Below are 55,976 nucleotides of genomic sequence, written 5' to 3'. Positions count from 1 at the left end.
GGAAGAAGCGCTCGACGGGATCGGCATCTCCTTGCAGGGCATGACGCTCGAGGGGAACCGCGCCACCGTGCGGATCCAAAACCGCAGGTACCAGGCGGTGCCGCAGGCGGTGGGGCGGACCGCGCGCACGATGACCCGCGCCCTGCCCGACTCGATCTCGCAATTCGTCATCGTTCTCACCGAAGGGGGCTTGCCGACATCGGCCGTGGCTCTGCGTCGCGGCGATCTAGAGGAGCTCGAATTCGACAGCGCGGAGGCGATCTACGCACGGGCGCAGATCGTCGATGCGGTCGGCCGCACCCCGCGACCTTTCCCGGACACGTATCCCAAGGTTGACTGGTCCTTCGGGCCCTACCTCGCCTATTCGAGCTTCGATCCGGACAATCCGCTCCGCATCGATTACGGCGTCCGTGCGTCGGCCTCGGTGATGCTGACGGCGGGCCTCGAACTGGCGGGTGCGGTGTCGCAGCGACTGGGCGGGAACATCGCCGACGGAAGCGATGACGTGAACACCGCGCTTCCCTCCGTGCGCACCTCCGCACCGCTTTACGCGGATGGCAGTGACACGACGCTCAATCGTCTGACGCTGGCGCATTTCGGTCGCCCGGCCGAGGACTTCTATAGTCGCGTCACGGTCGGCTATCTCGAGGCAATGTATGCAGGCGCCTCGGCGGAAGTGCTCTGGAAACCGGTCGACAGCCGCCTCGGTCTCGGAGCCGAGATCAACTACGTCCGCCGGCGCGAGTTCGACCAAGGGTTCGGATTGCAGTCGAACACCACGCCCTCCGGTGAGATCCCCGAGGTGAACGGTCACATCTCGGCGTATTACGACTTGGGATACGGCTTCCACACCCAGATCGATGTCGGCCGATACCTTGCCGGCGACGAGGGTGCGACGCTGAGCGTCCATCGCGAGTTCGACAACGGCTGGCGTGTCGGCGCCTTCGCGACCAAGACCAATGTCAGCGCCGAGGAATTCGGGGAAGGCTCGTTCGACAAGGGCATCACCGTCACCATTCCGCTCAACTGGGCGCTCGGCTCGCAGACGCGTCAGGCCTCGACAACGACGATCCGGCCGCTGACCCGCGATGGCGGCGCACGGCTCAACGTCAGCGACCGTCTCTATGGGCGGGTGCGCGACAACCACCAGCCCGAACTGGCGAAGACCTGGGGGCGGTTCTGGAGATGACGATGCACCGATCAATCCGCGCGGCCGGCACCGTCGCGCTCCTTGCCGCCCTGACCGCCTGCTCAAGCGAGGAGGAGAGCATCAACGCGCTCGACGTCCTCGGCGAGCTGCGCGAAGTGATTAGCCAGGGTGACGGTGCACAACCGCTGGAGCAGTCGCAGATCGACCAGGCCGTGGCGCAGATCCCCTCGCCCCTCAAGTTCATCGAGGTGACGAGCCGCGGCGGCCAGGCCGTCTTTGCGCCGATCCAGGAGAACGGGCCCTACGTCACCTACGCTTCGAGCACAGGGCAGTCGGTGGTCTTCCGCAACGGTTTCGCGGTGCAGAGCCGCGGCTTCGGCGGCGATCTGATGTCCTCGGACGAGGACGCGCTCCTCCGCCTCGTTCGCGCGCGTTCAGGCGGCACCGCACCCTACGTGATGCGGTTCCTGTCGGGCGACAACGACACGATCGTGCATCGCTACACCTGCAACGTCATCCCGCAAGGGCCGACGCCGTATGCAGCCGGTGTCGTGCGCAGCTCGGCGACCGAGCTCGAGGTGCATTGCGTCAGCGAGGGAGGGACCGATTTCGTCTCCTCCTTCACAGTCGACGGCTCGGGCGAGGTCCTCGCGGCACGGCACTGGTTCGGGCGGCTGAGCGAAGATCTGGTCTACCTGACATTGAGGCAATAGGCCTCCTCGGCACGGGGGTGCCGCGCGGATACCCGCGATCGAGCGAAAGGCCGGGTCGGTGCGATTGCCGTCAGGCCTTCCGCCGGCGGCGGAGCGGCATCCGGCGCCAGACGGTCGCAACCATGATCCGAAGATCGTAGCAGACCGATCCCTGCCTCTGGTAGATGAGATCCAGCGCCGCCTTCCAAGGCACGCAGCGGGCAACGTAGACCGCCTCCGTCTCAGCCGCGGTGGTACAGCCCGAGAGCAGTCTCTCCTCGGTCCGATGGAAAGCGAGCGTCGCGAGGCCGGTCACCCCCGGGCGGGATTTCAGAACCTCGGCATAGAGGTCGGGGAACATCTCGACGTAGCGCCGCAGCGGCGGACGCGGACCGACGAAGCTGATGTCGCCGCGCAGGATGTTCCAGAGCTGCGGCAGCTCGTCGAGCCGGCGGCGGCGCAGGAACCGTCCGGTGGGCGTGACGCGATCCGCCTTGTCGCCGCCCGAGACGCCACTGTCTTGCGCGGCAGGCCGCATCGAGCGGAATTTCCACAACATGAACCCTTCGTCCGGGCTGCGCATTCGTTCGGACCGGAACAGCACCGGTCGGCCGTCGCGCAACGCGACGAGAAGCGCCACCCCGAGTATGAGCGGCGACAGGACGACACCGAGGAGGACGGCGGCGCAGATGTCGAAGATGCGCTTGCCCGGGGTCATGCCGGCACCCCGGCGAGGCGGCGCCATTCGGCCACGAGATGCGAGGGCGACGCGGCGTCCGGCGTGAGCGGGCACAGCGATTGAAGGCGCGCCGTACTGAGCGTCACGCGCTGGCGGGCGCCCACCGGCGCATCCCGCCAGACAACCTCGCGACCCGCGGCGGCGACGATATCCGCCATCGCGACGGGACGCGGCGCCGCGACGTTCAGAGCGGGCGGCAAGATCTCGGCTTCGCATATGGCGAGCGTCGAGACGACCCGCGCGAGATCCGTTGGCGCGATGTAGCTTCGGACGGGCCCGCATCCGTCCGCGAAGCGGTCGAGGGTGATGGCACGGGACTGCGCAAGCGAGGCGAAAAGGCTCTCCGCCCCGGCTACGCTGCCGATACGGAGGCTGACCGCGCGAGGTCCCGTCTTGGGCAGCGTGGACAAGGCATCCTCCATATCGGACTTCGCCGCGCCGTAGGCATTCGGCGCTCCGCGCGCGGCCTCCTCGGTCAAGTCTCCGTCCGAGGGCGCATAGACCGCGACCGAAGACGCATGAAGGACGACCCGCGCCCGGAGAGCGGCGCCGAGAGCCTGTGCCTCCCAAGCGAGCGCGACATTCTGCGACAGGTCCCCGCCCTCGCCCGGCGTCACGCCCCAGAACGCCGCGATCGCATCGACCTGCGGCAGGCCACGGGGCGACTGCCCGGGTCCCCAGACGTGGCACCCGGGGGCGGGTTTGCGGGCCACGGGGATCAGCTCGGCATCCTCGCACCAGCCTGCGTGCAGCAAGCGCCCCACCCGGCCGGTAGCTCCAAGAAGCAGGATACGGGGTCGCCGCCCGTCGCCATGAGACATTTTTGGTCCATTTCCGCTGGAATTCTGAGACGCTATGTTTAACACCGCGCCCGCGGTCTAATAAAGGGACCGAGACACTTTCAGCTCCCAAGGGAGGTCGATCCCCGTGCCCAGATACTTCCGGATTCTCGCGGCCCTGCTTTCGGTCGTGCTCGCCGCGTCCTGCAGCCTGCCCCGCGGAGCCGCGCTGCAATCGGAGATCGTGAACGAGAGCCGGTCCTCCGAGCCGACCTTCCAGGTGATGCCGGTGACCCGTGCGAACATGGCGGCGATCGAGACATGGCCAGCCACGGGAAATTACCGGACGTTCAACTGGCTGGGCCATTCGGGCGCGCCGGACGTGAACACGATCGCGACCGGCGACCGGGTCGACCTCGTCATCTACGACGCCGAAGAGAACTCGCTGCTCACGAATCCGGCCCAGACGTCGACGCAGCTTGCGGGGCTCGAAGTCGACCAGAACGGCATGATCTTCGTTCCCTACATCGACAATGTGCGGATCGCAGGCCTCACGCCGACGGCGGCCCGCAGCGCGATCCAGCGGCAGATGGAATTCGTGGTGCCGTCGGCTCAGGTGCTGCTCACGGTGTCGGAAGGGCAGGGCAATTCCGTCGACCTCGCCGGCGGCGTGACCCGGCCCGGGATCTACCCGATGCCGTCGCGCAACTATTCGATCATGAGCCTCATCTCCGCCGGCGGCGGCATCGCGCCCGCGTACGAGAATCCCGTGGTCAAACTGCTGCGCGGCGGCAGCACCTACGAGATCTTCGCGCAGGACCTCTTCAAGTCGGGTGCGCGCAACACAACCCTCCGGCCCCGCGACATCGTGGTCGTCGAGGAAGACGATCGCAGCTTCACCGCGCTCGGCGCGGCCGGCACGGAAAGCCTCATCTCTTTCCCCAAGCCGCGGGTGACCGCGCTCGAGGCGATGGCGCTGATGCGCGGGCTCCAGGACAGCCGCGCCGATCCCAAGGGCGTGCTCGTGCTCAGGGAATACGAAGCCTCGGCGCTGCGCGCGGACGGTACCGGGCCGAACCGCCGGCAGGTCATCTTCGCCTTCGACCTCACATCGGCGGACGGCCTTTTTGCGGCGCGGCAGTTCAACATCTACCCGGACGACACGATCCTCGCGACCGAATCGCCGGTGACGCGCGCGCAGACCATCTTCAGCCTCTTCGGCACGACGCTGGGCCTCACCCGGCAGGTCACCACGGTCGCGAACTGAGGCCGCGCCTCAGAGCGAGGCCTCCACGCGAAAGCTCTCGGGGATCCGGTCGCGGTCCTCGAGAACAAGATCGGCCATGGCTTCGGCGATCTTCGGAGCCATGCCGAACCCGATCTTGAACCCGCCGTTCGCGACGAAGTGCCCGTTCCGTCCAGGCCAGGGCCCGAGCATCGGGGCCCGGCTGCGGGACCGGGGTCGGACCCCGGCCCACCGCTGCACAACCTCCGCCCCGGCCAGGATCGGCAGCGCCCCGACAGCCCGGTCGATCAGCGCATCGGCTTGCGCGTCGGTCGCGTCTGGCGAGTCGAAGTCCCGTTCGCTGGTGGAGCCGAGAGCGACAGTTCCGTCGTCGTGGGGAACGATGTGGAGGCCGTCCACGAAGATCTGCGGCACGTCGCCGGCCTTATGCCGGAGAAGCACGGCCTGCCCCTTCACGCCCGTCCCCGCCGGCCGTCCGGCCAGGTTAGCGATCTCCGCGAGGCCCCGCCACCCGGTCGCCCAGACGACCATGCCCTGATCCGGGGCCTCGGGCCCGATCTGCACGCCGCGGGCGCGGAGCGCCGCCTCCAGGGCCTCGCACGCCCGGCGCGGGTGAAGGCGCGCCGTCAATGTGTCGTGGACGAGCCGGCCCGTCGGCGTGACGGGCGCCCAGGTGCCCGCTTCGGCGGCGGGGATCACCTTCCAACGGGCGGCATCACTCCAGAGAGCGGCCGCGCTTTCCTCCCGGGCCCGCGCGAGCTCGAATGCGGCCTCGTCCGCTACGGGCTGCAACCTCCCGAGCCGGGCGTATCCGGGATCGGCGCCGCCCGCGTCTTTTACCGCCCCCCACCACGCTTCGGCCATGAGCAGGCTCTCGAGCTGGAACTGCTTCTTCTCGTTCCAGTTCTCCGGCACGTGGGGCGCAAGCGCTCCGACGATGCCGCCCGACGCACCTGCGCCGACCCCGTTCGTATCGACGATCCGAACCGATGCCCCGCGCTGTGCGCAGGTCCAGGCGACGCTCAGGCCGAATATCCCCGCACCGCGCACGGTCACGTCCACTCCGCTCATGTCACCCGCCCTTTTGCTTGCCGTCCGCTTCACCTAAAGCGCTGGGACATGAGCGACCAGCCCGAGACCTTCTGGCGCGACGGCTCCGTTCCCGTCTCTCGCCATTTCGACGACCCGTATTACTCGCTGGAGGACGGGCTTGCCGAGACGCGCCATGTCTTTCTCGCGGGCAACGGCCTGCCGGAACGGTTCCGGGACGGCTTCCGTATCGCCGAGCTCGGCTTCGGCACCGGGCTGAACCTCCTCGCGGCGCTGGCGCTCTGGCGGGAGAGCGGGACGCCGGGACGGCTGCACTTCACGAGTTTCGAAGCCTATCCGCTGCCGGCAGAGGACATGGTTCGGGCGCAGGGGGCGTTTCCCGAACTGGCTGAGATCGCAGACGAACTCGAACCCCACTGGCAGGCGCAGGCCAAGCGCATCGACCTGCCCGACCTCAGCTTCACGCTCGTGACCGGCGACGCCCGTGAGACCTTGCCGCACTGGACGGGGGAGGCGGATGCCTGGTTTCTCGACGGCTTCTCTCCGGCGAAGAACCCCGAGCTCTGGTCGCCCGAGCTGCTCGCGGAGGTCGGACGCCACACCGCCCCAGAGGGCACAGCCGCGAGCTATACCGCCGCGGGCCATGTCCGCCGCGCGCTCGACGCAGCCGGGCTCATCACGCAGCGCGTGCCCGGCTACGGGCGCAAGCGACACATGACCATCGCCCGAAAGTCCCGCGCATGACACGCAACGACACCCGCCTCGGCATCTGGCTCATGGTGACCACGACCTTCATCTTCTCCATGCAGGATGGGCTCTCGCGCCATCTGGCCGAGACGTACAACGTCTGGATGGTGGTGATGATCCGCTACTGGTTCTTCGCCGCCTTCGTCATCGCCATCGCCCGCCGGCAGGCCGGCAGCGTCCGCGCCGCCGCGCGAAGCGCCCAACCTCTGCTGCAGGCGTTCCGATCCACGCTCCTCGCGCTCGAGATCATGGTGATGGTGCTGGCCTTCGTCTTCCTCGGCCTCGTCGAGAGCCACGCCGTCTTCGCCTGCTATCCGCTCCTGATAGGCGCACTCTCAGGGCCTGTCCTCGGGGAGAGCATGGGCTGGCGGCGCTGGCTCGCGACCGGCATCGGCTTTCTCGGCGTGATCATCGTTCTGCAACCCTCGGGCGGGGTCTTCTCTCCCTACGCGGCGATCCCTCTTCTGGCCGCGCTGATGTTCGCGCTCTACGGCCTTCTCAACCGCTACGTCGCCCGCAAGGACGACGCGGCGACATCGTTCTTCTGGACCGGGACGGTCGGCGCAATCGTCTCGACCGCGATCGGGGCCTGGTTCTGGGAGACGATGACCGGCTCCGACTGGATCCTGATGGCAATGCTATGCGTGACCGGCGCGCTCGGACATTACACGCTGATCAAGACCTACGAGGTCGCCGAAGCCGGTGCCGTCCAGCCCTTCGCCTATCTGCAGCTCGTCTTCGCCTCGGCGCTCGGACTTGTAGTCTTCGGCGAGACGTTGCGGCCCAACGTCGTGATCGGCGCCGCGATTATCGTCGCCGCGGGACTTTTCACCTTCTGGCGGGAGCGAAAGGCGCGCTCAGCTTGAGCGGCGCGACGGCCTACTCTCCGACGGGAAGGAGCGTGGCGCCTACGAGTTCCTCCGAAAACGGCACCGGATGCGGGTCGAGCCCGAGACGCGCGCGATAGATCGGCAGGCTCTCGGCCACGCGCATCACATAATTCTGCGTCTCGCGGAACGGGATGAACTCGATGAAGTCGATCACGTCGAGCTCGCCGTGCCGCGGATCGCCGAACCGCTCCATCCACTGCAGCGGGCGCCCCGGCCCGGCATTGTAGCCCGCGGACATCATGACGACGTTGCCGCTGAAGGTCCGCGCGAGATATTCGAGATAGGCCGAGCCGAGCAGCGCGTTCCAGGCAGGGTCCGTGGTCAGCCGCCGTTCCGAATAGGTCTCGCCGAGCCAGCCCGAGACGTCTCGTGCGGTCCCCGGCATCAGCTGCATGAGACCGCGCGCGCCGGCGTGGCTGACGACCACGGGGTCGAACTCGGATTCACGCCGCGCGATCGACAGCACGAGTTCCGTCGGCACCGGAAAACGCCGCGAGGAAAAGTCGGGCAGCGCATAATACGGCGCGTGGACCTCCAGGCCGTCCTCGGCGGCGCGCTTGCCCACCATCACCTGGATATGCGGGAGGTTCATCTCGTCGAGCATGGCTCCGAGCTTGGCGATCTCCTCGCGATCGAGGCTCTCGGTCAGATGGGTGAAGAAACGTTCGGCAAGCGTGTCCTCGCCGGCCGCGAGGAGCATGACGGCCGCTTTGTAGACCGAGCTTTCGGTGAAGCCCGCGCCCTTCCAGTCCGGCGCCGCGCCGCCCGAGAGGCGCGGATCGGGGGCCATGCCCGCCTTCTCGGCGGCGAGGAGCCCGTAGAACGACGTCTGGAACTGCCCCCCGAACCGGTAGGCCTCCTGAGCCGCCGCCGCGTTGCCCGCCGCCTCCTCGGCCCGCCCGATCCAGTAACCGGCCCGGCCGAGCGAGATCGGCGTGTCGACGGCACTCTGCATGTTGCGGAAGTGCTGCGCCGCACGCTCGGGATCGTCGAGGAAACGCAGCGCCAGATAACCGGACAACCATTCGAGATCGGCGTAATCGTACTCGCCCCCCGGGACCATGAAATGGGTCGAGGCGATCTGGTAGGCGGTCTCTGCGTCGCCCGCCCGCATCTTCTCGCGGGCGAGGATCCGCCGCGGAGGTGCCCAGGCGGCAGGCTCCCCAAGCGCCTTGGCGTTGGTCGAGCGCGCTAGCAGCAACGCGATCGCATCGTCGTCCCGCCCCTTGCTGACACGCCATTGAAACCGGTCATGCGCGAGCCCCGGATCGTCGGCGAGACCCGCCGGGACAGCCTCGATCCTCGCGTCGACGCCCGGCTCCATGTCCTGAAGCGCGAGCCGCGCCTCGGCCAGTTTCCGACGGTCGTCGTTCACAAGACCGAGCATGCGCCGGGCGTTCACCGTCCAGCCATTCCAAAGCGTCATGTCGAGCCTGGCTGCATGGTGGTCTCGCAAGAGATCGCCGTGATCCGCAAGGAAGGCCGCGACCTCCTCCGCGGACAAGGCCAGCGTGCGCCACGCCAGCACGACCGTGGCCTCCGCCGCGCCGGTTTCGCCGGCATCGCGCAGCGCCCGCGCGTAGGAGAGCGCTCCCGAGCCCGTCTGCGGGAGCGCGTCCTCGAAGAACGCGCGCACGTCTGCATGCGGCGCCGACACGATGGCCTCTTCGCTCTTTTCCCGCAGGTAGGGCATGCCAGGCCAGTCCGGATTGCGGGCGATGAAATCCGTCACCTGACGCGCGTCTCCGTTCCCGGCGCGCAGGAAATGCCAGAGAATCACGTCGAGCCCGATCTGGCCGTCGCCCCGCGCTTCGATCATCGCCGCGGACCAGTTTCCCTGCCGCATGAGGTCCATGGCGCGTCCAAGAGCCCTGTCCCCGCCCTGAGCGGCGGCCAGCGCAGGCAACAAAAGCACGAAAGGCAGGATCAGCGAGGCCCGCATCACAGACATCAACTTGCAATTTCTAGGGCGAGAGAAGATAGACACGGGCCGGAACATATCTACTCCCGGCCGCGGCTCAACTCACGACTACGAGACAGGGACGGCCTGCCGCCGGTTGGGATCGGAACGCATGAATAAGGAGCGTGTCATGTTCAAGGGATCGATGCCAGCCCTGGTCACGCCGTTCAAGGACGGTGCGGTCGATTTCGGGACGCTCGAAAAACTTGTGGACTGGCACGTCGAGCAGGGCAGCCACGGCATCGTGCCCGTCGGCACCACCGGCGAAAGCCCGACCCTCTCGGCCGAAGAGCACGAAGCGGTTGTCGAATGCGTGGTCGGCCGCGCCGCGGGGCGCATTCCGGTCATCGCCGGCGCGGGCTCGAACAACACCGCCGAGGCGCTGCGGTTTCTCACGCACGCCGAGCGCGTCGGAGCGGATGCCGCGCTTGTCGTGACGCCCTATTACAACAAGCCCACGCAGGCCGGTCTCTATGCGCATTTCAAGATGCTGCACGACGCCTCGACCCTGCCGATCATCATCTACAACATCCCCGGCCGCTCCGCCGTGGACATGACGCCGATCACCATGGGAGAGCTCGCGCAGCTGCCGCGAATCGTCGGCGTGAAGGACGCGACCGGCGATCTCGCCCGCGTCTGCGCCCAGCGGATCACCTGTGGCACCGATTTCCTGCAGATTTCGGGCGAGGATGCGACCGCGCACGGCTTCAACGCCCAAGGTGGCATCGGCTGCATCTCGGTCACGGCGAACGCGGCGCCCCGGCTCTGCGCGGACCTTCAGGAGGCCTGCCTCGCCGGTGATTACAGCCGCGCGCTCGAGCTGCAGGATCGGCTGATGCCGCTGCACCACGCCATCTTCACCGAGCCAGGGGTCTGCGGGGCGAAATACGCGATGGCGCGGCTCGGGCTCTGCGAGGACGAGGTCCGCACGCCGCTCGTGCCTCTGACGGACGCGACGCGCGAGAAGGTCGACATCGGCCTCCGCCATGCGGGGCTGCTCAACTGACAGGTCATGGGGTCCTATCCGGACCTCATTCCTCCCGCATCTCGCGCCGCCGCATCGGCATCGCGTCGATCGTGTCGAAAAGCATGTCCGCAGAGATCGGTTCGGTCCGGGACAGCTTCACGCCACCGTCCTTGCCGATGAGAACGACGAGGAAGTTCTCCGGCGCAAAGCTCTTTCTCAGGGCAGTAGTTGCCCGTGCGGTATCGCCGAGCACGACGATGTCACGTTCGGCAAGCCCCCCTTCGGCATTGCGCAGGATGTCCATCTGCCGGTCGTAGTCCGCATGCCCAGGTGCCGGAGCGAAAACCAGCACGGGCCGGGCGTTCCAGCGGTAGGCGTCGAGGTTCGCGCCGGTCGCGTCTCGGAATATCCCCTGGCTTTCGGCCATACACACTCCTGCCCCCATCACGAGTATCGGCGCCATCGCGAGAAGCGCCCGCCTCGTCGCTCGGAAGGCCGGTGCTGCCTCGAGAAAGACGCACTGCGGAGGGGTGAGGCGCCCTCCGAGTTGCACACACCTATTGGCCCTGCACATCCTGTGCCTCGTCGAATCCCTCCGGATCGCCGACGACCACGAAGCTCAGGGCATCGGGATCAAGCAATTCTCCGGCGACCCGTTTCACATCCTCGACCGTGACTGCCTCGATCTTGCCGTTGCGGGTGTTCACGTAATCGGGGGTCAGGTCGTCCATCTGCATGCCGACCAGAATGCTCGCGATGGCGGCGTTGCCGTCGAAACGAAGCGGATAGGCGCCGGTCAGATAGGTCTTGGCCTGCTCCAGCTCGGCCTCGGTCACGCCTTCACTCGCCATCCTGCCCCATTCGTCGCGGATCACCTCGACCGCCTCGGCGACGGTTTCATTCGACGACTGCACGCGCCCCATCACGAGATCGGCGTAGTCCCGCGTCGCGAGATAGGAATATACGCCATAGGTTAGGCCGCGCTTGACGCGCACTTCCTCGGTCAGGCGCGCCTCAAAGCCGCCACCGCCCAGAATCTCGTTCATCACGTAGGCTGGAAAGAAATCCTCGTCGTGGCGGTCGATGCCCGGCTGTTCGAACACCGCAACCGATTGCGGCGTATCGAACGGCACGACGGTCACGCCTCCGTCCGTCTTGACCTCGATCTTTCGAGGCAGATCTCCCCCGGTTTCCGGCAGGCCTTCCATCAGCGTGTCAATCAGCTCCGACAGCTCTTCCGCAGAGATGTCGCCGGACGCGCCGATGCGCACGCGGTCCTGCACCAGCGCAGTCTCGTGTGCCGCGACGATGTCGTCTCGCGTCAGGCTCGGCACGCTCTCCAGCGTCCCGCTCACCGGTCGCGCATAGGGGTGGTCGCCGAACGCTAGTTCCGCCGCCCGGCGCTCCGCAATCTCTCCGGGGTCGTTCTGCGCAGAGCGCAGGCCCGACATCACCTGGGCGCGCACCCGCTCGATCGCATCCTCGTCGAACCGCGGCTCAGACAGGCTGTCCTGGAGAAGCGCCACCACCTCGTCCATGTTCTCGGTCAGAAAACGGGCGGACACCGAGACCGCATCGTGCCCGGCATCGTAGGAAAAGCTTGCCGCAAGGCTTTCCTGCGCCGCGGCGAACCCGCGGGCATCGAGATCCCCTGCGCCCTCCTCGAGCAGTCCGACCATGAGGTTCGTCACACCCGCCTTGTCGGCCGGGTCGAGCACCGCGCCGCCCTCAAAACGGATCTCGAGCGACACGAACGGAACGCTCTCCTCCTCCACAAGCCAGGCCTCGAAGCCGGCCTCCGTGGTCACCTCCTGGATGTCGATCGCTGCCGCGGCGGGCAGGGCGAAGCCGAACGACGCGACCAGTCCGGTCGCTAGCGCAAGCGTCTTCATTGCGTCTCCTCCGTGCCCTCGGGCTTGTCTTCCACCGCCGGTGCGTCGGCCGAGGCCGGCGTCGGCGTCTGCCCCTGCGTCTCCGCCCCAGTGAGATAACCGGTTATCGAATGGTCCCGGTCGAAGAGGCCTTCGGCTGCCGCAAGGATGTCCTCCTCGGTCACGGCGTCGAGTATCTCGGGCCAGTCCTGCACGTCCTCGACCGTCAGGCCGCTCGTGAGTGCCGATCCGTAGCGCTGCGCGATACCGTCGGAATTGTCGAGCGCGTAGATCTGCTGCGCGCGGATCTGGAACTTGATCCGCTCGAGCTGCTCGGGATCGACGCCGTCCTCCACGAATTCCGACAGGACGCGATCGAGCTCCGCTTCCGCCGATTCGAGGCTCACCCCCTCGGCGGGAACGACCACGAGGCCGAAGCTCGTGTCGTCGAGTTGCGTGCCGCTGTAGAAGGCCGAGGTGTAGACCGCCGCCTGCATCTCGAACTGAAGCTCGCGGTTCAGAACCGAAGTCTGCCCGCCGCCGAGAACCTCCGCGAGGATGGTCAGCGCGGCTGCGCGCTCCTGATCGCCCGGATCCCGCTCGGGCGCGAGATAGGACCGGATGAGGTAGGGTTGGGCGACACGCGGGTCGGCATAGGTCAGCCGGCGTTCCGCACGTTGTGGCGGCTCCTGCGGACGCTGCCGCGGCGCTTCGACCTCCGGATTGGCCTCGAGAGGACCGTAATGCTCCTCTGCGAGCGAACGCACCTCTTCGGGATCGACATCGCCCGCAACGACGAGGATCGCGTTATTGGGGGCGTAGTTCTTCTCGTAGAAGGTCAGAGCAGCCTCGCGATCGAGGGCCTCCATCTCGTGCTTCCAGCCGATGACCGGAATGCCGTAGGGATGGTTGAGGTAGAGCGCCGCGCTCATCTGTTCGTTGAAGAGCGCACCCGGCTCGTTCTCAACCCGCTGGTTGCGCTCCTCGAGGATCACCTGCCGCTCTGTCTGGATGTCCTCTTCGCGGATCCGCAGGTTGACCATACGGTCCGCCTCCATCTCCATCATCCGTTCCAGCCGGTCCGAGGCGACGCGCTGGAAATAGGCGGTCTGGTCCTGGCTCGTGAAGGCGTTGTCGGTTCCGCCGTTCTCGGCGACGACGCGGCTGAACTCGCCCGGCTCCAGCGTTTCAGTGCCCTTGAAGAGCAGATGCTCGAGAAAATGCGCGATACCCGACTCGCCCGGCGGCTCGTCGGCGGCGCCGGCGCGGTACCAGACCATATGTGTGACGACGGGCGCGCGGTGGTTCTCGATCACCACGGCTTCCATGCCGTTGTCGAGAGTGAAGGTCGTCACCTTCTCCTCGATCCTCTCCTGCGCGCCCGCAGGCAGCGCCAGAAGTGCGGCGGCGGCGAGGCCGCTCAGGCGGGTCAGCATGTCGTGGAAGCCTCCTCGTGTCGGTTCTGCATCAAGCTGTGACCGCGCCGGAGTACTTCAAGAAAGCTGACAGAATTGTAAGCTTCAATTCCGGGGCGGCGGTGCCGACGGCGTCCGGATGTTCGTGCCGGGCTGACGCACGCGCGCGAGCCAGTCCTGCGCGTCGAGCGACTGCCGCCGATACGCCCGATTGTACTCGTTGTCGGGCACGAGCTTCCAGTTGAAGATCGAGGCGCGGCGACGGAAGGCCGCATCGGCCGCGGCCAGATCCTGCCGGATGGACCCGTCGACCCCGTTCCGCCCCGCCGCGGCCACCAGAGCCGCGTCGCTGGTGGGAATTCCGCGTTCGGCGAGACGCGAGGGATCGCCGCCAAGAGCCGCGACCGCATCCGCGAGCGGCGTCACGTCGGCCCGGTTGCCGGTTCCGGTCGTGGGCGCCGGCAGTTGCGAGAAGGACGGCGGGTCGGCCAGCGGCTTGTTCGGCACGATCCCGAACTCTTCGGGGCTGCCGCGATAGGTGTTGAGATTGCGTAGATTGGTCTCGCCGTCACGCGCGCTCGAACAGGCTCCGAGCGCCAGAAGCGCCAGCGCGACCGCCATTTGCCGCTTGCTCATCATGCCACTCCGTCCCGTCATCAGCTTGTCCCTACCGCAATCGCTCGGCTGCGTCACGCGCGCTTTTTCCGCTTTCCGCTCGCCGGTGTGCCGGGGAAGAGCACCAGTCCGGCCGCACCCGCAAAGATCGCGATGTCCGCGACGTTGAAGGCGTAAGGGTTGTTGATCCCGCAGCACGACATGTTGAGGAAATCCGCAACCGCGCCGTAGACGAGCCGGTCGACCACGTTTCCGAGCGCCCCGCCAATCAACACGCCGGCCGCGAGGAGGCCCGGCCGACCGGGGGGATCGCGGCGGAGCCACACCAAAACGAAAAGCACGATGCCGAGCGCGACCGCGATCAGGACCCAGCGGGTGAGGTCGGCCTGACCTGAGAAGAGCCCGAAATTGATGCCGTAATTCCACGCCATGCGGAACTCGAGAAAGGGCGGCCAGACCTCGATGACGCCCTTGGCATCGAGCCCGAGCCCGTGCACCACCCAGTACTTCGTGACCTGATCGAGCACGAAGATCAGCGTCGCTGTGATCGCCACCATTCTCATGCCGTGTGCTCCCCTGCCGCAGAGCGCCCAAAGGGCACGCGGGCGGGCACGCTCGCCGCAGGTGGCGGGGCCGTCTTGCGCAGCCCCGTCAATGCCGGAAATGCCGCATGGAGGTCAGCACCATGGCGAGCCCCGCCTCGTCGGCCGCGGCTGTCACCTCGTCGTCGCGCATCGCGCCGCCCGGCTGGATGATCGCCGTCGCGCCCGCCTCGGCCGCGGCCAGGAGCCCGTCCGCGAACGGAAAGAACGCGTCCGACGCCACTGCCGCACCCTTCGTCAGAGGCTCGGAGAGCCCGAGCGCCTCGGCCATGTCCTGCGACTTTCGCGCAGCGATGCGGGTCGAATCAACACGGCTCATCTGACCAGCGCCGATCCCTACAGTGGCGCCGTCCTTGACGTAGACGATGGCATTCGACTTCACGTGCTTGGCGACGGTCCAGGCCATCATCAGATCGCCCATCTCGGCCTCGGAGGGCGCGTGCTTCGTAGCCACCTTGAGATCGTTCCGCGCGACGCTGCCCGTGTCGCGGTCCTGCACGAGGAACCCGCCCGAGACCTGCCGGAAGGTCAGGCCACCCGATTTCGGGTCGGCGAGACCGCCCGTCAGCAGGAGCCGCAGGTTCTTCTTGTTGGCGAAGATCTCCCGAGCCGCGGGGTCCGCGTCGGGAGCGATGACCACCTCGGTGAATATCTCTGTGATCGCCTCCGCCGTCTCCCAGTCGAGCGTGCGGTTCAGCGCCACGATCCCGCCGAAGGCGGAGGTCCGGTCGCAATCGAAGGCCCGACGATAGGCTTCGGCGAGGGTCTTGCCCGTCGCGACGCCGCAGGGATTGGCATGTTTGATGATGGCGCAGGCGGGCGCGTCGCCGCCGAACTCCGACACCAGCTCGAAGGCCGCATCGGTGTCGTTGATGTTGTTGTAGCTCAGCTCCTTGCCCTGCAGCTGCTCTGCGGTGGCGACGCCCGGCCGCGCCGCGCCGTCGACGTAGAAGGCCGCGGATTGATGCGGGTTCTCGCCGTAGCGCAGCGTCTGCGCGAGCGTTCCGGCAAAGACCCTCCGCCGCGGTGCGGTTTCGCCGAGCGCGTCGGCCATCCAGCCCGACACGGCCGCGTCGTAGGCCCCGGTACGCGCATAAGCGGTCAGCGCCAGCTTCTGCCGGAAGGCATAGGAGGTCTGCCCATGGTTGGCGTCGAGCTCGGCCAAAAGCGCGTCGTAATCCTCGACATCCGTCACAACCGCGACATAGGCGTGGTTCTTGGCGCCCGCGCGGATCATCGCCGGGCCGCCGATGTCGATGTTCTCGATCGCAGTCGCGTAATCGGCTCCGCCCGCTACGGCCGCCTCGAAGGGATAGAGGTTCACCACGAGGATATCGATTGCGCCGATCCCGTGCTCCTCCATCGCGGCAGCATGGCTGTCGTCGTCGCGCAGCGCCAGCAGCCCGCCGTGGACCATCGGGTGCAGCGTCTTCACGCGCCCATCCATCATCTCCGGAAAGCCGGTGATCTCGGAAACGTCGCGCACCTCGAGACCCGCATCGCGCATCGCCCGCGCCGTCCCTCCCGTCGAGACGAGCTCGACACCCCGCTCGGAGAGGGAGCGGGCGAGATCCTCGAGCCCGGTCTTGTCGGATACGGAAAGCAGCGCGCGGCGCGGGCGGACGAGGTCTGTCATGGAATGTCCCGGTCAGGTGGCGTCTTCGGTCTCGTCCGCATCGACGCCGGCGGCGGCGAGGTCGCGAATGGCGATCGCGGTTTCCTCGGACTTGGCCAGCGTCCAGCGGACGCGGCTCGCATACTCCATCGCGCGGCCGGATAAAACGACCTGTTTGCACGCTCTCGGCCGCAAGCGTCCGGCCTCGAGATAGACCGACGCCTCAAGCCGCATCGCCGCCTCGGCTCCGGGGCGGAAGATCCAGACTTCGCCCGAGGCAAGCGTAAGTTCCACGGAGGCGCCCTCAGGATCCAGTTCTGCCGCGACATCAGGGTGCAGATGGAACCGGATCCGGTACGGAATGCCGGTCGGCGCCCTTCGGTCTATCGAGCGTTCGAAGACCCGCCGGTCCTGCGCGCTCATCGCGATGAGCATGTCCTCGCCGGTCAGCGTCCGCCCGTCGGTCGACAGCGTCAATGTGCGCGCATGGGTGAGACCATGGGTCGAGACGTAGCCGTCATGCGCGCCCTCGAAGATGGCACCCTCCTCGCCGGTCGCGAGTTCGACCGGCACTCGGGTCGGCGCATCCTCCAGCATCTCGCGCGCCGCGGCGCCGACATGACCCGGCGCGCCGAGCCGGGCACTGGAATATCCGTCGAGACAGAGCGCCGAATGGGACGGGGTCGCCCGCCCGGCGCGGCGCCAATCCGGCCCGAAGCTCGCGCCGTCGCCGCAACTGACGATCAGCGGCCGCCTCCCGGATGTCAGCTCGAAGGCAAGGGTGGAGGCATGGGCGTCGAGAGAGGCCTGACCCGCAGGCGGAGGAGCCGCGTCGATGATGAGGCTCGTTCGACCGGCCGACATCTTGACGAAGCCCATGGCCCGTCCGCTGCGCGGCCGCGTCCGGACGCCCGATGCCGCAAGCGCCTGATCGAGCCGCCCCTCGGCCCCTGCCCCTCCGCCGTGAAACCGCGCGAGCCGGCCGTCCGAGTGCCGCAGCGTGCGCAAGTTCTGCGCCATCGACCTGATCGCGGCGTCATGGGCGGCTCCGGGCGCATCACCACATTCCCTGAGTGCCGAGGCCGCCCATGTGAGCAGGGCGAAGACCTCGAGCAGCTCCTCGGGGTTACGCGTCGCGATCGCACCGTCGGCATGCACGATTCCGCGGCATTCGCGATCGAGGCCCTGCTTGGCCGGCCCGGCATGCCGCGCCATGCCGGCAAGGAACGAGGCCGCGTACAGAAGTCCGGTCAGCGCTTCGATTCGCTCAACTCCGGGCCGCGCCCGCATCCAGCTTCGCGAGAGGTAGATGGCATGCGCCCCCATCGCCCGCCGGAAGGCGTCGGAGGTCTCCTGGTCCGGGCCGCGCAGCAGGAAAGCGGAATGGTGCATCCAGCGGATCAACCGCCGGCCCGCAAGCTGCGGCTGCCACCCCTCGCCTTTGCCGCGGCCATAACGAGCGATCCAGCCCCAGACCCAGCCCTGGGCGAGACTCCTTGCTCCGGGATCCCCGAGTGCCGCCAGATCATCGAGCCACGGGCAGCCCTGGATCACTTCCGCGAAGGCGGCATCGGGCGGGGTCACGTCCCAGATCGACCAGCCGGGGGACTCGACGAGATGGCCCGCGAACATGAGGTTTCCGGCGAGGAGCTGCCGTCCTCTCGCGGGCGACCCGATGCTTCGCGGCTCCGGCATTGCGGCGAATGCGGGCACGGATCGGGATCTGCCCGCACGCCATGCCTCCGCGCGGTTCCGGGCCCGCGCCGCTGCATTCCGCCACTCTGTCAGTCTCGGCATCGTCTCCGGCCTTCCGCCCACCTGTCCCGGCGCGCTGTTTCGGCGAAGGGTATCGGTGCCCCGCCGCGAAGTCACCTTTGCCGCGACATTAAAATGCGGTGCGGGCCAGGGCGTTGCCTCCTCAGGATTCCGCCGCAACCTGCGGCTTTGTCGCCGCCAGTTCCGGCAATTCGATCCCACGCTTCTCGGCGCTCTCGCGCACCGCCTTCTGCACGGCCTTCGACCGTCGCAACAGACGCCGGAAGCGCTGTTCGTCGAGCGCCAGCAGCGTCGACGGGGCGATGGCACGCACCTCGGCCTTTCTTGCGGTCTGCGTCAGCATGGCGAGCTGGCCGAAGAGCTCCCCGCGGCCAAGCCGCCAGCTCTGCCGCGCCGCGCGCAGCTCGACCGCGCCCGAGGCGATGAAATAGACGGTGTCGGCGGTGGTTCCGCGGGTCAGGATCACGTCGCCCTCGTCCGCATAGCGCGTCACCAGCGCACGAGAGAGCCGTTTCAGTGTTCCCTCGTCGAGTTCGGAGAAGAGCGGGAACTGCTTGGCGACCTCCGCCTTCTGCAGAACGATGTCGAGCGCCGGGCGCTTGTCCTCGCGGGCGAACCGCCGGTCGAGGCGCTGCAGCAACTCGGTGTGCAGCTCGACGCCGACGAGCCCCTCGTCGAAGAGCATGTCGTATTCGCGTTTTTCCAGCCGCAGCGCGGTGCGCCGGATGAAGCGGCGTTCCAGCTCTTCGGCGTAGCCGGGATATTGCAGCCGCAGCCCGTCGAGCGCCTGCTCGACCATCTCGGCCCGCCGGTGGAGAAGCTCGTGCAGGACGTCCGCAACGCGGCGGCCATGGATGCGGCGGATGCGCGCCTCGATGAACCGGTCGAGATCGTTGAGAACGAGCCCCTGCAGAAGCAGGATCTCGAACCTGTCCGCGGTCAGCCGCGCCAGCGGATAGGACACGTTCAGCCGGTTGTAGAGCCGCACCGCAAACTTGAACGCCGGGTCGATGCCGACCGCACGCCGCGCGGCGCGGCGGTAGCCGAGGCGACCCGACTGGCGGGCCTGTTCCAGCAGACGGTCGACGTCCGACAGGATGCGGTCGGTGAGGCGCGGCGAGACGGCACGCTCGCGGAACCGGTCGAGGATCATGTCGCGCTCCGCCCCGGCAAGCGCGATGAGGCCCAGCGTCACCCGGTCGCGGTCGAGGATCTCGGCGGAATTCTCCGCCGCCTTCACGGCGCCCTCGAGCCTCTCGCCGAAGATCTTGGCCTCGGACCGCACGATCTCTCGGCTGAGGCCGTAATTCTCGGTGGTCTGCTGGACCTCCTCGCGCACGGTCTGTAGCGCAACGGCAACGACCTGCTTGGCGAGCGCGGCATCGAGCGGGGTGAGCTTGTCGAGACCGAGCCGGCCGATCACGAAACGCAGGCTCGAGCCCTGCACCACGAGAGTGAAAAGCGTGTAGCCCGTGGCAAGGACACCGACCATGCGCTGGATATCCTCGGGGACGCGCGCGCTTTCGGTGACGGCCAGCGCCAGCGCCAGAGTGACGGCACCGCGCAGACCGCCCCAGAGGATCGCCGCCCGATAGGGTCGCTCGACCGGCGGAGAGAGGCGGACGAGCGACAGGAGCGGGAACAGCACGAAGAGGATCACCGCGCGCGCCGCCAGGGCTGCGACGACCACCACAGAGATGAGGCCGATATCCGTCCAGGTGATCCCCTCGAGCAGGCGCGGGATCAGTAGCGCGGCGAGAACGAAGATGAGCGCCCCGGCCCAATGCGCCAGAAGTTCCCACATCTCCTTCATGTTCTGCCAGACCGCGGGCGGCAGGGCGCCGGGCGCGCTGACGTTCACGGTCAACCCCGCCGCCACGACCGCGATCACGCCCGAGGCGCCGAAAACCTGCTCGGCCGCGATATAGGCCAGGTAGGGCAGAGCCACCGACAGCGAGAGCTGCGCCAGCTCGTGCCGTCCGAACCGGCCCATGATCATGATGGCGACCTGACCCAGCAGGACCCCGACCCCCGCCCCTCCGAGGATCAGGAGCGGAAAGCTCCGGAGCGCGTCCCAGAGCGACGGGTCCGGGACGCCGCGCATGACGAACCCCATGAGAAGGCCGAAGAGCGCGATGGCCGCCGCGTCGTTCATCAGGCTCTCGCCTTCGACGATCCGGGCGAGACGGCGCGGCGCGGCGATGGACCGGAAGATCGATACGACCGCCGAGGGATCCGTCGTCGAGACGATCGCCCCGACCAGCAGGCACGCGACAAGGCCGACCCCCGAGGCGAAGGCGAGGGATCCCCCGACCACCACGGTAGAAAACAGCACCGCCACGACCGCCAGCGTCACGATCGGCACCCAATCGTCCAGCATGCGCCTGAGGTTCATCCCCAGCGTCACCTGGAAGAGCAGCGTCGGCAGGAAAACGTAGAGGAAGATGTTCGAGCGGACCGGGAAGTTCAGGACCGCCTCGGCGATGGGGTTGAGCGCATCGGTGAGGTCCGTCCGGAGAAGGAAGCTCGCGCTGCCGCCGATGAAGATGCCGAGCACGGCGAGGATCACCGAATAGGGCAGCCGCAACCGCCCGGCGAGCGGCTCGGCGATCCCCAGAAGCACAAAAAGCGCCGCGATAATCGCGGTAATGACGATCACATCCATGACGCCGCTTTAGACTAGGGCGCGAAGACGGGGAATGGAGGCATACCGTCCGGAAGATGTGTTTCGAACGGTATTCAACTGGCCCGCCCGCCGCTGGATCATTCGCTCCGGCGTCAGCTGCCCCGATAGGTCGAATACCCGAACGGGGAGATCAGCAGCGGGACGTGGTAATGCGCGTCGGCGTCCGAGATGCCGAATCGGATCGGCACTACGTCGAGAAAGCGCGGCTCCTCGGGCGGCACTCCGACCGCGTCGAGATATTCGCCCGCGTGGAAGACAAGCTCGTAGGTCCCGGGGCGGAACACCTCCCTCGGAAGGATCGGCCCGTCAGTGCGGCCATCGGCATTCGTGACGGCCTCGGCAAGCATCTCGCGCTCCGATTCGGTCAGGCGCCAGAGGCTGATCCGCATTCCGGCGGCAGGCAGACCCCGCGCGGTATCGAGGACATGGGTTGTGAGATACCCTTCTGACATGGACGGCTCCTTTCGCAGGCGGTAATCGCGGGCTCTGCCGCAGTATTGGGCGGGTCGTGCATCCGAACGCAGCCCCGGAGCACCTTGCGGAAATTCTTGAAAATCTCCGGCGCAATTCGCCCTTAGGGTGCCGGATCGAACGACATGAGGCCAGAGATGCACCGCTATCCCCGCGACATGATCGGCTACGGCCCGAGCCGCCCGGATCCGAAATGGCCCGGAGGCGCGAAGATCGCCGTGTCTTTCGTGCTGAACTACGAGGAAGGCGGCGAGAATTCGGTGCTGCACGGGGACGCGGCCTCCGAGGCGTTCCTGTCGGACATCGCGGGCGCGCAGCCCTGGCCCGGACAGCGCCACTGGAACATGGAATCGATCTACGAATACGGCGCGCGGGCCGGCTTCTGGCGGCTGCGCGACATGTTCGCCGAAGCGGGCGTGCCGGTCACGGTCTACGGCGTCGCCAGCGCTCTCGCCCGCTCGCCCGAACAGGTCGAGGCGATGAAGGATGCCGGCTGGGAGATCGCCTCGCACGGCCTCAAATGGGTCGAGCACAAGGACATGCCCGAGGACGAAGAGCGCGCGTCCATCCTCGAGGCGATCCGCCTGCACGAGGAGGTCGTCGGCGAACGCCCCCGCGGCTGGTACACCGGCCGCTGTTCGGAAAACACCGTCCGGCTCGTCGCCGAGGAAGGTGGCTTCGACTGGCTGTCCGACACCTACGACGACGATCTGCCCTACTGGCGCCGGATCGGCACGCGCGACCAGCTGGTGATCCCCTATACGCTTGAGGCGAACGACATGCGCTTCGCGACCGCCCCGGGCTACATCACGGGCGAGCAGTTCTACACCTACCTCAGGGACAGCTTCGACCAGCTCTATCGCGAAGGCGATGCTGGTCGCCCCGCGATGATGACGATCGGCCTGCACAACCGTCTGATCGGCCGCCCCGGCAAGGCGGCAGGTTTGCGCCGGTTCCTCGATCATATCGCTGGTTTCGACGGCGTCTGGGTCGCCCGCCGCGCCGACATCGCGCGCCACTGGGCGATAACCCATCCGCCCGCGGCAACCGAACGTCCCTCCGAGATGGACCGTGCCCGCTTCGTCGAGGCCTTCGGCGGCATCTACGAACATTCTCCCTGGATCGCCGAGCGCGCCTTCGATCTCGAGCTCGGCCCGGCGCACGACCGGCCCGCGGGCCTCGCCAATGCGCTCGCCCGCATCTTCCGCACGGCGACGGAGGAAGAGCGCCTCGGCGTCCTGCGCGCCCACCCCGATCTCGCCGGCAAACTCGCGGGGGCAAAGCGACTGACCGAGGCCTCGAGTTCCGAACAGGCGAGCGCCGGCCTCGACGCGCTCACAGATGACGAACGCGAGACCTTCACCAGGCTCAACGATGCCTATACCGCCAAGCACGGCATTCCCTTCATCATCGCCGTGCGCGATCACGACAAGGCCGGCATTCTTGCCGCCTTCGAGCGCCGTCTCGAGAACGACAGCGCCTCCGAGATCGGGGAGGCCTGCCGGCAAGTCGAGCGCATCGCGCGCCTCAGGCTGGAGGCGCTGTCGTGACCAGCTACGCATTCCCACCCGGCGGCCTGCCCGATCAGGACGTCTCGCCCGAGGGTCGCGCGGTCTTCACCACCGCCTATGCGGTTCTGCCCGCGGCGACGATGCGCGACATCGTCACCTCGCTCCTGCCCGGCTGGACCGGCACCCGCGCCTGGATCCTCGCCCGCCCGCTCACCGGGTTTGCCGAGACCTTCGCGCAATACGCGATCGAGCTTGCGCCGGGTGGCGGCTCGGACACGCCAGAACCCGACCCGGACGCGCAGGCGGTGCTCTTCGCCGCGCAGGGACAACCCCGGCTCACTATCGGGGACGAAACCCACGATCTGAGCCCCGGCAGCTACGCCTACATCCCCGCCCGGACACGCTGGACGCTCCGGAACCCCACCGATGCGCCTTGCGGCCTGCACTGGATCCGCAAGCGGTTCGTCCCCGCAGAGGGCCTCGAGCCGCCCGCGGCGTTCGTCACCCACGACAGCGAGGTGCAGGCAGTGGCCATGCCCGGCACGAACGGTGTCTGGGCAACCCAGCGCTTCGCCGATCCGGCCGACCTGCGCTTCGACTTCCACGTCAATATCGTGTCCTTCGAGCCCGGAGGCCGCATCCCCTTTGCAGAGACGCATGTGATGGAGCACGGCCTCTACGTGCTGCAGGGCGAGGCCGATTACCTTCTGAACGACACTTGGGTGCCTGTCGGCCCGGGGGATTTCATGTGGCTGCGCGCCTTCTGCCCGCAGGCCTGCATCGCCAAGGGCAGCGAGCCCTTCCGGTACCTTCTCTACAAGGACGTGAACCGCCACCCGGAGCTCGTGTTATGATCGGGCCACGCTCACCTTGGCCCGACCGCACGCACAAGGCGCGTCCCTGATGCGATCCATTGCCGCCCGCCCCCTCACCGAAACGAATTTCGCCCCGTTCGGCGAGGTCCTCGACTGCGACGGTGACCCCGACCGCATCATCAACCGCGGCCTCTGCGGACGCTGGCACGACCGCGCGCTCATCGACACCGACGACAGCGGCCGCCCCGGCATCAGCCTCTTTCTCGCCGAACCGCGCGAGCTGCCTTACAGGCTCGACCTCGTCGAGCGGCATCCGGAGGGAAGCCAGGCCTTCCTTCCCATGCACGAGCACCCCTGGCTCGTCGTCGTGGCAGAGCCCGGCGACCTCCCCGGTCCGATCCACGCCTTCATCGCCGCACCGGGACAGGGCGTGAACTTCGCCCGCGGGACATGGCACGGCGTTCTCACCCCGCTTCACGCGCCGGGCCGGTTCGCGGTGATCGACCGCATCGGTCCCGGCGCGAACCTGCAGGAGCACGAGCTCGAGGAGCCCGTGCTGATCACCGGGCCATAGGGCCCTTACCGCCTGCGACCCGGGCGCCAAGATCCGGGCCGGCCCCATCCGACAGGGACTCGACCGATGACTGAAGCGACCTTGCACCACGATCCGAGCCTCGGCACGCCCGAGCAGCTCGCGAATCCCGATTACACGCCGCCGCTCGCCAAGGCGGTACCGCTCGGCATCCAGCACGTGCTGGCGATGTTCGCCTCGAACGTGACGCCCGCGATCATCGTCGCGGGCGCGGCCGGCTTCGGCTTCGGCTCGGACAGCCCCGAATTCCCGAACCTCATCTACATGATCCAGATGTCGATGCTCTTTGCCGGCATTGCCACGCTCTTCCAGACCATCGGCATGGGTCCGGTCGGATCGCGGCTCCCCATCGTGCAGGGCACGAGTTTCGCCTTCCTGCCGATCATGATCCCTGCGGTGGCCGGTCAGGGCACTGCGGGACTGGCGGGACTCATGACCGGTATCGTGATCGGAGGGATCTTCCACTTCACGCTCGGATCGGTGGTCGGGCGGATCCGCTACGCGCTTCCGCCGCTCGTCACCGGCCTCATCGTCCTGATGATCGGCCTCGCCCTTATCCGCGTCGGCATCCAGTATTCCGCGGGCGGCGTTCCCAAGATCGGCACGCCGGATTACGGAACCCTGGCGATGTGGATCCCGGCGCTGACCGTGGTGATCGTGACCGTCGCGATCAAGTTCTTCACCCGCGGCCTGATATCCGTCGCCGCCGTCCTGATCGGGCTCTTCGCCGGCTACGTCGTGGCGCTGGCGATGGGCCAGGTGAGTTTCGGAAATGTCGCCCGTGCCGCCACCTTCGCCCTTCCCGATCCCTTCCGGTGGGGTGTGGAATTCAACGCCGCCATCATCATCGGCATGTGCTTCATGGCGGTGATCTCGGCGATCGAGACGGTGGGCGACGTCTCAGGCATCACAAAGGGCGGCGCGGGGCGCGAAGCGACCGACCGCGAGATCTCGGGCGCGACCTATGCCGACGGTCTTGGCACCGCGATCGCCGGCATCTTCGGCGGACTGCCGAACACCTCCTTCAGCCAGAACGTCGGCCTCATCTCGATCACCGGGGTGATGAGCCGCCACGTCGTGACCATCGGCGCGATCTTCCTGATCCTGTGCGGGCTTCTGCCCAAGGTCGGGGCGGTCGTTTCCACGGTTCCGATCAACGTGCTCGGCGGCGGCGTCATCGTCATGTTCGGCATGGTCTGCGCCGCCGGCGTCAACATGCTCTCGGAGGTGACCTGGTCGCGGCGCAACATGGTAATCTTCGCGATCTCGCTGTCCGTCGGGTTCGGCCTTCAGCTCGAACCGGAGGCGCTCCAGCATCTGCCGGAGACGTTGCGGATCCTGCTGACGAGCGGCCTTCTGCCCGCGGCGGCGCTTTCGATCTCGCTGAACCTCCTGCTGCCGGACGATTTCTGAGCGGCTTCCTGCTCTTCGACCACGTCCCGTCCGCTTCGGACGGGACATGTCCCGATCCCGGTATGGCCGGATACGATTGACTAACCCGACAATTTTTATAAGGTTCTGGCGAAGCAAGCGAGAGCCCCATGCCAGATACCCATCGACCCGCGCGGTACGTTGCCGATCTCACCCGGCCCGAGGCCCGGCTCGTCTCGATGCTGCGACATTGGCGGATGGGGCCAGAGGCGCAGGAGCAGGTCTGGGCGGATCTTGCGGCCGCGCTTGGACCTCCGCGCGCCCGCGCCTGCCTCTCGGCATTCGAAACCTTCGCCGCTCATCTTGCGCGCTCGGCCTGGTTGCCGCCCGCGCTGAACGCGCCCGGAGCGGAGACGCTGACCGATGATGAAGATGCGATCTGCCGCATCGTCACGGCCGCGTCGGAAGGCCAGCGCGAAGACGCGTTGCTGCACGCATCTTTCCTCGTCCGCCCTGAAACGCTCCTGCCGCTCGTCCACGCAGCCGAACGGACCGGATTGCCGCTGCTCTGCGCCGAGTGCAGGGCTCGCCTCACGGTGTGTCGCCGCCTTTCGAACTGACATCGGAGAAGGTGGCAACGGGCTCTTGACCTTCCAGTTGCGGGAACCCCCATATCCCGTTTCGAAAGGAGGGCGACGCCATGCCCGCTGCCTTGAGATTCGAGATCGACGGAATGCATTGCGCCGGCTGTGTCGGCCGCGCCGAGCGCGCCCTCGAGGCCGCGCCGGGCGTCTCCGGCGCGCAGGTGAACCTTGCGACGGAAGTCGGGCAGGTCGCGGTCGGAGACGCCCGCGCGGTCAGGACCGCGCTTGCCGAGGCCGGCTATCCCGCCCGCGAGGACACATACCGGTTTGCCGTCAGCGGCATGCATTGCGCATCCTGCACGTCGCGTGTCGAGGATTCGCTGGCGCGCCTCAGCGGTGTGGTGTCAGCCCGCGTGAACCTCGCCGCGGAGATTGCGGAAGTGACGGCCCTCCGAGGATCGATCGAGGCTTCGGACATCGTCGACGCGATCGAGGCCAGCGGGTACGGCGCAAGACCGATCGACGGCACGGCCCCTCGCGAGGAAACCCGCGCGGCAGAGGCCCGTACGTTGCAGCGCGACCTGATTATCGCGGCGGCCCTGACCCTGCCGGTCTTCCTGATCGAGATGGGCGGCCACCTCGTCCCCGCGCTGCACCACTGGACAGAGTTGACGCTCGGCGGCACCTGGAACTGGATCCAGCTCGCTCTGGTGACCACCGTGCTCTGCGTGCCGGGGCGGCGCTTCTTCACCACCGGGCTCAGGCTGCTGGCCCGGGGCACCCCCGACATGAACAGCCTCGTCGCGCTTGGCGCAGGTGCCGCGTGGGGGTATTCGACCCTCGTGACCGTCGCTCCGGACGTGCTGCCCGACGGCGCGCGTTCGGTCTATTTCGAGGCGGCGGCTGTGATCGTGACGCTGATCCTGCTCGGCCGGTGGCTGGAAGCGCGGGCGAAGGGCCGGGCGGGCGATGCCATCCGCGCCCTCATGGCACGCCGGCCCGCGACCGCGCGGGTACGCCGCGACGGCGACGTGCGCGAGATTGCGGCCGATGAGGTCGTCCCCGGGGACGTGATCGAGCTTCGGCCCGGCGAAACCGTGCCCGTGGACGGGGTACTGATCGAAGGCCGCGCCCGGATCGACGAAGCGATGCTCACCGGCGAGCCCGCCCCGGTCCTGAAGGGCGAGGGCGACGCGCTCACCGGCGGGACGGTCAACGGTGCCTCGGCGCTGGTGATGCGCGCCACCGCCGTCGGGTCGGACACGACGCTCTCGCGTATCGTCCGGATGGTCGAGGAGGCGCAGGGCTCGAAGTTGCCCGTGGAGGCACTGACCGAAAGGGTCGTGCGGGTCTTCGTGCCCGCCGTTCTCGTTATCGCGGCGATGACTGTAGTGGCCTGGCTCGCCCTCGGACCCGGGCTGACTGAAGCGCTTCTCGCGGGCGTTTCGGTGCTCATCATCGCCTGCCCCTGCGCAATGGGTCTTGCGACCCCGGTGTCGATCCTCGTCGGGACGGGACGGGCGGCGGAACTCGGCGTGCTCTTCCGAAAGGGCGATGCGCTGCAGCGGCTCTCGGACGCGCGTGTCGTCGCCTTCGACAAGACCGGCACCCTGACCGAGGGACGGCCCGAACTCGTGTTCCGCAAAGCCGCCGGCGAGAGGGATGAGGATGACGTCCTGCGTCTCGTGGCCGCGGCGGAGGCGGGGTCGGAACACCCTCTCGCCCGCGCTCTCGACCGCGCGGCGGGGAACGACCTTCCCCTTGCCGAGGACGTGACCGCCATCGAAGGACGCGGGCTGTCCGCGCGCGTCGACGGACACGACCTGCTCGCCGGCTCGGCCCGACTGATGCGGGAGCGCGGGATCGCGGTGGACGAACTCGAGGACGACCTGCGGCAGGTTCAGGAGCGCGCCGAGACGCCCGTTCTAACCTCCGTCGACGGGCAGATCGCCGCTCTCTTCGGTGTCGCGGACCGGGTGAAGCCATCAGCGCTGGCAGCGATCGAAACGCTGCGCGAAGCCGGGATGCGGATCGCGATGCTGACAGGTGACACCCGCGGCACGGCAGAGGCTCTCGCGCGCCGGCTCGACATCGACGATGTGCGCGCGGAGCTTCTGCCGGAGGACAAGGCAGGCGTCATCGCCGAACTACAGAAGCGCCACGGTGCGACCGCCTTCGTCGGCGACGGGATCAACGACGCCCCGGCGCTCGCGGCGGCGGATGTCGGCCTCGCCATCGGCACGGGCACCGACATCGCGATCGAGGCGGGCGACGTGGTGCTGGTCTCGGGCGACGTGACAGGCGTTGCGACTGCGCGCCACCTCTCGCGGCGCACCATGCGGAACATCCGGCAGAACCTCGTCTGGGCCTTCGGCTACAACGTCCTGCTGATCCCCGTCGCCGCAGGAGCGCTCTACCCCGCCTTTGGGCTGCTCCTGTCGCCGATGATCGCGGCCGCGGCGATGGCCTTGTCCTCGGTCTTCGTGGTGACCAACGCGCTGCGGCTTAGGAAGGTGAACGCGCCAAGCCAGGTTGAAGCTACGGCGCACTTGAAAACGGAGGCGCATCCGGCATGATGAGCATCGGCGAGATCGCGGACAAGGCCGGCCTGCCCGCCAAGACCATCCGCTATTACGAGGAGATCGGCCTCGTCGCACCGCAGCGGGGCGAGAACGGATACCGGGCGTTCTCGCAGAACGACCTGCACCGCCTCGCCTTCCTCGCCCGGGCGCGGGCGCTCGGCTTCTCGATCGAGGATTGCCGGACGCTCGTCGCTCTCTGGGACGACGAGGGGCGCGCCTCGGCCGACGTCAAGCGCGTCGCCGAGGCGCATCTCTCGCATATCGACGAGAAGATCGCGCAGCTGCGCTCCATGCGCGAGACGCTCGGGCATCTGGTCGAGGCCTGCCACGGCGACGAGAGGCCGGACTGCCCGATCCTGAAGGACCTCGCGCCGGAGTAGCTGGGACCGGGGGCGACTGGCATCCGGCCCCGACCCGTCTCAGGCCGCGCGCACCTCTTCGGGCTCCTTGGCGCCGGTCATGTAGGCCACCGCGTCGTTCATCGTATGCGCCTTGGGATCAATCACGCAGAGCCTCTTGCCGAGGCGGTGGACGTGGATCCGGTCGGCCAGTTCGAAGACATGCGGCATGTTGTGGCTAATGAGCACGATCGGGATACCCCGCGCCCTCACGTCCTGGATGAGCTCGAGTACCTTGCGGCTTTCCTTGACCCCGAGCGCCGCCGTCGGCTCGTCGAGGATGATCACCTTGGACCCGAATGCGGCGGCACGGGCCACCGCCACGCCCTGACGCTGACCGCCGGAAAGCGTTTCCACCGCCTGATTGATGTTCTGGACCGTCGTCAGGCCGAGATCGTTCAGCTTCTCCCGCGCGACCCTCTCCATCTCCGCCTTGTCGAGCTGACGCAACAACGATCCCATCATGCCTTTCTTCCGGATCTCGCGACCCATGAACATGTTGTCCACGATCGACAGCGCCGGAGACATGGCGAGGGTCTGGTACACCGTCTCGATCCCGTATCCGCGGGCCTCGATGGGGGAGGCGAAGGTCACGGGTTTGCCGTCGAGCAGGATCTCCCCTTCATCCGGGATCACGGCGCCGGACAGCGCCTTGATCAGCGTCGATTTGCCCGCTCCGTTGTCGCCGATCACGGCGAGGATCTCACCGGGATAGAGGTCGAAATCGCAGCGGTCGAGTGCGGTCACCTTGCCATAGCGCTTGGTCAGGCCGCGGCCCTTGAGCATCGGTTCGGTCATGACGTCACCTTTCTGATCCACTGGTCCACGGCCACGGCGCCGATGATGAGCGCGCCGATGAGCAGGTAGGTCCATTGCGCGTTCGCCCCGGCCATCCTGAGACCCAGCTCGAACGTTCCGACGATGAGCGCTCCGAAGAACGCGCCCCATATCGACCCCCGCCCGCCAAAGAGCGAGATGCCCCCGATCACCACCGCCGTGATAGACTGGATGTTGCCGACGACCCCGGTCGAGGCCGAGGGCGAAACGGAGCCGAAGCGGCCGATCATGACCCATCCGGCAAGCCCGCAGATGAAGCCGGCGGTCATATAGACCGACATGATCGTGCCGTGGCGGTTGACGCCAGCGAGCTCGGCCGCCTCCGCGTCGTCGCCCACGGCATAGACATGGCGGCCCCAGGCGGTCGAGCGGAGGACGTAGGCCAGCACCACCACGATGAGGATCATCGTCACGACGCCGAGCGTGATGACGGCGCCTCCGACCTCGAACCTCATTCCCATGAACCCGAGGAGCGGCGCGCTCTCCCGGATGTCCTGCGAGCGGATCGTCTCGTTCTTGGAATAGAGGTAGTTCGCGGCGAGCACGATCTGCCACATGCCGAGCGTGACGATGAAGGGCGGCAGCTTGACCCGGCTGACGAGCCAACCCGACACCGCCCCGATTCCGGTGCCGATGGCGAGGCCGCAGGCGATCCCGACCGGAGCCGGTATCCCGTAGCGGAAGGTGAACTGGCCCATGATCACCGAGCAGAAGACGGCCATGGCGCCGACCGAGAGATCGATCCCGGCGGTGAGGATGATCAGCGTCTGCGCAGCGGCAAGGACGCCAACGATCTGCACCTGCTGCAGGATCAGCGTCAGCGTGCCCGGCGAGAAGAAGCGCTCGCCGAGTGTCACCCCGAAGATGAGGATCGCTGCCATGAGGACGATCAGCGGAACCAGCGCGGGGGTGGCATGCAGGGCGTTGTGGAACCTGCCGAAGAGCCCCTTCTCGTGCGCCTCGAATTCGGCAAGCGATGTGCTCGCGCCAGAGAGCGAGGACTCGTAGTCCTGCCCCCTGCCAGTTGAGTCTGACATGGGTTCCTCCCTCCGAGCGATGCGCCCGGTATAGCTTTGTCGGCGGTTCGGTCCGCCCTGCCGCTCATCCTAGCACAGATGCGGGGCCAGCGGGGCGGGGTTGCGGGGGCGCTGCTGCGCCCCCGCTCGGGGCGTCAGCCCCAGCAGAGCTCGAGGCCTTCCTCGACCGAAATGCTGTCGACGCCGTCGACCGGCTGATCGGTCACCAGCGCGACGCCGGTGTCGTAGAAGTCCTTGCCCGGGGTGTTCTCGGGCAGGGTGCCGTCCTTGGCGTATTGGGCGATCGCCTCGATACCGAGCGCCGCCATGCGCAGCGGATATTGCTGAGAGGTCGCGCCGATCACGCCGTCCGCCACGTTCTGCACGCCCGGGCATCCGCCATCGACCGACACGATCGTCACGTCCTCGGGATTGCCCATCGCGCTCAGCGCCTCGTAGGCACCGGCGGCAGCGGGCTCGTTGATCGTGTAGACGAGATTGATGCCCGGATCCTGCGCAAGGCAGTTCTCCATCGCGGTGCGGCCGCCTTCCTCGTTGCCGGCGGTCACCTCGTTGCAGATGATGCGCTCGTCCTCTTCGTCTCCCCAGCGCTTTTCGTCCTTCACGTCGATGCCGAAGCCGGTGAGGAAGCCTTGGTCACGCAGCACGCCCACGGTCGGCTGGCTGATGGCGAGGTCGAGCATGGCGATCTTGGCATTCGCGGCCTCCTCGCCAAGCGTTACCGCGGCCCATTCGCCGATCAGGACGCCGGCCTGGAAGTTGTCGGTGGCAAAGGTCGCGTCGGCGGCGTCGACCGGGTTCAGCGGTGTGTCGAGCGCGATGACGAGAAGTCCCGCGTCACGCGCCTGCCGGAGCGGACCGACGATGGCCGAGGTGTCGGACGCGGTGATCAGGATGCCGGACGCGCCATTGGCGATGCAGGTCTCGACCGCCTGAACCTGGCTCTCGTGGTCGCCGTCGACCTGGCCTGCATAGGAATTGAGTTCGATGCCCAGTTCCTCTGCCTTCGCGCTGGCGCCTTCGCGCATCTTCACGAAGAACGGGTTGGTGTCGGTCTTGGTGATGATGCAGGCGGACGTGCCATCCTGCGCGAATGCGGGGGCCGCCAGCGTCGTGGCGAGCGCGGCCGCGCCGAGCAGGCTTGCCTTGCGGATCATGGTCATGTCGGGGTCTCCTCCCTGGAAATTCTCACACCGGGCCGGGGAATCATGTCATGATGCCTGCGGACCCGGGCAGCGCGACCTCCACCTGCCGCGCCGACAACTCGATAAAACCCGGAATCGGGGCGAGCTGTCAATAAATAAATCACTCTTATTTAGTATTGACGGACGTGGCGATTTGGCTCGACACTCCGGTATCCCGACAGCGACCGGAGCCGCCATGCCACCCGCCCAGAGTCCCGTCCCCAGGCCCGACGAGCCGGCCCCGTTCGGCGCCCGCGGCTCGAACCAGTCGGGCATGCGCGCGCATAACGAGCGGCTCGTCCTGAGCCTCGTGCGGCGACACGGCGCTCTGTCGAAAGCCGAAATCGCTCGGTCTACGGGCCTTTCCGCGCAGACCGTGTCGGTAATCATGCGCGAGCTGGAAGCGGAGGGCCTCCTTATGAAGGGCGAGAAGGTTCGCGGAAAGGTGGGCCAACCGTCCGTTCCGATGCGCCTCGTGCCCGGCGGAGCCTACTTTTTCGGTCTGAAGATCGGCCGACGGACCGTTGAGCTCATCCTGCTGAATTTCACCGGCGAGGTTATGGGGCGCAGGCGCGCGGCCCATCGCTACCCGACCCCGGACAGCACCGTCTCTTTCGTGACCGAGGGGGTCGCCGCGCTGCGCGACCTGTTGCCGGACGACGCCGGCGACCGCATCGCGGGCCTCGGGATCGCGATGCCCTTCCTCCTCTGGGATTGGGCCCGCAGCCTCGGGATGGACGCCGAGGAGATGGAGGGCTGGCGCCGGCGCGACATCGGCGCCGAACTCGGCGACCACCTCGACATGCCGGTCTTCCTGCAGAACGACGCCACCTCCGCCTGCGGGGCCGAACTCGTCTTCGGCGGGGCTCCCGCCCGCGACTTCCTTTACTTCTACATCGGCACTTTCATCGGGGGCGGCGTGGTCCTGAACGGCAACGTCTTTGCCGGCGCGACCGGCAATGCCGGCGCGCTCGGTTCCATGCCGGTGCCGACATCGCGGGGCGTGCAACAGCTCATCGACGTCGCGTCGCTCTCCGGGCTCGAAGCCGAGGTGATCGCGTCGGGCGCCAATGCCGACCGCATCTGGGAGAGTGCCGAGGGCTGGAGCCTTCCGGACGATGCCGTCGCGCGCTGGATCGACGGCGCGTCCGAGGGCATCGCCTACGCCGCGACGGCGGCGGCCTCGATCGTCGACTTTCCGATCGTGATGGTGGACGGCTGGATGCCGAGGTCGCTCCGCGCCAGGCTCGTGCAGGCGACGCGCGACGCGCTCGAACGGATCGACCTCAAGGGCCTCGAGCCGCCTGCGATCGTCGAAGGCACTGTCGGCGCGGATGCCCGCACGCTCGGCGCCGCGAGCCTGCCCCTGTCGGAGCGGTATCTCGTGGACAACAGCGCGCTTCTCCGCGCCGGCTGACCCCTTCCGGGCGCCCGAGGCGCCATAGTCCCGACCGCAAAAAGCCCGGGCGATGCACGCCCGGGCCAGTGACAAGGCCTGACTGGAAGGAGGAGGTCAGCCCTTGGCGAACTCGGGATAGGCTTCCATGCCCAGCTCGGACATGTCGAGACCGTTGATCTCGTCTTCCTCGCTGACGCGGATGCCCATGACGGCCTTCAGGATGAACCACACCACGGCCGACACGACGAAGACGAAGAGACCGATGGCGACGATACCGATCAGCTGCACACCGAACGAGGCGCCCTCGGTGTAGAACGGCACCGCCAGAGTGCCCCAGATGCCGGCGAGCAGGTGAACCGGGATGGCGCCGACCACGTCGTCGATCTTCATCTTGTCGAGCATCGGCACGGTGATGACCACGATGATGCCGCCCACGGCCCCGATCCAGAGCGCGCCGAAGAGCGTCGGATCGAGCGGCCCTGCGGTGATCGAGACGAGACCCGCCAGCGCGCCGTTCAGCGTCATGGTGAGGTCGGGCTTCTTGTACATCACCTGGGTGAGGATCAGCGCGACGATCGCCCCCGAGGCCGCGGCCATGTTGGTGTTGGCGAAGATGCGGGAGACGTCGGTGATGTCGCCCACGGTGCCGGCTGCCAGCTGCGAGCCGCCGTTGAAGCCGAACCAGCCGAGCCACAGGATGAACGTGCCGAGGGTCGCGAGCGCGAGGTTCGAGCCCGGGATCGGCACGGTGCGACCGTCCTTGCCGTACTTGCCGATGCGCGGCCCGAGGATCAGGGCGCCCGCGAGTGCCGCGAAGCCGCCTGCCGCGTGCACGAGGGTCGAGCCCGCGAAGTCCGAGAAGCCCATCTCGGAGAGCCAGCCGCCGCCCCACTGCCAGGACGCCTCGATCGGGTAGATGAAGCCGGTGAGCACGACGACGAAGATCAGGAAGGGCCAGAGCTTGATGCGCTCTGCCAGCGTGCCGGAGACGATCGACGCCGTCGTCGCGCAGAACATCAGCTGGAAGAAAAAGTCCGATCCGACCGAGGCATAGTCGAGCGACGCGTCCGCTGCGGCGAGACCCACGGGCTCGAGCGCGGTCGGGGAGAAGAGGATGCCCACATAGCCGGGCACGACCCAGGCATCACCGGGATACATGAGGTTGAAGCCCACGAACCAGTACATGATGCCCGCGATCGAGAAGAGGGCGATGTTCTTGGTCAGCTGCATCGTGACGTTCTTGGAGCGCACGAGACCCGCCTCGAGCATCGCGAACCCAGCCGCCATCCACATCACCAGGAAGCCGCCGATGAGGAACAGCAGCGTCGTCATGATGTAGGGGCCGATTTCGTCGAACCCCGGGGCGGCCTCCGCCGCTTCGGTGGCCTCCTGTGCGAATCCCAGCGCTGGGGCCAGGATCAGCGCCGCGGTCGGCGCCAGAAGATGCTTCAGTTTCATGTCGTTCAAATCCCTGTGGTCACTGGTCGGTTGGCTATCCCCTGCCCTCGCGGGGTCAGGTCAGAGCGCGTCCGCGTTGGTTTCGCCGGTCCGGACCCGCACCGCCTGCGCGACGTCCAGGACGAAGATCTTGCCGTCGCCGATCTTGCCGGTCTGGGCGGTTTTCGTGATTGTCTCGACGACCTGGTCGGCCATGCTCTCGGCCACCACGATCTCGAGCTTGATCTTCGGCACGAAGTTCACGGCGTATTCCGCCCCCCGGTAGATCTCGGTGTGGCCGGACTGGGATCCGAAGCCCTTGATCTCGGTCACCATCATGCCGCGCACGCCGATGGCGGTCAGCGCCTCGCGGACCTCCTCCAGCTTGAACGGCTTGATCGTCGCTATGATGAGTTTCACCCTGAGGTCCCTTTCATTTCTTCCCGGTCGCGCAGGTCCGGCCTGCGACTTCGCCTTGGCAGAAAGGCCGCCGGATGCCCTTGCGTGAAGGCAAGACGCCCGTTTTCGCGCCATTTGCTACAATGCTTTTGCACATTTTTTGCACAAACCTGCGTTTGTGATTAAATTGCGGGCACAATTAAAAAGGCGAAATCCCGCTGGCGGTGGTGCACATCCCCGCGACGAACCTCTATCTTGGCAGCACGAAAAATCGGTCGGGCAGGACGATATGAGCAAGACGGGACGCGGGCGCGGCCGGCTGGTAGCCGAACGCCGCTATCCGAACTCTTCTTCGAGCAAGGGCACGGGGACGGGCGCCAAGCCGCGTACGAGCGGTGGAAAACGTGCGCAATCGGGCCGGAGCGCCCGCAGCTCATCACGGCGTGGCGCGCGGCGCGGCGGTGGCGGAGGCCGCGGCGGAATCAGCGGCGCCGCGCGCGGGATCGTCGGCTTCTTTGCGCGGCTGATCTGGATCGTGACGTCCCGGGTCGCGCTTGTCGCCGCGATCGTACTCGCCGTCGCCGTCGGCCTCACCTACGCCACCCTACCCTCGCTCGACGACCTTCTCGACGGCCGCGCCCAGGGCTCCGTTACCATGCTGGACCGCGAGGGACGGGTCTTCGCCTGGCGCGGCGACCAGTTCGGAGGGGCCGTGCGCGCCGAACAGGTGAGCCCGCATCTCAAGAACGCCATCATCGCCACCGAGGATCGCCGCTTCTACTGGCATCCCGGCGTCAGCCCCCGCGGCGTGGCCAGCGCCATCCGCATCAACCTGCGCGAGGGGCGCGGGCCGCTGCAGGGCCACGGTGGCTCGACCATCACCCAGCAGACGGCAAAGCTTCTCTGCCTCGGGCGCGAATACGATGCGAGCGAATGGGAAAGCGAAGCCGCCTACGTCGCCGATTGCCGCGAGACGTCGATCGCACGCAAGGCAAAGGAAGCCATCTACGCGATGGCCATGGAGGCCAAGTACTCCAAGGACGACATCCTTTCGATCTATCTCAACCGCGCCTACATGGGTGGCGGCGCCTACGGAGCCGAGGCGGCGTCCCAGCGGTATTTCTCGAAGCCCGCCTCGGCGCTCCGTCCGGCCGAGGCCGCGATGATCGCCGGCTTGCTGACCGCTCCGACGTCTCTTGCGCCCACCAACAGCATCGAGCGCAGCCGCGCCCGGGCCAACGTCGTGATTGGGCTCATGGAAGACGAGGATTATCTGACCGCTGCTGAGGCCGAAGAGGCCCGGAACAATCCCGCGAGCCTCTCCGACGAGGCCGAGGAACGCCGCGGCGGGTATTTCGCCGACTGGATCATGGACACGCTCCCGCCCTTCGTGAACGTCGAATCGCGTCAGGACGTCGACATCCGCACCACGCTCGATCCCCGCATCCAGAGCGCCGTCGAAGACGCGATGAACACGGTCTTCGAGAACAAGGTGCGCGAGGGTTCCGAGGCGCAGGCGGCCATCGTGGTGATGTCGGCCGACGGCGCTGTCCGGGGCATGGTCGGCGGTCGCAAGACCGGCGTTTCGGGCGTCTTCAACCGTGCGACGCAAGCGGTGCGGCAGACCGGTTCGGCCTTCAAACCGTTCGTCTATGCGACGGCGCTGGAGCTGGGCCGCTCTCCCTACGACACTGTCGTCGACGAGCCGTTCTGCATGAACATCCCCGGCTCGGGCCAATGGTGCCCGCAGAACTACACCCGCAACTACAGCGGTACGGTGACGCTGACCGATGCGCTGAAACGGTCGCTGAACATTCCCGCCGTGAAGGTCTCCGAAAGCGCGGGGCGGGATCTCGTCGCGAAGGTGGCCACCGATTTCGGCATCGATTCCGACGTGGTCGACACGCCCTCCGTGGCGCTCGGGGTCTCCGAGGCCACCCTGCTCGAGATGACCGGCGCCTATGCCGGGATCCTCAACGGCGGGTCGTCGGTGCAGCCTTACGGCATCGAATCCCTGACGATCAAAGGTGATGACAAACCCCTCGTGGGCCGTCGCGGCGGCATGGGCGAGAGGGTCATCCGGGAAGAGGCGGCCAAGCAGCTCGTCTTCATGCTCGAGAAGGTCGTCGCCGAAGGAACCGGCCGTTCGGCGCGGCTCCCTGACCGCCAGGCCGCGGGCAAGACCGGCACGTCGAACGAACAGCGTGATGCGTGGTTCGTCGGCTTCACCGCCGATTATGTTGCCGGCGTCTGGATGGGTTACGACGACAACACCCCGCTGACCGGCGTCACGGGCGGCGGTCTACCCGCCGATATCTGGCGCGAAGCCATGACGCGCATACACGACGGCATGCCCGCCCGTCCCCTCCCGATGATGCAGCCCACGCCGCCCCAGCGCACGGTCGAGCAGCAGCCCGCTCCGCAACCCCAGCAGCAACCGCAGCCCCAGCGGCAGCCACAGCAGCAGACCGATGCGGTGGGCGATTTTGTAGGTCGCGTGCTGCGGGATATCTTCGGAAACTGACCCACCTGATTCGGAACTGCAGGCGCGGCCGGAAGCGGGAATATGCCGGCCGCGCGCCACGGCTTCGGGCCGGGCAGCTCGGAAACGCCTCGCGCTGCGCGACTTTTTCCGCGGAGCGCGATGACGATCGCCGGCCATCAAAGCATTTGTTGCGACTCGCACGTATGCATTAAGGAATGCCGGGTATCCCACCCGAGGCAGGCTCCAGGAATTCAGAACGATGGCGCGGCAGAATAACGAAAAAGGACTGGAGGAGCTGCGCGCGGCGCGGCGCGAGAGCCGTCCGTACTACTGGTTCGTCGCGATCTTCAGCTTCTTCGTGAACATGCTGATGCTCACCGGGCCGCTCTACATGCTTCAGGTCTACGACCGGGTGCTCGGGTCGCGGTCGGTAGCGACGCTGATCGCCCTCTCGGTTCTCGTGGTGTTCCTCTACGGCATGATGGGGCTTCTGGACTACGTGCGCGGCCGGGTCATGGGGCGTGTGGCCGCCCGCTTCCAGAACAGGCTCGACACCCGTGTCTTCGACGCGGTGGTCCGGCGCTCGGCTGTCCAGCCCGACCAATTGGCCGCGACCGGTCTGAAGGACCTCGAATCCGTCCAGCGCCTGATGGCGTCGCCCGTACTGATGGCCATCTTCGACATTCCATGGACGCCGGTCTTCCTCATCGGGATCAGCATTTTCCACCCCTGGCTCGGCATCCTGGCCATGTCGGGGGGGGCGATCCTCATCGTCATCACCATCGTGAACCAGTGGGTGACGCGCAATCCGACGCAGAAATCGAACGTCGCGACCTTCCAGGCCGAGCAGATCTCGGACCAGCTCCGGCAAGAATCCGAGATGGTGCAGGCGCTCGGGATGCGCCGCGCGGCCTTCCTGCGGTGGCACGAGGCGCGGGCGAAGTCGCTGTCGGGCCAGATCGGTTCTGCCGACCTCGCCGGCTCCTTTACGACGCTGACGCGGACGCTGCGCCTGCTGCTGCAATCGGCGATGCTGGGCCTCGGCGCCTATCTCGTCCTGCAGGGAGAACTGACGCCAGGCGCGATGATCGCAGGGTCCATCCTCATGGGCCGGGCACTGGCTCCGATCGAGCTTGCCATCGGTCAGTGGACGCTGGTGGAACGGGCACGGAAGGGCTGGACCAACCTCTCGCAGCTCCTTTCCGAAGTGCGTCCCGAGGAGCCCAGGACAGCCCTGCCCCGACCCCGCGCCAAGCTCGACGTGCAGCAGCTCACGGTCGTCCCCCCGGGCGAGCAGCAGGCGGCGCTGCGGATCGTCTCGTTCAACCTCGAGCCCGGTCAGGCGCTCGGCGTGATCGGGCCCTCGGGGGCCGGCAAGTCCACGCTCGCCCGGGCGCTGACCGGGGTCTGGCGTCCGGCCGGCGGCAAGATCCGCCTCGACGGCGCGACGCTCGAGCAATACGGCCCGGACGTGATCGGCGAACATATCGGCTACCTGCCGCAGCGGGTCTCGCTCTTCGACGGCACCATCGCCGAGAACATATCGCGCCTCAGCCAGGCCCCCGATGACCAAAAAATCGTCGAGGCCGCCAAGAAGGCCGACGCCCACGAGATGATCCTGAAGCTGCCGGAGGGCTACAACACCCGCGTTTCGGGGGCTGGCGGCCGGCTCTCGGGCGGTCAGATGCAGCGCATCGGGCTTGCCCGCGCCATGTACGGGGACCCTGTCATTCTGGTCCTCGACGAACCCAACTCGAACCTCGACAACGAGGGCAGCATGGCGGTGAACAAGGCGATCCGGCGCATGAAGGAAGAGGGCAAGGCGGTCCTCATCATGGCGCACCGCCCCGCGGCGATCGCAGAATGCGACATGCTCCTCATGCTTGAGAACGGCAGCCGAAGCGCGTTCGGTCCGAAGGACGAGGTGCTGCAGAGTCGCGTGAAGAACCACGATCAGATCAGGAAGACGGCCGCGTTGCCCGGAGGTGTGCGATGAGCGATGAGGGCGGGAAGTTTTCCCTGCGTTTCCCGATGTTGCTTGGCATCTTCGGCCTGCTGATCCTGGTCGGGGGGTTCGGGACCTGGGCCGCGACCACAAACATTTCGGGGGCGATCATCGCCAGTGGCCAGATCGAGGTCGACCAGAACCGCCAGGTCGTGCAGCACCCAGACGGCGGGGTGGTCGACGAGATCCTGGTGGACGAGGGCGACACGGTCGAGGTGGGCGACACGCTGATCCGACTCGATCCGACGCTGCTCCTGTCCGAACTCACCATCGTCGAGGACCAGTATTTCGAACTCATGGCGCGCCGCGCGCGCCTGCAGGCCGAGCGGGACGAGAAGGACGTCATCGAGTTTCCGCGCGAGGTGCTCGAGATCGCGGAGACGGACGAGGAAATCGCCGATGCGGTGGAGGGCCAGCGCAACCTCTTCGACGCCCGTAACGAGAGCATCGGCCGAGAGGTCGAGCAGCTTGCCAAGCGGTCACAGCAGATCTCGGACCAGATCGTCGGCATCGACGCTCAGCAGACGGCGCTCGGCCGCCAGCTCGAACTCATCGAGAGCGAGCTGGCGGACCAGCAATCCCTGCTCGACCGCGGCCTCGCACAGGCAAGTCGCGTGCTGTCGCTCCAGCGCGAGGAGGCGAACCTGTCGGGCCGCGTGGGCGAGCTGACGGCGTCCAAGGCGCAATCCGAGGGCCGCATCACCGAGTTCGAGATCGAGCGGCTGAAGCTGCAGACCCAGCGGCGCGAGGAAGCGATCACCGAGCTGCGCGACCTTCAATACCGCGAGCGTGAGCTCGCCGAGGAGCGGCGGCAGCTCCGCGAGCAGCTCTCGCGCCTCGACATCAAGGCCCCGGTCGGCGGTATCGTCTACGGCCTGACCGTGTTCACGCCCCGCTCGGTGATCCGCGCCGCCGATCCGGTGCTCTACATCGTGCCACAGGACCGCCCGCTCGTAACGACGGTGCAGGTGCCGCCGATCCACATCGACAAGGTGAGCGTCGGGCAGGAGGTGACGCTGCGCTTCTCTGCGCTCGACCAGCGGCAGACGCCCGAGCTCTTCGGCGAGGTCACGCAGATCTCGGCGGACGCCTTCTCGAACGAGGAGCAGGGCACAAGCTTCTACCGCGCAGAGATTGTGCTGTCGGAAGGCGAGCTCGACCGGCTCCCCGAAGGTTCGGCGCTCATCCCCGGCATGCCCGTGGAGGCATTCATCCGCACCGACGACCGCACCCCGCTCGCCTATTTGGTGAAACCCTTCACCGACTATTTCGCGAAGGCCTTCCGCGAGAGCTGATCGGGTCACGCCGGGCCCGAAAGCGGTCCCGGCGATGCATTCCCCCGCCGGCATCCGAATTCTTTTCGAAGAATCCGCGAAAATGGCTCGAAGCGAATTTGCCTCCGACCTACCGTCGCCCCAAGCGACATCAGACGGAGACAGACATGACACACGCGATCGAGACGAAGCTGACCGAACTTGGCCTCACCTTGCCGGACGCCCCCGCGCCGGCGGCGAATTACGTCCCTTACACCCGCTCGGGCCGCACGCTCTATGTCTCGGGCCAGATCAGCCAGCGTCCCGACGGGCTAGTTACCGGCAAGCTCGGCGACACGATGTCCGCCGAGGAAGGGGCCGAAGCCGCCAAGCTCTGCGCGCTCTCGCTGCTCGCGCAGGTCAAGGCCGCCTGCGACGGCGATCTTTCACGGCTCACGCGCTGCCTCAAGCTGACCGGTTTCGTGAACTCGACGCCGGATTTCACCGATCAGCCCAAGGTCATCAACGGCGCGTCCGACCTTCTGGGCGAGGTACTCGGCGCCGCCGGTCCCCATGCGCGGTCCGCCGTGTCCGCAGCCTCGCTGCCGATGGGCGTCGCCGTAGAGATCGAGGGCATCTTCGAGCTCGAGGAATGACGGGACCGAAGCTTCCCGGCGCCTTCCTCTCCCGCCCGATCGCTCACCGCGCCTACCACGACGCGGGGGCCGGGCGGCCCGAGAACAGCCGCGCGGCAATTCGGGCGGCAATCGAGGCAGGCTACGGTATCGAGATCGACCTCCAGCTCTCGGCCGACGGCGCGGCAATGGTCTTTCACGACTATCACCTCGACCGGCTTACCGACGGCGCAGGCGCGATCCGCATGCGCGACGCCGCGAACCTCTCCGCGCTTACGCTGCGGGGCGGCAGCGAAGGCATTCCGACGCTCGCCGAGGTGCTGGAGGTCGTGGACGGCCAGGTTCCCCTCCTCGTCGAGATCAAGGATCAGGACGGCCAGCTCGGGCCGATGGTGGGCCTTCTCGAACAGGCCGCCGCGACCGCGATGGACGGCTACAAGGGCCCGCTCGCAGTCATGTCCTTCAACCCGAACAGCGTGGCAGCCGTGGCGGAACTTCTTCCGGACGTGCCGCGCGGGCTGACCACATGCGCCTTCTCCGCGGAGGACTGGCCGATCCTGGACGAGCGAACCCGCTCCGCGCTCGCCGCCATTCCCGATATGGGCAGGACGGGCGCAAGCTTCATATCTCACGACCGCCGCGACCTCGGCAGCAAACGGGTCGCGGAGCTTGTGGATGAGGGGATCGACGTCCTCTGCTGGACCATCCGGTCTAAGGCGGAAGAAGCCGAGGCGCGGCGCTTCGCCGCCAATGTGACATTCGAGGGTTACGCCGCTTGAACGGCCCGCGGCGCATCACAGATCAAGCGCCGGAAGGGAGGGCGTCATGACCTGCGAGACCCCGAACGCCACGATCACGGTGACCGCCCATCACACCCTGGCCGAGATCGGCGAGGAGGTGTGGGATGCCTGCGCCTGCCCGGAAGCAGCGGATGGGGGCCGGCCGAACGATCCCTTCACCACCTACCGGTTCCTCAAGGCGCTCGAGGACAGCCATTCCGTCGGGCCCCGCACCGGCTGGGATCCGCACTACCTCACAGCCGAACTGAACGGTGAGGTCGTCGCCTGCGCGCCGCTCTATGCCAAGAGCCACAGTCAGGGCGAGTACATCTTCGACCATTCCTGGGCCCATGCCTACGAGCGGGCGGGCGGCGACTATTATCCCAAGCTTCAGATTGCCGTGCCCTTCACTCCGGCGACCGGCCGCCGATTTCTTGCCAAACCCGGCCACGAAAAGACCGGGATGTCGGCACTGGTCCAGGGTGCGATCCAGCTAGCATCGAACAACGACGTCTCTTCGGTCCATGCCACCTTCTGCACGCCCGAAGAAGCTGCGGCCGGCACCGAGATTGGCCTGATGCACCGGATCACGCAGCAGTTCCACTGGCTGAACCGGGGTTATGCGGATTTCGAGGCGTTCCTGGCGGACCTCTCGTCGCGCAAGCGCAAGACCATCCGGAAGGAGCGCCGCATCGCCAACGAGTTCGGCGGCGAGATCGAGACGCTGACCGGCGACGATCTGCGCCCCGAGCACTGGGACGCGTTCTGGCGGTTCTACCAGGACACCGGCGCCCGCAAATGGGGATCGCCGTATCTGACCCGCCGCTTCTTCGACATCGCGCAGGAGGTGCTGCGGGACGACATCGCGCTCGTCATGGCGCACCGGGACGGGCGCTACATAGCTGGCGCGCTGAACTTCATCGGACGGAACTCGCTCTACGGCCGCTACTGGGGCTGCGCCGAGCATCATTCCTGCCTGCATTTCGAAGCGTGCTATTACCGGGCCATCGACTTTGCCATCAAGCACGGTCTCTCCCGCGTCGAGGCCGGCGCGCAGGGCGAGCACAAGCTCGCACGCGGGTATCTGCCGGCCGAATGCCATTCGCTCCATTGGGTGCGCGATCCGGGTTTCGCCGAAGCGATCGAGCGCTACCTCGAGGCCGAGAGGCGGGCCGTGGACCAGGATATCGAGATCCTCACCTCCTACGGCCCCTTCCGGAAAGCGAATATCGAGGAGCAGGAATGAGCGAGAAACTGAGCGACACCGCAAGAGAGACCATGCTGGCGCCGCTTTTCGAGAGCGGCTGGGAAATGGCCGACGGGCGCGACGCGATCACCAAGACCTTCAAGTTCGACGACTTCTCGGAGGCTTTCGGCTGGATGACCAAGGCCGCGATCTGGGCCGAGAAGTGGGACCACCACCCCGAGTGGTCGAACACCTACAACAGCGTGGTCGTCACCCTGACGAGCCACGATGTCGGCGGGCTGTCGTCGCGCGATGCAAAGCTTGCGCGAAAGATGGACGCGCTCTGACAGACGCGTGTGGGCGGGCCCGGGAGATGGCCCGCCACATTCGGCCTTAGCGCGCTCTCGGTCAGAGGGTCTCGAGGATAGCCTCTCCACCCGAGACGTCGCAGAGGCCCGGGTTTTCCTCGACATGCAGCGTCTTCACGACGCCGCTTTCGACGACCATGGCAAAGCGCTTCGAGCGGTTGATGAGGCCGGCCGGAGGTGCAGTGAAATCCATGCCGATGGCCTGCGTGAATGCCGCTTCGGCATCGGCGAGCATGGTGATGCCAGCCTCGCTCGCGCCGGTCTGCTCGCCCCAGGCCTTCATCACGAAAGGATCGTTGACCGAGACGCAGATGATCTCGTCGACGCCCTTCTCGACCAGCTGATCCTTGGTGCGGATGAAGCTCGGCACGTGAGCCGTGGTGCAGGTGCCCGTAAAGGCCCCCGGCACCCCGAAGAGGACGACGCGGCGGCCGTCGAGTTTTTCCGCGAGATCGACCTGCTCGGGGCCCTCTGCCCCCATCGTAATGAATGTCGCGCCCGGTAGCGTGTCACCTTCGTTGATCGGCATGCCATGTCCCTCCATGTGCAATTGTCATTCCCCGAATGAGGGATGTAGGGTCCGGCCCCGGATGGCAATGACGGAGAGCGCGCATGGAACGGATCGTCGTCGTCGGGGCGGGACAAGCCGGCGCCTCGCTTGTCGCGCGCCTGCGCAGGAAGGGCTTCGAGGGGCGGATCACGCTCGTCGGCGAGGAGCCGGTACCACCCTACCAGCGCCCGCCCCTGTCGAAGGCGTACCTCCTGGGCGAGATGGCGCTCGAGCGGCTGTACCTCCGCCCGGAGAGCTTCTACGCCGAGCAGGACATCGACCTCGTTCTCTCCGGAGAGGCCACCGCAATCGATCGCGAGGCGAAGACGGTGACCGTGAACGGCGCCCCCCTGCCCTACGACGCGCTGGCGCTGACCACCGGGTCCAGGCCGCGTCACCTGCCTGCCGCGATCGGCGGGGATCTGGGCGGAGTCGTGACAGTGCGCACGCTCGGTGATGTCGACGCGATGGCCCAGCGCTTCGGCGCGGGAGCGAAGGTGCTCATCGTCGGCGGCGGCTATATCGGACTCGAGGCCGCTGCCGTCGCCGCGAAACTCGGTCTCGACGTCACTGTGGTGGAGCAGGCCGAGCGCATCCTGAGCCGCGTCGCGGCGCCCGAGACCTCGGCCTATTTCCGCGACCTGCACAGGAGCCACGGGGTGACGCTCCTCGAAGGCACGGGCCTCACGCGCCTTACCGGCGACAAGGAGGTCGAAGGCGCGATCCTCGCCGACGGCACCGAGCTCGATGTTGATTTCGTCATCGTCGGTGTCGGCATCGCGCCCGATACGCGCCTCGCCGAGGCCGCGGGGCTCGAGATCGACAACGGGATCGCGACGGATGCCTACGGGCGCAGCTCGGACGCCTCGATCTGGGCCGCGGGCGATTGCGCGTCTTTTCCGCACGAGGGGGCCCGCGCGCGCCTCGAAAGCGTCGGCAACGCCATCGACCAGGCCGAGGCGGTCGCCGACAACATGCTCGGAGCCGAGACCCCCTACCGCCCGAAGCCCTGGTTCTGGTCCGACCAGTACGACGTGAAGCTCCAGATCGCCGGGCTGAACACCGGCTACGACCGCGTGGTCACGCGGGCGGGCGACGGCGACGCAATGTCCTACTGGTATTTCCGGGGCAATGATCTCCTGGCCGTCGACGCGATGAACGACAGCCGCGCCTACATGGTCGGCAAGCGCCTGATCGAGGCGGGTAGGTCGCCTTCGCCCGCGGCCGTGGCGGACAGCCATACCGACCTAAAGTCGCTGCTGGCATGAGGGTCGTTGCGGGCCGGTTCCGGGGGCGGACGCTGGCGAGCGTCGGCAAGGGCGATCCCGGCGCGCATCTGCGCCCGACGACGGACCGCGTGCGCGAGGCGCTTTTCAACATGCTCGGGGGCGGCCGGTTCGGCGATCCGTTCGACGGCGCGCGTGTACTCGACCTCTTTGCGGGAACCGGCGCGCTCGGCCTCGAGGCGCTGTCACGGGGCGCGTCGCACGTTACCTTCGTCGAAAGCGGCCGCAAGGCGCAGGGCCTGATCCGCAACAACGTGACGACATTGGACGTTGCCGCCGAAACCGCTCTGATCGGCCGCGACGCTCTGAAGCTCCCCGGCGCCGAGGCGCCGGCGACGCTGATCTTTCTCGATCCGCCTTACGGCAAGAGCCTCGGGTCGAAGGCCCTCGCCGCGGCAAGTGCCGGTGGCTGGATCGCTCCGGGTGCGCTCGTCGTCTGGGAAGAAAGCGCACCGCAGACGGCGCCCGATGGCTTCACCCTGCTCGAGACGCGCCGCTACGGCGACACCCACGTGACACTTCTCGAAGCCTAGCCCCTGCCGGCGCGTCAGCCCCAGGTCGGGTGGAACTTGCCCGCGGGCGACCGCGTGAAGATGTCCACCCCGTCCGAGGTGACGCCGACCGAATGCTCGAACTGCGCCGAAAGCGACTTGTCGCGGGTCACCGCGGTCCAGTCGTCGCCGAGCACCTTGGTCTCGGGGCGGCCGAGGTTCACCATCGGCTCGATGGTGAAGAACATGCCTTCCTCGAGGACTGGCCCGGTTCCGGCGCGGCCGTAATGCAGCACGTTCGGCGGCGCATGGAAGACCCGGCCGAGCCCGTGCCCACAGAAGTCGCGCACCACGGACATCCGTTGCCCCTCGACATAGGCCTGGATGGCGTACCCGATGTCGCCGAACGTGTTGCCGGGCTTCACCGCCTCGATGCCGACCATCAGGGAATCGTGTGTGACCTCGATCAGCCGCTCCGCCTTCCGCGGCAGCTTGCCCGCGACGTACATCCGAGAGGTGTCGCCGTACCAGCCATCGACGATCACCGTGATGTCGATGTTGAGGATGTCGCCATCCTTGAGCGTCTTCGTGCCCGGAATGCCGTGGCAGACAACGTGGTTCACGCTGATGCAGGTGGCGTGCTGATAGCCCTTGTAGCCGATCGTGGCCGAGGTCGCGCCCTCTTCGGCGATCCGCTTTTCGATATAAGCGTCGATCGCGCCTGTGGACTGGCCCACGAAGACATGATCGGCCGCCTCGTCCAGCAGCTGCGCGGCGAGGGCGCCGGCCTTGTGCATGCCGGCGTAATCGGAGGGATCGTAGATGCGGATGCCGTCACGCGTGAGACGGCCACGGGTTTCTTCGTTCAAGTCACAGGCCTTTCTGTCCTGACATTGTTTTAATACCTTGATCCGCCGAATGCGAGTCCTTCGCTGCGGTGCAGCTTGACAGCGTCAGACCATCGTGAACGGCAAGGATTCGGAAATAGTCACGCCTTCGGGCGAAATATTCGTACCCAGCGCCAGAACCTCGACACCCTCCGACCGCGCGACAGCGAATCCGGAGGCGTAAGCAGGGTCGATGTCGGCGGCGAGCCCGACCCGCGCGGCGTCGGTCCTCTGCACGAGATAGAGCATTACGGCGCGGTGCCCGGTCCGCGCCATGCCCGCCAGCTCCGAGAGATGCCGCGCGCCCCGGGCGGTCACGCTGTCGGGAAACTCCGCGTAACCCGGCATGCGGCAGAGCGTCACGGATTTCACTTCGACATAGGCATCGGGCAGTCCGGCGCCCTGAAGCAGGAAGTCGACCCGGCTGCCCGCGCCGTATGTCCGCTCGGGCAGAACCGTGTCGTAGCGCTCGAAGCCCGGAACCTCTCCGGCCAGGAACGCCGCTTTGAGGAGACGGTTCGGCAGCGCCGTGTCGACGCCGGTAAACGCGCCGCTCTCGTGCTCGACCAGCTTCCAGGCGAAATCGAGCTTCTTCTTCGGATCGTCGTTCGGCTCGACCCACACTTTCGTCCCCGGCTCGGCAAGCCCGAGCATGGAGCCGGGATTGGCGCAATGCGCGGTCACCACCCGCCCGTCACCGAGCCGGATATCGGCGAGGAAGCGTTTGTACCTTTGGATGAGGACGCCGGAGATGAGAGGGGTTTGAAAGCGCATGGGCGGGGCCTATACCTCGTGTCCGATGCGGACCCAAGCCGTCCCGAACGTTCCCGGAGGAGACCGACATGCCGAACCCGACCGCCGCAATGCTCGTGATCGGGGACGAGATACTGTCGGGCCGAACCCGGGACGCCAACATGGCGCATCTGGCGCAGGAATTCACCGCCGCGGGCATAGACCTCAAGGAGGCGCGCGTCGTCAGCGACGATCCCGCCGCCATCGTCGCCGCGGTCAACGCGCTGCGCGATGCCTACGACGTGGTGGTCACATCCGGCGGCATCGGGCCGACGCATGACGACATCACCGCCGATTGCATTGCCGAGGCGTTCGGGGTCGGGATCGACGTGCGTGAGGATGCCCGTGCGCTGATGGAAGCCCATTACAGCAAGACCGGGCGCGAGCTGAACGAGGCGCGGCTGCGCATGGCCCGCATCCCCGACGGCGCCACGCTGATCGAGAACGAGGTCTCCGCGGCTCCGGGCTTCTCGATCGGCAACGTGCATGTCATGGCCGGCGTCCCGAGCGTATTCCAGGCGATGCTGCGCGAGGTGCTGCCGACGCTCAATGGCGGCCAGCCGCTGCTCAGCCGCTCGAAACGGGTTGAGCAGGCCGAGGGCGACATCGCGGGACCGCTGCGGGTTATGGCGGGCGAATTCACCGATCTCTCCATCGGCTCCTATCCGTTCAGCGAGGGGCGCATCTACGGCGCGAACGTGGTGGTGCGGGGCACCGACGAGGACCGGCTCGATGCTGCGATGGCGCGGCTCGACGAGATGTTCGGATGAGTGACGGCGCAGAGGCGCTGTACGCCGCCGCCGAAGCCACCTGGCCTCCGGCCCGGAGGATCGAGACGGCCGGCTTCGCGCTGCGCGAGGGACTGGGCGGCGGCAGCAGGGTGTCGGCCGCGACCGCCCTGCAGGATTGGAGCGCCGAAGCCATCGGCGCGGCCGAGGACGGCATGTCGACGCTCGGCCAGAGCCCGCTCTTTCAGATCCGCGAAGGACAGCACGACCTCGACCGGGCCTTGGCGGCGCGCGGATACAGCATCGTCGATCCGGTCACGATCTGGACCGTCGATACCGCCGCGTTCTTGGATGTTGCGATTCCCCGCGTCACCGTCTTCGACCTCTGGGAGCCGCTGGCGATCCAGCGCGAGATGTGGGACGCCGCCGGCATCGGTCCCGCCCGGCGGGCCGTGATGTCGCGCGCCAGCGGACCCAAGACGGCGCTTCTCGGGCGGACCGACGACAAGCCGGGCGGCACCGCCTTCTGTGCCGTCCACGAGGATATCGGGGTGCTGCACGCGCTCGAGATTGCGCCCGGACAACGTCGCAAGGGCATGGCGCGCTGGATGGTGACCTATGCCGCGCAATGGGCCGCCAGGCAGGGTGCAAGCCGGCTCATGACGCTCGCCATCGACGAGAACCGCCCCGCCTCCGCGCTTTATGCAAGCCTTGGGTTCGCGCCATCGGCCAGCTATCACTACCGCACACGCATGCGATGGAGCGCTCAATGATTGCGGACAGACCCACCGCCCTCGACTTGCCTGCGGTCGATCCGCTGCCTCCGGAAACGCAACGCTATTTCGATATCTGCACCGAGAAGCTCGGGATGGTGCCGAACGTGCTGCGCGCGCATGCCTTCTCGGTCGAAAAGCTGAACGCCTTCACAGGTCTCTACAACGAGCTTCTGCTGGCCGAGTCGGGACTGTCGAAGCTCGACCGCGAGATGATCGCCGTCGTCGTCTCGAGCTGGAACCGGTGCTTCTACTGCCTCGTCGCGCATGGAGCGGCCGTGCGGCAGCTTTCCGGGGATCCGGTTCTCGGGGAGAAGCTGGTGATGAACTGGCGGACGGCGGAGCTCGATCCGCGCCGGCACGCCATGCTGGACTTCGCCGAGAAGATGACCCGCGCCTCGGCGGAAATCGTGGAGGCGGACCGCGAGGCGCTCCGCGCCGCGGGCTTCTCCGACCGCGACATCTGGGACATCGCCAATGTTGCGGGCCTCTTCAACATGACGAACCGGGTCGCCTCTGCGACCGCGATGGTCCCCAATGACGACTACCATGCGCAGGCCCGCTAGCGCCGCGATCTTTCTTGCGCTTTGGGCCTCGGCCGCGGCGGCGCAGGAGCTGCGTGTTCCGGCAGGCGCCGAGATCACCCGCTCCGAGACCGAGGAGGGCTCGGCCTATCGACTGCCGACCGGACCCTGGGCCGAAGACGGCCTGCCGGCGGAGCGGATCGATGGAACCGTCACGCGCACGGCCTGGAAGGTTCCGCGCCGCGATCTGACCCCGCAGCAACTCATCGCCCCGATGCGTGCGGCCCTGGCCGAGGCAGGCTGGGAGGTGGTGCTCGACTGCGAGACCGAGGGCTGCGGGGGCTTCGATTTCCGCTTTGCGACCGAAGTCATTCCAGCGCCGGAAATGTACGTGGACCTCACGAATTACCGCTTCCTCGCCGCGCGCGGGCCAGACGGGGCGGCGGGCCTCGGTATCCTCGCGAGCCGCGACGGATCGGCGGGATACATTCAGGCGATCCGGGTCTCGCCGGTGGGGCAACCCGAGACCGATGCCCCCGCCGCCCCCGTCGCCTCCACATCCGGCAGAGCGGACGACCTGATCTCGACACTCGAGACGCGGGGCCACGTGGTGCTCTCCGATCTGCGGTTCGAAAGCGGCGCCGCGAGCCTCGGAGAAGGGTCCGTGGCCTCTCTCGACAGGATCGCGACTTACCTCTCTCAAGCGCCGGATCGCAGCATCCTTCTCGTCGGCCATACCGACGCCACCGGATCGCTCGATGCCAACCGGGCGGTCTCGCGCCAGCGAGCTCAGGCGGCCGCGGACTATCTTCGCGACCGGGGCGTCGCCGCTTCGAGAATCGCGGCCGAGGGCGCGGGATACCTCGCCCCCGCAGCCTCGAACCTCACCGACGAAGGGCGCTTGCAGAACCGCCGCGTCGAGGCCGTTCTGCTGCCTGCAGGATAGACGATCACGGCTGATTTCACCGCTCTTCCTGAGCGGCGCGAAAAGGCATATGTGATCTGATCAAATTCAGGTCGCGGAGCGGAAATGAAGGACGACAACTTTCTCAAGGAGAACAACGCACGGCATCTCTGGCACCCGATGGGACATCCGGGTGACGCCCAGGAGACGCCGCCGCGGGTCATTTCCTCCGCCTCCGGCGTATCGATCACCGATATCGACGGCCAGACGGCGATCGACGCCGTCGGTGGGCTCTGGTGCGTCAATCTCGGCTATTCGAACGAGGTCGTGAAACAGGCGATCTCGGATCAGCTGCAGCAGTTGCCCTACTATTCCGCCTTCACCGGCACCTCGAATCCGGCTGCCATCGAGGCAAGCCACGCCGTGCGCGAGTTCTTCGCCGAGGACGCGATGGAGCGCGTCTTCTTCACGTCTGGCGGATCCGACAGCGTCGACGTCGCCTTGCGCCTCGCCCGCCAGTATCACCGCCTGAGGGGAGAGCCGACGCGCACCAAGTTCCTTTCGCTCAAGAAGGGCTATCACGGCACCCATTTCGGCGGCGCTAGCGTCAACGGCAACCCGCGCTTCCGGCACGCCTACGAGCCCCTGCTGCCCGGCTGCTTCCACCTGCCCGCCCCCTACACCTACCGCAATCCCTTCAACGAGACCGACCCCGCGACGCTAGCCGATCGCATCGCCGCGATGGCCGAGGACGAGATCGCGTTCCAGGGAGCGGACACGATCGCCGCATTGATCGTCGAGCCGATCCAGGGCGCAGGCGGTGTCATCGTGCCCGACGCATCCTTCATGCCGAAGATGCGCGAAGTCTGCGACCGGCACGGCATCCTGCTCATCTCGGACGAGGTCATCACCGGCTTCGGACGGACTGGCGACTGGTCGGGGGCGCGGCATTGGGGCGTCCAGCCCGACATGATGACCTGCGCGAAGGGCATCACCTCGGGCTATTTCCCCGTCGGCGCGACGCTGGTGAACGGCAAGGTGGCCGAGGTCTTCGAGACCGCGGATGCAGATGGCGCGATCTATTCGGGCTACACCTATTCCGCGCATCCGGTCGGGGCCGCGGCGGTGGTCGCGACCCTCGCCGAGACAACGCGCCTCGATCTCGCGGCGAACGCCGCCGCCCGCGGCACTCAGCTTCACGAGGGCTGCCTGCGGCTCAAGGACAAGCACGACATCGTCGGCGACGTGCGTGGCGGACACGGGTTGATGACGGGCGTCGAACTGGTGTCGGATCGCGGAACGAAGGCTCCGATGGATGGGGCGACCATGAAGCGGATCCATCAGGCCACTTGGGATGCGGGCGCGATGGTTCGGCTCGGCATGCACAACATCCTGATGTCGCCGCCCCTGACCATCACCGAAGCCGAGGTGGATGCCATCCTCACCGCCCTCGACGTGGGGCTCTCCGCCGCGTGATTGCACGCGCCGGCGCAGGGAGGATTCTCCCACGCCAGCGCTCGTTTCCGAACCGGACATCGTGCACGGAGGCGACATGGGACCCATATTCGCCGTCGGAGACATCCACGGCCAGAGCGACGAACTCGAGCGCGTATTATCGCTCGTGGAGGCAGACCGGGACTCGGACGCGCCCGTCGTTTTCCTTGGGGATTACGTCGACCGCGGCCCCGACAGCTCCCGCGTACTCGAGCGGCTGATTGCGGGGCAGGAGGAAGGGCGGCCCTGGATCGCGCTCGCCGGCAATCACGACATCTCGCTGACCGAATTTCTCGACCCCCATGGGATGAGCGACGATGGCGCATCCGGCTGGCTCGGCGCGAACACCGGCGGGGCGGAGACGCTGTCTTCCTATGGCATCGATACCAGCAATCGCCCCGTGGCGGAGATCCGGGCCGACGCGAGAGAAACGATTCCGGCCCGCCATCAAGCCTGGCTCAACGCCCTGCCCCGCATCCATGAAACCGCCGCGCACATCTTCGTCCATGCGGGTATCCGGCCCAGCATTCCGCTGGACGCTCAGGACGGGTGGGAGCTCGTGACCATCCGCGAAGGGTTCCTCGACGATGACAGCGACCATGGACGCCTCGTCGTGCACGGCCATACCGCAGCCGAAGGGCCGTATCACGCCGGCAATCGCGTCAATCTCGACGGTGGCGCGGGCCTTGGCGCGCCGCTCTGTGCGGCGGTCCTGACCGGCCGCGATGTTTCGCTTCTGACGGATCGTGGGCGCGTACCGTTTCTGCCCGGGTCAACACCCGTATTGCCCTCGCACTGACCACGCATCCCGATCTGACCGCCCTTAACCCCCACACCGTCAAATTTACCCATCGTAAAGGTTAACTTTTCCGTTACGCTCCATGGATCGTCCCACAGAAGAGGAAAGGGAGGTCCATGCCGGAAAAACTCGTTGTAGGATATGACGGTTCGGCGGCGGCCAAACGCGCGCTGGATTTCGCCGTCGCGGTGGCCAAAGCGCAAAACGCCTCCATCGTGATTGCTCACGTCCTGGAATGGTCGCCCTATTCCTTCCTGACCCCGGAAGAGCTCGAGGAACGCCACGTGCGTCGTCGCCGGGAGCTCGAGCGCGCCGAGGCACATGTCATCACACCCGTGCGGGAAAAGCTTGCCGATAGCGGCATCGAGATCGAGACGGTCATGCGTTACGGCCATTCGGCCGAAGTCCTTCTGAGCATCGCCAAGGACAACGGCGCGACGCAGATCGTCGTCGGCCGCGACGGGCAGGGCCGGCTGGCCGCCCGCATGTTCGGCTCGACCGCAGCGAACCTGATCCAGGTCGCCCCCCTCCCCTGCACCATCGTTCCCTGATGCGCGGCCCAAAGGAGCTTCCCATGCTGACACGTGTCCTCGGCGCGCTCGCCGCGCTTGCCCTTCTCGCGACACCAGCCCTTGCCCAGGAGGGCGGCGGCGGTCTCGATGAGACCATCAACCAGATCTTCGCCGATTACACCTCGTGGTATGTCGCCATCATCTTTGCGGACCTGCCGGGTACGAACTTCTCGTGGATCGCGCTCTGGCTCGTCGTCGCGGCGCTGATCTTCACGCTCTATTTCGGTTTCATCCAGTTCAAGGGCTTCGTCCATTCGATCAAGCTCGTGAAAGGCGATTATTCCGATCCGAACGACGCGGGCGAGGTCAGCCACTTCCAGGCGCTGGCGACAGCGCTCTCCGGTACTGTCGGACTTGGCAACATCGCGGGAGTCGCGGTCGCGGTCGGCATCGGCGGGCCCGGCGCGACCTTCTGGATGATTATCGCAGGCCTCTTCGGCATGGCGACCAAGTTCACCGAATGCACGCTCGGCGTGAAATACCGCAACGAATATCCCGACGGCACCGTCTCGGGCGGCCCGATGTACTACATGGTAAAGGGCTTCAAGGACCGGGGCCTGCCGGGCGGACGGGTCTTCGCCGTCATCTTCTGCATCTTCACCATCCTCGGCGCACTCGGCGGCGGGAACATGTTCCAGGCCAATCAGGCGCACGCGCAGCTTTCGGGCGTGCTCGGCGGCTATCCGGGCTGGATCACAGGCGTGGTTCTCGCCGTGATAACCTTTGCGGTGATCGCGGGGGGCCTCAAGTCCATCGCCCGCGTGACCGAGAAGGTCGTGCCGTTCATGGGCATCTTCTACGTTCTCGTGTCGATCGTCATCCTGCTGAGGAACTACGACGAGATCCTCTGGGCCTTCGGGCAGATCTTCGAGGGTGCCTTCACCGGCCTCGGCGTCGCCGGCGGCTTCACCGGCGCGCTGATCCAGGGCTTCCGCCGCGCCGCGTTCTCGAACGAGGCGGGGATCGGCTCGGCGGCCATCGCGCATTCCGCAGTGCGCACCAAGACGCCGGTCACCGAAGGCTACGTCGCGCTGCTCGAGCCTTTCATCGACACGGTGGTGATCTGCACCATGACGGCGCTGGTCATCGTCATCACCGGAGTGCTGCAGCAGGATCCGGAAACCGGGCTCTACGTCTGGAACGCCGAGGCGGGGCGGATCATGACCGAAGGCGGTGTGCAGGGCGTCGAACTGACCTCGGCGGCCTATGCGCAGGCCTTCTCGTGGTTCCCGCCGCTGCTCGCCATCTCGGTCGTCCTCTTCGCCTTCTCGACGATGCTGTCGTGGAGCTACTACGGGATGAAGGCAGTCACTTACCTCTTCGGTGAGGGCAAGGTGCAGGAGCTGACGTTCAAGACGATCTTCTGCCTCTTCATCATCATCGGCTCCGCGGCGAGCCTCGGGCCGGTGATCGACTTCTCCGACGCGATGCTGTTCTCGATGGCGGTGGTGAACGTGATCGCGCTCTACCTGTTGATGCCGATCGTGCGCGGCGAGCTCGACATCTACGTCAAGCGCCTGCGCGCGGGCGAGATCAAGAAGTACCAGTAAGGGGTTCCGACCTCTGCGCTGCGCCCGCCCCTCGCGGGGGCGGGTGTTTTTACGTCAGGCGAGCGCCCGTTCGGCGGCGGCCGCAATCCGCAGGAGACGCGCCTCGCCCATCGCCGTCCCCATCAGGCAGATCCCGCAGCTCGGCTGACCGGCGGGCAGCGTGATCGCGGCGAGACCCATGAGGTTGCCGACCCGCGTGTTGCGCAGCGTCAGGAGGTTCTCGGTCACGTAATAGTCGCCGTCCTCCATGAGCCGGTCGACCTGTGGCGGCAGGTTCGGCACCGTCGGGCAGATCACGGCGTCGAATTCCGCCATCCGCGCGGCCCACGTCTTTCGCGCGGCCTCGAGTCGGCGCCACGCAGCCACATATGCGCCGCCTGAGACGTCCGCTCCGGCCTCGAAGCGTTCGCGGATGGGGCGGTACATCACGTCGCCGCGAGAGAGGATCTCGTCGCCCCAGGTTCCCCAGGCCTCCGTTCTCTAATCGCTCCAGTCAAG

At 67.1% G+C, this 55,976-nt stretch carries 53 protein-coding genes (1 of these 53 running past the window's edge); 31 read left to right on the top strand and 22 right to left on the bottom strand.

Translation table 11 applies throughout. The annotated features are described in order from the left end of the window. Both OCH239_RS14595 and OCH239_RS14590 read left to right on the top strand, forming a co-directional pair. Positions 1 to 1,189, top strand: partial view of a YjbH domain-containing protein gene (locus tag OCH239_RS14595; RefSeq protein ID WP_084782492.1) — the 3' portion only. 1,004 nt of this gene lie to the left of the window's left edge; 1,189 of the gene's 2,193 nt are visible here — the last part of the coding sequence; its start codon lies beyond the left edge, outside the window; its stop codon occupies positions 1,187 to 1,189. A 2-nt stretch (positions 1,190 to 1,191) separates the two neighbouring features. After that, a complete protein-coding gene (locus OCH239_RS14590) occupies positions 1,192 to 1,863 on the top strand; it encodes a YjbF family lipoprotein (protein ID WP_037264209.1) in 672 nt (223 codons plus the stop codon). Between the two features lie 70 nt (positions 1,864 to 1,933). On the opposite strand, the gene OCH239_RS14585 is transcribed toward OCH239_RS14590, so the two are convergent. Further along, positions 1,934 to 2,560 (bottom strand): sugar transferase, encoded by a 627-nt coding sequence (locus tag OCH239_RS14585; RefSeq protein WP_037264231.1) that lies wholly within the window; start codon positions 2,558 to 2,560, stop codon positions 1,934 to 1,936. Further along, positions 2,557 to 3,336 carry an NAD-dependent epimerase/dehydratase family protein gene (locus OCH239_RS14580; protein ID WP_157577883.1) on the bottom strand — a complete coding sequence of 260 codons (780 nt, stop codon included), beginning with the start codon at positions 3,334 to 3,336 and terminating at the stop codon, positions 2,557 to 2,559. The genes OCH239_RS14585 and OCH239_RS14580 overlap by 4 nt, the downstream gene beginning before the upstream one ends. 172 nt (positions 3,337 to 3,508) lie before the next feature. Between OCH239_RS14580 and OCH239_RS14575 the strand changes: the two genes are divergently transcribed. Continuing rightward, on the top strand, positions 3,509 to 4,627 hold the full coding sequence (locus OCH239_RS14575; RefSeq protein ID WP_037264207.1) for a polysaccharide biosynthesis/export family protein: 1,119 nt from the start codon (positions 3,509 to 3,511) through the stop codon (positions 4,625 to 4,627). Between the two features lie 9 nt (positions 4,628 to 4,636). On the opposite strand, the gene OCH239_RS14570 is transcribed toward OCH239_RS14575, so the two are convergent. Then, positions 4,637 to 5,677: an NAD(P)/FAD-dependent oxidoreductase gene (locus OCH239_RS14570; protein ID WP_037264206.1), complete on the bottom strand. Its 1,041-nt coding sequence runs from the start codon at positions 5,675 to 5,677 to the stop codon at positions 4,637 to 4,639. A 48-nt stretch (positions 5,678 to 5,725) separates the two neighbouring features. On the opposite strand from OCH239_RS14570, the gene mnmC2 reads away from it, so the two are divergent. Further along, the gene (gene mnmC2 / locus OCH239_RS14565; protein WP_037264205.1) at positions 5,726 to 6,400 is read left to right on the top strand and encodes a tRNA (5-methylaminomethyl-2-thiouridine)(34)-methyltransferase MnmC2; all 675 of its coding nucleotides are present in this window, start codon (positions 5,726 to 5,728) and stop codon (positions 6,398 to 6,400) included. Continuing rightward, a complete protein-coding gene (locus OCH239_RS14560; RefSeq protein WP_037264204.1) occupies positions 6,397 to 7,269 on the top strand; it encodes a DMT family transporter in 873 nt (290 codons plus the stop codon). The genes mnmC2 and OCH239_RS14560 overlap by 4 nt, the downstream gene beginning before the upstream one ends. A 13-nt stretch (positions 7,270 to 7,282) precedes the next feature. Here OCH239_RS14560 and OCH239_RS14555 read toward each other — a convergent pair whose 3' ends face one another. Then, the gene (locus tag OCH239_RS14555; RefSeq protein WP_037264203.1) at positions 7,283 to 9,244 is read right to left on the bottom strand and encodes a lytic transglycosylase domain-containing protein; all 1,962 of its coding nucleotides are present in this window, start codon (positions 9,242 to 9,244) and stop codon (positions 7,283 to 7,285) included. Positions 9,245 to 9,383: 139 nt separating this feature from the next. Here OCH239_RS14555 and dapA point away from each other — a divergent pair, with 139 nt between their 5' ends. Then, positions 9,384 to 10,259, top strand: a complete 876-nt coding sequence (dapA, locus tag OCH239_RS14550) for a 4-hydroxy-tetrahydrodipicolinate synthase (RefSeq protein WP_037264202.1) — start codon at positions 9,384 to 9,386, stop codon at positions 10,257 to 10,259. Positions 10,260 to 10,284: 25 nt separating this feature from the next. Here the strand turns inward: dapA and OCH239_RS14545 are convergent, their stop codons facing one another. The 9 genes from OCH239_RS14545 to uraH form a co-directional block, all read right to left on the bottom strand. Then, positions 10,285 to 10,647: a DUF4174 domain-containing protein gene (locus OCH239_RS14545; protein ID WP_051489496.1), complete on the bottom strand. Its 363-nt coding sequence runs from the start codon at positions 10,645 to 10,647 to the stop codon at positions 10,285 to 10,287. Positions 10,648 to 10,777: 130 nt separating this feature from the next. Continuing rightward, positions 10,778 to 12,112 (bottom strand): M16 family metallopeptidase, encoded by a 1,335-nt coding sequence (locus OCH239_RS14540; RefSeq protein WP_037264199.1) that lies wholly within the window; start codon positions 12,110 to 12,112, stop codon positions 10,778 to 10,780. Then, positions 12,109 to 13,527 (bottom strand): M16 family metallopeptidase, encoded by a 1,419-nt coding sequence (locus OCH239_RS14535; protein ID WP_084782488.1) that lies wholly within the window; start codon positions 13,525 to 13,527, stop codon positions 12,109 to 12,111. Before OCH239_RS14535 ends, OCH239_RS14540 begins: the two co-directional genes overlap by 4 nt. Before the next feature lie 84 nt (positions 13,528 to 13,611). Next, positions 13,612 to 14,142, bottom strand: coding sequence for a DUF3035 domain-containing protein (locus OCH239_RS14530; RefSeq protein WP_084782496.1), 531 nt, complete (start codon positions 14,140 to 14,142; stop codon positions 13,612 to 13,614). A 53-nt stretch (positions 14,143 to 14,195) separates the two neighbouring features. Next, positions 14,196 to 14,684, bottom strand: a complete 489-nt coding sequence (gene lspA, locus OCH239_RS14525) for a signal peptidase II (protein WP_037264197.1) — start codon at positions 14,682 to 14,684, stop codon at positions 14,196 to 14,198. 88 nt (positions 14,685 to 14,772) lie between these two features. Continuing rightward, the gene (gene purH / locus OCH239_RS14520) at positions 14,773 to 16,359 is read right to left on the bottom strand and encodes a bifunctional phosphoribosylaminoimidazolecarboxamide formyltransferase/IMP cyclohydrolase (protein ID WP_037264193.1); all 1,587 of its coding nucleotides are present in this window, start codon (positions 16,357 to 16,359) and stop codon (positions 14,773 to 14,775) included. A 12-nt stretch (positions 16,360 to 16,371) separates the two neighbouring features. Next, positions 16,372 to 18,135, bottom strand: a complete 1,764-nt coding sequence (locus OCH239_RS14515) for a heparinase II/III family protein (RefSeq protein ID WP_037264190.1) — start codon at positions 18,133 to 18,135, stop codon at positions 16,372 to 16,374. Positions 18,136 to 18,256: 121 nt separating this feature from the next. Further along, positions 18,257 to 20,779 (bottom strand): cation:proton antiporter, encoded by a 2,523-nt coding sequence (locus OCH239_RS14510; RefSeq protein WP_037264187.1) that lies wholly within the window; start codon positions 20,777 to 20,779, stop codon positions 18,257 to 18,259. A gap of 113 nt (positions 20,780 to 20,892) precedes the next feature. Continuing rightward, complete coding sequence (uraH, locus tag OCH239_RS14505) at positions 20,893 to 21,252, bottom strand: hydroxyisourate hydrolase (protein WP_037264186.1); 360 nt, start codon at positions 21,250 to 21,252, stop codon at positions 20,893 to 20,895. Between the two features lie 156 nt (positions 21,253 to 21,408). Here uraH and puuE point away from each other — a divergent pair, with 156 nt between their 5' ends. The 7 genes from puuE to cueR all read left to right on the top strand — a co-directional run bounded on the left by puuE (position 21,409) and on the right by cueR (position 29,106). Continuing rightward, positions 21,409 to 22,821, top strand: coding sequence for an allantoinase PuuE (puuE, locus tag OCH239_RS14500; RefSeq protein ID WP_037264184.1), 1,413 nt, complete (start codon positions 21,409 to 21,411; stop codon positions 22,819 to 22,821). Further along, positions 22,818 to 23,636 carry a bifunctional allantoicase/(S)-ureidoglycine aminohydrolase gene (locus OCH239_RS14495; protein WP_037264181.1) on the top strand — a complete coding sequence of 273 codons (819 nt, stop codon included), beginning with the start codon at positions 22,818 to 22,820 and terminating at the stop codon, positions 23,634 to 23,636. The genes puuE and OCH239_RS14495 overlap by 4 nt, the downstream gene beginning before the upstream one ends. Positions 23,637 to 23,685: 49 nt before the next feature. After that, positions 23,686 to 24,171 (top strand): ureidoglycolate lyase, encoded by a 486-nt coding sequence (locus OCH239_RS14490; RefSeq protein ID WP_037264178.1) that lies wholly within the window; start codon positions 23,686 to 23,688, stop codon positions 24,169 to 24,171. A gap of 66 nt (positions 24,172 to 24,237) precedes the next feature. Continuing rightward, positions 24,238 to 25,602 carry a uracil-xanthine permease family protein gene (locus tag OCH239_RS14485; RefSeq protein WP_037264175.1) on the top strand — a complete coding sequence of 455 codons (1,365 nt, stop codon included), beginning with the start codon at positions 24,238 to 24,240 and terminating at the stop codon, positions 25,600 to 25,602. A 128-nt stretch (positions 25,603 to 25,730) separates the two neighbouring features. Then, positions 25,731 to 26,180, top strand: coding sequence for a hypothetical protein (locus OCH239_RS14480; protein ID WP_051489495.1), 450 nt, complete (start codon positions 25,731 to 25,733; stop codon positions 26,178 to 26,180). Between the two features lie 80 nt (positions 26,181 to 26,260). Next, on the top strand, positions 26,261 to 28,720 hold the full coding sequence (locus OCH239_RS14475; RefSeq protein WP_037264174.1) for a heavy metal translocating P-type ATPase: 2,460 nt from the start codon (positions 26,261 to 26,263) through the stop codon (positions 28,718 to 28,720). Then, positions 28,720 to 29,106, top strand: coding sequence for a Cu(I)-responsive transcriptional regulator (cueR, locus tag OCH239_RS14470; RefSeq protein WP_037264226.1), 387 nt, complete (start codon positions 28,720 to 28,722; stop codon positions 29,104 to 29,106). Before OCH239_RS14475 ends, cueR begins: the two co-directional genes overlap by 1 nt. Before the next feature lie 39 nt (positions 29,107 to 29,145). Here cueR and OCH239_RS14465 read toward each other — a convergent pair whose 3' ends face one another. The 3 genes from OCH239_RS14465 to OCH239_RS14455 all read right to left on the bottom strand — a co-directional run bounded on the left by OCH239_RS14465 (position 29,146) and on the right by OCH239_RS14455 (position 32,155). Then, positions 29,146 to 29,922 carry an ATP-binding cassette domain-containing protein gene (locus OCH239_RS14465; RefSeq protein ID WP_037264172.1) on the bottom strand — a complete coding sequence of 259 codons (777 nt, stop codon included), beginning with the start codon at positions 29,920 to 29,922 and terminating at the stop codon, positions 29,146 to 29,148. Next, positions 29,919 to 30,998 (bottom strand): ABC transporter permease, encoded by a 1,080-nt coding sequence (locus OCH239_RS14460; protein WP_037264170.1) that lies wholly within the window; start codon positions 30,996 to 30,998, stop codon positions 29,919 to 29,921. The genes OCH239_RS14465 and OCH239_RS14460 overlap by 4 nt, the downstream gene beginning before the upstream one ends. Before the next feature lie 134 nt (positions 30,999 to 31,132). Next, positions 31,133 to 32,155, bottom strand: coding sequence for a sugar ABC transporter substrate-binding protein (locus OCH239_RS14455; protein WP_037264225.1), 1,023 nt, complete (start codon positions 32,153 to 32,155; stop codon positions 31,133 to 31,135). Positions 32,156 to 32,378: 223 nt separating this feature from the next. Here OCH239_RS14455 and OCH239_RS14450 point away from each other — a divergent pair, with 223 nt between their 5' ends. Beyond that, positions 32,379 to 33,599 carry an ROK family transcriptional regulator gene (locus OCH239_RS14450; RefSeq protein ID WP_037264168.1) on the top strand — a complete coding sequence of 407 codons (1,221 nt, stop codon included), beginning with the start codon at positions 32,379 to 32,381 and terminating at the stop codon, positions 33,597 to 33,599. 96 nt (positions 33,600 to 33,695) lie between these two features. On the opposite strand, the gene OCH239_RS14445 is transcribed toward OCH239_RS14450, so the two are convergent. Beyond that, a complete protein-coding gene (locus OCH239_RS14445; RefSeq protein ID WP_037264224.1) occupies positions 33,696 to 35,039 on the bottom strand; it encodes an ammonium transporter in 1,344 nt (447 codons plus the stop codon). A 60-nt stretch (positions 35,040 to 35,099) separates the two neighbouring features. Continuing rightward, positions 35,100 to 35,438, bottom strand: a complete 339-nt coding sequence (locus OCH239_RS14440) for a P-II family nitrogen regulator (protein ID WP_037264165.1) — start codon at positions 35,436 to 35,438, stop codon at positions 35,100 to 35,102. Positions 35,439 to 35,706: 268 nt separating this feature from the next. On the opposite strand from OCH239_RS14440, the gene OCH239_RS14435 reads away from it, so the two are divergent. The 7 genes from OCH239_RS14435 (at position 35,707) to OCH239_RS14405 (ending at position 44,107) form a co-directional block, all read left to right on the top strand. After that, positions 35,707 to 37,941, top strand: a complete 2,235-nt coding sequence (locus OCH239_RS14435) for a transglycosylase domain-containing protein (protein ID WP_037264163.1) — start codon at positions 35,707 to 35,709, stop codon at positions 37,939 to 37,941. 220 nt (positions 37,942 to 38,161) lie between these two features. Beyond that, on the top strand, positions 38,162 to 39,898 hold the full coding sequence (locus OCH239_RS14430) for a type I secretion system permease/ATPase (protein WP_037264161.1): 1,737 nt from the start codon (positions 38,162 to 38,164) through the stop codon (positions 39,896 to 39,898). Beyond that, entirely contained in the window at positions 39,895 to 41,202 is a 1,308-nt protein-coding gene (locus OCH239_RS14425; RefSeq protein WP_037264159.1) for an HlyD family type I secretion periplasmic adaptor subunit, read from the top strand. The genes OCH239_RS14430 and OCH239_RS14425 overlap by 4 nt, the downstream gene beginning before the upstream one ends. Before the next feature lie 146 nt (positions 41,203 to 41,348). Beyond that, positions 41,349 to 41,816 carry a RidA family protein gene (locus OCH239_RS14420; protein ID WP_037264158.1) on the top strand — a complete coding sequence of 156 codons (468 nt, stop codon included), beginning with the start codon at positions 41,349 to 41,351 and terminating at the stop codon, positions 41,814 to 41,816. Further along, complete coding sequence (locus tag OCH239_RS14415; RefSeq protein WP_037264156.1) at positions 41,813 to 42,574, top strand: glycerophosphodiester phosphodiesterase family protein; 762 nt, start codon at positions 41,813 to 41,815, stop codon at positions 42,572 to 42,574. The genes OCH239_RS14420 and OCH239_RS14415 overlap by 4 nt, the downstream gene beginning before the upstream one ends. Positions 42,575 to 42,620: 46 nt before the next feature. Then, positions 42,621 to 43,820, top strand: a complete 1,200-nt coding sequence (locus OCH239_RS14410; protein ID WP_037264154.1) for a GNAT family N-acetyltransferase — start codon at positions 42,621 to 42,623, stop codon at positions 43,818 to 43,820. Then, complete coding sequence (locus OCH239_RS14405; RefSeq protein ID WP_037264152.1) at positions 43,817 to 44,107, top strand: 4a-hydroxytetrahydrobiopterin dehydratase; 291 nt, start codon at positions 43,817 to 43,819, stop codon at positions 44,105 to 44,107. Before OCH239_RS14410 ends, OCH239_RS14405 begins: the two co-directional genes overlap by 4 nt. A 61-nt stretch (positions 44,108 to 44,168) precedes the next feature. On the opposite strand, the gene OCH239_RS14400 is transcribed toward OCH239_RS14405, so the two are convergent. Continuing rightward, entirely contained in the window at positions 44,169 to 44,657 is a 489-nt protein-coding gene (locus OCH239_RS14400) for a peroxiredoxin (protein ID WP_037264223.1), read from the bottom strand. A gap of 83 nt (positions 44,658 to 44,740) precedes the next feature. On the opposite strand from OCH239_RS14400, the gene OCH239_RS14395 reads away from it, so the two are divergent. After that, complete coding sequence (locus tag OCH239_RS14395) at positions 44,741 to 45,946, top strand: NAD(P)/FAD-dependent oxidoreductase (RefSeq protein WP_037264149.1); 1,206 nt, start codon at positions 44,741 to 44,743, stop codon at positions 45,944 to 45,946. Next, the gene (gene rsmD / locus OCH239_RS14390) at positions 45,943 to 46,497 is read left to right on the top strand and encodes a 16S rRNA (guanine(966)-N(2))-methyltransferase RsmD (RefSeq protein ID WP_037264146.1); all 555 of its coding nucleotides are present in this window, start codon (positions 45,943 to 45,945) and stop codon (positions 46,495 to 46,497) included. The genes OCH239_RS14395 and rsmD overlap by 4 nt, the downstream gene beginning before the upstream one ends. 14 nt (positions 46,498 to 46,511) lie before the next feature. On the opposite strand, the gene map is transcribed toward rsmD, so the two are convergent. Beyond that, the gene (map, locus tag OCH239_RS14385; protein WP_037264143.1) at positions 46,512 to 47,324 is read right to left on the bottom strand and encodes a type I methionyl aminopeptidase; all 813 of its coding nucleotides are present in this window, start codon (positions 47,322 to 47,324) and stop codon (positions 46,512 to 46,514) included. Between the two features lie 84 nt (positions 47,325 to 47,408). Beyond that, positions 47,409 to 48,116: a DNA/RNA nuclease SfsA gene (gene sfsA, locus OCH239_RS14380; RefSeq protein ID WP_037264140.1), complete on the bottom strand. Its 708-nt coding sequence runs from the start codon at positions 48,114 to 48,116 to the stop codon at positions 47,409 to 47,411. 68 nt (positions 48,117 to 48,184) lie between these two features. Between sfsA and OCH239_RS14375 the strand changes: the two genes are divergently transcribed. From OCH239_RS14375 to OCH239_RS14340, 8 genes are all read left to right on the top strand, one after another. After that, positions 48,185 to 48,904 (top strand): competence/damage-inducible protein A, encoded by a 720-nt coding sequence (locus OCH239_RS14375; protein WP_037264137.1) that lies wholly within the window; start codon positions 48,185 to 48,187, stop codon positions 48,902 to 48,904. Next, a complete protein-coding gene (locus tag OCH239_RS14370) occupies positions 48,901 to 49,635 on the top strand; it encodes a GNAT family N-acetyltransferase (protein ID WP_037264135.1) in 735 nt (244 codons plus the stop codon). The genes OCH239_RS14375 and OCH239_RS14370 overlap by 4 nt, the downstream gene beginning before the upstream one ends. Continuing rightward, positions 49,632 to 50,201 (top strand): peroxidase-related enzyme, encoded by a 570-nt coding sequence (locus OCH239_RS14365; RefSeq protein WP_037264132.1) that lies wholly within the window; start codon positions 49,632 to 49,634, stop codon positions 50,199 to 50,201. Before OCH239_RS14370 ends, OCH239_RS14365 begins: the two co-directional genes overlap by 4 nt. Then, the gene (locus OCH239_RS14360) at positions 50,185 to 51,105 is read left to right on the top strand and encodes an OmpA family protein (protein WP_244430362.1); all 921 of its coding nucleotides are present in this window, start codon (positions 50,185 to 50,187) and stop codon (positions 51,103 to 51,105) included. Before OCH239_RS14365 ends, OCH239_RS14360 begins: the two co-directional genes overlap by 17 nt. A gap of 84 nt (positions 51,106 to 51,189) precedes the next feature. Continuing rightward, on the top strand, positions 51,190 to 52,539 hold the full coding sequence (locus OCH239_RS14355; RefSeq protein ID WP_037264129.1) for an aminotransferase class III-fold pyridoxal phosphate-dependent enzyme: 1,350 nt from the start codon (positions 51,190 to 51,192) through the stop codon (positions 52,537 to 52,539). Positions 52,540 to 52,600: 61 nt separating this feature from the next. Next, positions 52,601 to 53,356, top strand: a complete 756-nt coding sequence (locus OCH239_RS14350) for a metallophosphoesterase family protein (RefSeq protein WP_244430361.1) — start codon at positions 52,601 to 52,603, stop codon at positions 53,354 to 53,356. A gap of 116 nt (positions 53,357 to 53,472) precedes the next feature. Next, positions 53,473 to 53,907 (top strand): universal stress protein, encoded by a 435-nt coding sequence (locus tag OCH239_RS14345; RefSeq protein ID WP_037264123.1) that lies wholly within the window; start codon positions 53,473 to 53,475, stop codon positions 53,905 to 53,907. A 23-nt stretch (positions 53,908 to 53,930) separates the two neighbouring features. Beyond that, a complete protein-coding gene (locus tag OCH239_RS14340; protein ID WP_037264120.1) occupies positions 53,931 to 55,478 on the top strand; it encodes an alanine/glycine:cation symporter family protein in 1,548 nt (515 codons plus the stop codon). Between the two features lie 54 nt (positions 55,479 to 55,532). Here the strand turns inward: OCH239_RS14340 and OCH239_RS14335 are convergent, their stop codons facing one another. After that, positions 55,533 to 55,904: an amidase family protein gene (locus OCH239_RS14335; RefSeq protein ID WP_037264117.1), complete on the bottom strand. Its 372-nt coding sequence runs from the start codon at positions 55,902 to 55,904 to the stop codon at positions 55,533 to 55,535. Positions 55,905 to 55,976 lie beyond the last annotated feature (72 nt).

The sequence above is a fragment of the Roseivivax halodurans JCM 10272 genome (assembly GCF_000521785.1).
GTDB classification, from domain to species: domain Bacteria; phylum Pseudomonadota; class Alphaproteobacteria; order Rhodobacterales; family Rhodobacteraceae; genus Roseivivax; species Roseivivax halodurans.
Note: the sequence above shows the minus strand (reverse complement) of the source record. Positions and strands in the feature narration are given on the sequence as shown.

Bases quoted from the DNA above. Each gene is read 5' to 3' on its own strand.
- OCH239_RS14570 (WP_037264206.1), bottom strand. From the start codon at position 5,677: ATGAGCGGAGTGGACGTGACCGTGCGCGGTGCGGGGATATTCGGCCTG.
- OCH239_RS14460 (WP_037264170.1), bottom strand. From the start codon at position 30,998: ATGTCAGACTCAACTGGCAGGGGGCAGGACTACGAGTCCTCGCTCTCT.
- sfsA (WP_037264140.1), bottom strand. From the start codon at position 48,116: ATGCGCTTTCAAACCCCTCTCATCTCCGGCGTCCTCATCCAAAGGTAC.
- OCH239_RS14455 (WP_037264225.1), bottom strand. From the start codon at position 32,155: ATGATCCGCAAGGCAAGCCTGCTCGGCGCGGCCGCGCTCGCCACGACG.
- OCH239_RS14475 (WP_037264174.1), top strand. From the start codon at position 26,261: ATGCCCGCTGCCTTGAGATTCGAGATCGACGGAATGCATTGCGCCGGC.
- OCH239_RS14545 (WP_051489496.1), bottom strand. From the start codon at position 10,647: ATGGCCGAAAGCCAGGGGATATTCCGAGACGCGACCGGCGCGAACCTC.
- OCH239_RS14540 (WP_037264199.1), bottom strand. From the start codon at position 12,112: ATGAAGACGCTTGCGCTAGCGACCGGACTGGTCGCGTCGTTCGGCTTC.
- cueR (WP_037264226.1), top strand. From the start codon at position 28,720: ATGAGCATCGGCGAGATCGCGGACAAGGCCGGCCTGCCCGCCAAGACC.
- OCH239_RS14340 (WP_037264120.1), top strand. From the start codon at position 53,931: ATGCTGACACGTGTCCTCGGCGCGCTCGCCGCGCTTGCCCTTCTCGCG.
- OCH239_RS14590 (WP_037264209.1), top strand. From the start codon at position 1,192: ATGCACCGATCAATCCGCGCGGCCGGCACCGTCGCGCTCCTTGCCGCC.
- OCH239_RS14450 (WP_037264168.1), top strand. From the start codon at position 32,379: ATGCCACCCGCCCAGAGTCCCGTCCCCAGGCCCGACGAGCCGGCCCCG.
- OCH239_RS14415 (WP_037264156.1), top strand. From the start codon at position 41,813: ATGACGGGACCGAAGCTTCCCGGCGCCTTCCTCTCCCGCCCGATCGCT.
- OCH239_RS14345 (WP_037264123.1), top strand. From the start codon at position 53,473: ATGCCGGAAAAACTCGTTGTAGGATATGACGGTTCGGCGGCGGCCAAA.
- OCH239_RS14425 (WP_037264159.1), top strand. From the start codon at position 39,895: ATGAGCGATGAGGGCGGGAAGTTTTCCCTGCGTTTCCCGATGTTGCTT.
- OCH239_RS14530 (WP_084782496.1), bottom strand. From the start codon at position 14,142: ATGAGCAAGCGGCAAATGGCGGTCGCGCTGGCGCTTCTGGCGCTCGGA.
- OCH239_RS14355 (WP_037264129.1), top strand. From the start codon at position 51,190: ATGAAGGACGACAACTTTCTCAAGGAGAACAACGCACGGCATCTCTGG.
- mnmC2 (WP_037264205.1), top strand. From the start codon at position 5,726: ATGAGCGACCAGCCCGAGACCTTCTGGCGCGACGGCTCCGTTCCCGTC.
- purH (WP_037264193.1), bottom strand. From the start codon at position 16,359: ATGACAGACCTCGTCCGCCCGCGCCGCGCGCTGCTTTCCGTATCCGAC.
- OCH239_RS14410 (WP_037264154.1), top strand. From the start codon at position 42,621: ATGACCTGCGAGACCCCGAACGCCACGATCACGGTGACCGCCCATCAC.
- OCH239_RS14430 (WP_037264161.1), top strand. From the start codon at position 38,162: ATGGCGCGGCAGAATAACGAAAAAGGACTGGAGGAGCTGCGCGCGGCG.
- OCH239_RS14405 (WP_037264152.1), top strand. From the start codon at position 43,817: ATGAGCGAGAAACTGAGCGACACCGCAAGAGAGACCATGCTGGCGCCG.
- OCH239_RS14395 (WP_037264149.1), top strand. From the start codon at position 44,741: ATGGAACGGATCGTCGTCGTCGGGGCGGGACAAGCCGGCGCCTCGCTT.
- OCH239_RS14435 (WP_037264163.1), top strand. From the start codon at position 35,707: ATGAGCAAGACGGGACGCGGGCGCGGCCGGCTGGTAGCCGAACGCCGC.
- OCH239_RS14445 (WP_037264224.1), bottom strand. From the start codon at position 35,039: ATGAAACTGAAGCATCTTCTGGCGCCGACCGCGGCGCTGATCCTGGCC.
- OCH239_RS14560 (WP_037264204.1), top strand. From the start codon at position 6,397: ATGACACGCAACGACACCCGCCTCGGCATCTGGCTCATGGTGACCACG.
- lspA (WP_037264197.1), bottom strand. From the start codon at position 14,684: ATGAGAATGGTGGCGATCACAGCGACGCTGATCTTCGTGCTCGATCAG.
- OCH239_RS14420 (WP_037264158.1), top strand. From the start codon at position 41,349: ATGACACACGCGATCGAGACGAAGCTGACCGAACTTGGCCTCACCTTG.
- puuE (WP_037264184.1), top strand. From the start codon at position 21,409: ATGCACCGCTATCCCCGCGACATGATCGGCTACGGCCCGAGCCGCCCG.
- rsmD (WP_037264146.1), top strand. From the start codon at position 45,943: ATGAGGGTCGTTGCGGGCCGGTTCCGGGGGCGGACGCTGGCGAGCGTC.
- OCH239_RS14535 (WP_084782488.1), bottom strand. From the start codon at position 13,527: ATGCTGACCCGCCTGAGCGGCCTCGCCGCCGCCGCACTTCTGGCGCTG.
- OCH239_RS14485 (WP_037264175.1), top strand. From the start codon at position 24,238: ATGACTGAAGCGACCTTGCACCACGATCCGAGCCTCGGCACGCCCGAG.
- OCH239_RS14480 (WP_051489495.1), top strand. From the start codon at position 25,731: ATGCCAGATACCCATCGACCCGCGCGGTACGTTGCCGATCTCACCCGG.
- OCH239_RS14335 (WP_037264117.1), bottom strand. From the start codon at position 55,904: ATGTACCGCCCCATCCGCGAACGCTTCGAGGCCGGAGCGGACGTCTCA.
- uraH (WP_037264186.1), bottom strand. From the start codon at position 21,252: ATGTCAGAAGGGTATCTCACAACCCATGTCCTCGATACCGCGCGGGGT.
- OCH239_RS14555 (WP_037264203.1), bottom strand. From the start codon at position 9,244: ATGTCTGTGATGCGGGCCTCGCTGATCCTGCCTTTCGTGCTTTTGTTG.
- OCH239_RS14490 (WP_037264178.1), top strand. From the start codon at position 23,686: ATGCGATCCATTGCCGCCCGCCCCCTCACCGAAACGAATTTCGCCCCG.
- OCH239_RS14585 (WP_037264231.1), bottom strand. From the start codon at position 2,560: ATGACCCCGGGCAAGCGCATCTTCGACATCTGCGCCGCCGTCCTCCTC.
- OCH239_RS14465 (WP_037264172.1), bottom strand. From the start codon at position 29,922: ATGACCGAACCGATGCTCAAGGGCCGCGGCCTGACCAAGCGCTATGGC.
- OCH239_RS14360 (WP_244430362.1), top strand. From the start codon at position 50,185: ATGCGCAGGCCCGCTAGCGCCGCGATCTTTCTTGCGCTTTGGGCCTCG.
- OCH239_RS14375 (WP_037264137.1), top strand. From the start codon at position 48,185: ATGCCGAACCCGACCGCCGCAATGCTCGTGATCGGGGACGAGATACTG.
- OCH239_RS14400 (WP_037264223.1), bottom strand. From the start codon at position 44,657: ATGCCGATCAACGAAGGTGACACGCTACCGGGCGCGACATTCATTACG.
- OCH239_RS14370 (WP_037264135.1), top strand. From the start codon at position 48,901: ATGAGTGACGGCGCAGAGGCGCTGTACGCCGCCGCCGAAGCCACCTGG.
- OCH239_RS14515 (WP_037264190.1), bottom strand. From the start codon at position 18,135: ATGCCGAGACTGACAGAGTGGCGGAATGCAGCGGCGCGGGCCCGGAAC.
- OCH239_RS14510 (WP_037264187.1), bottom strand. From the start codon at position 20,779: ATGGATGTGATCGTCATTACCGCGATTATCGCGGCGCTTTTTGTGCTT.
- OCH239_RS14365 (WP_037264132.1), top strand. From the start codon at position 49,632: ATGATTGCGGACAGACCCACCGCCCTCGACTTGCCTGCGGTCGATCCG.
- dapA (WP_037264202.1), top strand. From the start codon at position 9,384: ATGTTCAAGGGATCGATGCCAGCCCTGGTCACGCCGTTCAAGGACGGT.